General features: G+C 71.4%; 55 protein-coding genes, 1 tRNA gene, 1 other RNA gene and 2 pseudogenes (1 of these 59 only partly in view). 22 read left to right on the plus strand and 37 right to left on the minus strand.

Annotation, left to right across the window (positions count from 1 at the left end):
• Positions 1–54 precede the first annotated feature (54 nt).
• On the plus strand, positions 55–2,850 hold the full coding sequence (locus IF22_RS0108555; RefSeq protein WP_030330165.1) for a TIM-barrel domain-containing protein: 2,796 nt from the start codon (positions 55–57) through the stop codon (positions 2,848–2,850).
• Positions 2,851–2,908: 58 nt separating this feature from the next.
• On the opposite strand, the gene IF22_RS0108560 is transcribed toward IF22_RS0108555, so the two are convergent.
• Positions 2,909–3,172, minus strand: coding sequence for a hypothetical protein (locus tag IF22_RS0108560; RefSeq protein WP_030330167.1), 264 nt, complete (start codon positions 3,170–3,172; stop codon positions 2,909–2,911).
• Positions 3,169–3,501: a hypothetical protein gene (locus tag IF22_RS0108565; protein WP_307857800.1), complete on the minus strand. Its 333-nt coding sequence runs from the start codon at positions 3,499–3,501 to the stop codon at positions 3,169–3,171. Before IF22_RS0108565 ends, IF22_RS0108560 begins: the two co-directional genes overlap by 4 nt.
• Before the next feature lie 243 nt (positions 3,502–3,744).
• Between IF22_RS0108565 and IF22_RS0108570 the strand changes: the two genes are divergently transcribed.
• The 3 genes from IF22_RS0108570 (at position 3,745) to IF22_RS0108580 (ending at position 5,022) form a co-directional block, all read left to right on the plus strand.
• Positions 3,745–4,551, plus strand: coding sequence for a helix-turn-helix domain-containing protein (locus tag IF22_RS0108570; protein ID WP_030330170.1), 807 nt, complete (start codon positions 3,745–3,747; stop codon positions 4,549–4,551).
• Complete coding sequence (locus IF22_RS0108575) at positions 4,538–4,729, plus strand: DUF397 domain-containing protein (protein ID WP_030330171.1); 192 nt, start codon at positions 4,538–4,540, stop codon at positions 4,727–4,729. Before IF22_RS0108570 ends, IF22_RS0108575 begins: the two co-directional genes overlap by 14 nt.
• Before the next feature lie 101 nt (positions 4,730–4,830).
• Positions 4,831–5,022 carry a DUF397 domain-containing protein gene (locus tag IF22_RS0108580; protein WP_030330172.1) on the plus strand — a complete coding sequence of 64 codons (192 nt, stop codon included), beginning with the start codon at positions 4,831–4,833 and terminating at the stop codon, positions 5,020–5,022.
• 286 nt (positions 5,023–5,308) lie between these two features.
• Here IF22_RS0108580 and IF22_RS0108585 read toward each other — a convergent pair whose 3' ends face one another.
• On the minus strand, positions 5,309–6,019 hold the full coding sequence (locus IF22_RS0108585; RefSeq protein WP_030330174.1) for an SDR family oxidoreductase: 711 nt from the start codon (positions 6,017–6,019) through the stop codon (positions 5,309–5,311).
• Positions 6,020–6,097: 78 nt separating this feature from the next.
• Positions 6,098–7,054, minus strand: coding sequence for an aldo/keto reductase (locus IF22_RS0108590; protein ID WP_209444514.1), 957 nt, complete (start codon positions 7,052–7,054; stop codon positions 6,098–6,100).
• 7 nt (positions 7,055–7,061) lie between these two features.
• On the opposite strand from IF22_RS0108590, the gene IF22_RS0108595 reads away from it, so the two are divergent.
• A complete protein-coding gene (locus IF22_RS0108595; protein WP_081883755.1) occupies positions 7,062–7,763 on the plus strand; it encodes a TetR/AcrR family transcriptional regulator in 702 nt (233 codons plus the stop codon).
• A 40-nt stretch (positions 7,764–7,803) separates the two neighbouring features.
• Here IF22_RS0108595 and IF22_RS0108600 read toward each other — a convergent pair whose 3' ends face one another.
• Entirely contained in the window at positions 7,804–8,790 is a 987-nt protein-coding gene (locus tag IF22_RS0108600) for an aldo/keto reductase (RefSeq protein WP_030330181.1), read from the minus strand.
• Between the two features lie 128 nt (positions 8,791–8,918).
• Between IF22_RS0108600 and IF22_RS0108605 the strand changes: the two genes are divergently transcribed.
• Positions 8,919–9,767 carry a helix-turn-helix transcriptional regulator gene (locus IF22_RS0108605; RefSeq protein WP_030330183.1) on the plus strand — a complete coding sequence of 283 codons (849 nt, stop codon included), beginning with the start codon at positions 8,919–8,921 and terminating at the stop codon, positions 9,765–9,767.
• Positions 9,768–9,883: 116 nt separating this feature from the next.
• Here IF22_RS0108605 and rnpB read toward each other — a convergent pair.
• Positions 9,884–10,299: RNase P RNA component class A (gene rnpB, locus IF22_RS33660), an RNA gene on the minus strand.
• A 128-nt stretch (positions 10,300–10,427) separates the two neighbouring features.
• Here rnpB and IF22_RS0108610 point away from each other — a divergent pair.
• Positions 10,428–11,189, plus strand: coding sequence for a sulfite exporter TauE/SafE family protein (locus IF22_RS0108610; protein WP_030330185.1), 762 nt, complete (start codon positions 10,428–10,430; stop codon positions 11,187–11,189).
• A 156-nt stretch (positions 11,190–11,345) separates the two neighbouring features.
• Here IF22_RS0108610 and IF22_RS0108615 read toward each other — a convergent pair whose 3' ends face one another.
• Positions 11,346–12,578: an MFS transporter gene (locus IF22_RS0108615; protein ID WP_030330186.1), complete on the minus strand. Its 1,233-nt coding sequence runs from the start codon at positions 12,576–12,578 to the stop codon at positions 11,346–11,348.
• A 54-nt stretch (positions 12,579–12,632) separates the two neighbouring features.
• Here IF22_RS0108615 and IF22_RS0108620 point away from each other — a divergent pair, with 54 nt between their 5' ends.
• A complete protein-coding gene (locus IF22_RS0108620; protein ID WP_030330188.1) occupies positions 12,633–13,094 on the plus strand; it encodes a MarR family winged helix-turn-helix transcriptional regulator in 462 nt (153 codons plus the stop codon).
• 164 nt (positions 13,095–13,258) lie between these two features.
• Here the strand turns inward: IF22_RS0108620 and IF22_RS0108625 are convergent, their stop codons facing one another.
• Positions 13,259–14,149 (minus strand): NmrA/HSCARG family protein, encoded by an 891-nt coding sequence (locus IF22_RS0108625; RefSeq protein WP_030330191.1) that lies wholly within the window; start codon positions 14,147–14,149, stop codon positions 13,259–13,261.
• 86 nt (positions 14,150–14,235) lie between these two features.
• Between IF22_RS0108625 and IF22_RS0108630 the strand changes: the two genes are divergently transcribed.
• Positions 14,236–14,784: a TetR/AcrR family transcriptional regulator gene (locus IF22_RS0108630; protein ID WP_030330193.1), complete on the plus strand. Its 549-nt coding sequence runs from the start codon at positions 14,236–14,238 to the stop codon at positions 14,782–14,784.
• Positions 14,785–15,032: 248 nt separating this feature from the next.
• Here IF22_RS0108630 and mctP read toward each other — a convergent pair whose 3' ends face one another.
• On the minus strand, positions 15,033–16,682 hold the full coding sequence (gene mctP / locus IF22_RS0108635; RefSeq protein WP_030330194.1) for a monocarboxylate uptake permease MctP: 1,650 nt from the start codon (positions 16,680–16,682) through the stop codon (positions 15,033–15,035).
• A complete protein-coding gene (locus tag IF22_RS0108640) occupies positions 16,682–16,927 on the minus strand; it encodes a DUF3311 domain-containing protein (protein ID WP_030330196.1) in 246 nt (81 codons plus the stop codon). Before IF22_RS0108640 ends, mctP begins: the two co-directional genes overlap by 1 nt.
• A gap of 202 nt (positions 16,928–17,129) precedes the next feature.
• Between IF22_RS0108640 and IF22_RS0108645 the strand changes: the two genes are divergently transcribed.
• Genes IF22_RS0108645 through IF22_RS0108665 form a run of 5 tightly spaced genes read left to right on the plus strand, consistent with a single transcriptional unit; the run spans position 17,130 to position 19,196 of the window.
• Entirely contained in the window at positions 17,130–17,432 is a 303-nt protein-coding gene (locus IF22_RS0108645) for a hypothetical protein (protein WP_156057393.1), read from the plus strand.
• A 12-nt stretch (positions 17,433–17,444) separates the two neighbouring features.
• A complete protein-coding gene (locus IF22_RS0108650) occupies positions 17,445–18,176 on the plus strand; it encodes a hypothetical protein (RefSeq protein WP_030330200.1) in 732 nt (243 codons plus the stop codon).
• A complete protein-coding gene (locus IF22_RS0108655; protein ID WP_167337285.1) occupies positions 18,173–18,586 on the plus strand; it encodes a YbaB/EbfC family nucleoid-associated protein in 414 nt (137 codons plus the stop codon). Before IF22_RS0108650 ends, IF22_RS0108655 begins: the two co-directional genes overlap by 4 nt.
• Positions 18,586–18,957, plus strand: a complete 372-nt coding sequence (locus tag IF22_RS0108660) for a YbaB/EbfC family nucleoid-associated protein (RefSeq protein ID WP_030330204.1) — start codon at positions 18,586–18,588, stop codon at positions 18,955–18,957. The genes IF22_RS0108655 and IF22_RS0108660 overlap by 1 nt, the downstream gene beginning before the upstream one ends.
• Positions 18,954–19,196, plus strand: a complete 243-nt coding sequence (locus IF22_RS0108665; protein ID WP_030330206.1) for a hypothetical protein — start codon at positions 18,954–18,956, stop codon at positions 19,194–19,196. Before IF22_RS0108660 ends, IF22_RS0108665 begins: the two co-directional genes overlap by 4 nt.
• Positions 19,197–19,213: 17 nt before the next feature.
• Here IF22_RS0108665 and IF22_RS0108670 read toward each other — a convergent pair whose 3' ends face one another.
• The 5 genes from IF22_RS0108670 to IF22_RS0108690 all read right to left on the minus strand — a co-directional run bounded on the left by IF22_RS0108670 (position 19,214) and on the right by IF22_RS0108690 (position 23,884).
• Positions 19,214–20,392 carry a bifunctional RNase H/acid phosphatase gene (locus IF22_RS0108670; RefSeq protein WP_030330208.1) on the minus strand — a complete coding sequence of 393 codons (1,179 nt, stop codon included), beginning with the start codon at positions 20,390–20,392 and terminating at the stop codon, positions 19,214–19,216.
• A 3-nt stretch (positions 20,393–20,395) separates the two neighbouring features.
• Entirely contained in the window at positions 20,396–21,133 is a 738-nt protein-coding gene (locus IF22_RS0108675) for a zinc ribbon domain-containing protein (RefSeq protein WP_030330209.1), read from the minus strand.
• Positions 21,123–21,959, minus strand: coding sequence for a Nif3-like dinuclear metal center hexameric protein (locus IF22_RS0108680; RefSeq protein ID WP_374224276.1), 837 nt, complete (start codon positions 21,957–21,959; stop codon positions 21,123–21,125). The genes IF22_RS0108675 and IF22_RS0108680 overlap by 11 nt, the downstream gene beginning before the upstream one ends.
• Positions 21,960–22,065: 106 nt before the next feature.
• A complete protein-coding gene (locus IF22_RS0108685; protein ID WP_030330214.1) occupies positions 22,066–22,638 on the minus strand; it encodes a flavoprotein in 573 nt (190 codons plus the stop codon).
• A gap of 16 nt (positions 22,639–22,654) precedes the next feature.
• Positions 22,655–23,884, minus strand: coding sequence for a helix-turn-helix domain-containing protein (locus IF22_RS0108690; protein WP_030330215.1), 1,230 nt, complete (start codon positions 23,882–23,884; stop codon positions 22,655–22,657).
• A gap of 248 nt (positions 23,885–24,132) precedes the next feature.
• On the opposite strand from IF22_RS0108690, the gene IF22_RS0108695 reads away from it, so the two are divergent.
• Positions 24,133–24,804, plus strand: a complete 672-nt coding sequence (locus tag IF22_RS0108695; RefSeq protein WP_030330217.1) for a bifunctional DNA primase/polymerase — start codon at positions 24,133–24,135, stop codon at positions 24,802–24,804.
• Between the two features lie 461 nt (positions 24,805–25,265).
• On the opposite strand, the gene IF22_RS0108700 is transcribed toward IF22_RS0108695, so the two are convergent.
• From IF22_RS0108700 to IF22_RS0108720, 5 genes are read right to left on the minus strand one after another with little or no spacing between them, the layout of a single operon-like run.
• Positions 25,266–25,988, minus strand: a complete 723-nt coding sequence (locus tag IF22_RS0108700) for an FAD:protein FMN transferase (protein WP_030330219.1) — start codon at positions 25,986–25,988, stop codon at positions 25,266–25,268.
• Between the two features lie 49 nt (positions 25,989–26,037).
• Complete coding sequence (locus IF22_RS0108705) at positions 26,038–26,640, minus strand: FMN-binding protein (protein ID WP_030330220.1); 603 nt, start codon at positions 26,638–26,640, stop codon at positions 26,038–26,040.
• 13 nt (positions 26,641–26,653) lie between these two features.
• Positions 26,654–28,072 carry a ferredoxin reductase family protein gene (locus IF22_RS0108710; protein ID WP_030330221.1) on the minus strand — a complete coding sequence of 473 codons (1,419 nt, stop codon included), beginning with the start codon at positions 28,070–28,072 and terminating at the stop codon, positions 26,654–26,656.
• Positions 28,069–29,451: a DUF1501 domain-containing protein gene (locus tag IF22_RS0108715; protein ID WP_030330222.1), complete on the minus strand. Its 1,383-nt coding sequence runs from the start codon at positions 29,449–29,451 to the stop codon at positions 28,069–28,071. The genes IF22_RS0108710 and IF22_RS0108715 overlap by 4 nt, the downstream gene beginning before the upstream one ends.
• An 8-nt stretch (positions 29,452–29,459) precedes the next feature.
• Positions 29,460–31,535, minus strand: coding sequence for a DUF1800 domain-containing protein (locus IF22_RS0108720; protein ID WP_030330223.1), 2,076 nt, complete (start codon positions 31,533–31,535; stop codon positions 29,460–29,462).
• A gap of 430 nt (positions 31,536–31,965) precedes the next feature.
• Here IF22_RS0108720 and IF22_RS0108725 point away from each other — a divergent pair, with 430 nt between their 5' ends.
• Entirely contained in the window at positions 31,966–32,223 is a 258-nt protein-coding gene (locus IF22_RS0108725) for a DUF3040 domain-containing protein (RefSeq protein ID WP_030330224.1), read from the plus strand.
• Positions 32,224–32,248: 25 nt separating this feature from the next.
• On the opposite strand, the gene IF22_RS0108730 is transcribed toward IF22_RS0108725, so the two are convergent.
• Both IF22_RS0108730 and IF22_RS0108735 read right to left on the minus strand, forming a co-directional pair.
• A complete protein-coding gene (locus tag IF22_RS0108730) occupies positions 32,249–33,193 on the minus strand; it encodes an SWIM zinc finger family protein (RefSeq protein ID WP_030330225.1) in 945 nt (314 codons plus the stop codon).
• A 34-nt stretch (positions 33,194–33,227) separates the two neighbouring features.
• The gene (locus IF22_RS0108735) at positions 33,228–36,575 is read right to left on the minus strand and encodes an SNF2-related protein (RefSeq protein WP_030330226.1); all 3,348 of its coding nucleotides are present in this window, start codon (positions 36,573–36,575) and stop codon (positions 33,228–33,230) included.
• Between the two features lie 184 nt (positions 36,576–36,759).
• Between IF22_RS0108735 and IF22_RS0108740 the strand changes: the two genes are divergently transcribed.
• Positions 36,760–37,632 carry a carbohydrate kinase family protein gene (locus IF22_RS0108740; RefSeq protein WP_030330227.1) on the plus strand — a complete coding sequence of 291 codons (873 nt, stop codon included), beginning with the start codon at positions 36,760–36,762 and terminating at the stop codon, positions 37,630–37,632.
• 39 nt (positions 37,633–37,671) lie between these two features.
• On the opposite strand, the gene IF22_RS0108745 is transcribed toward IF22_RS0108740, so the two are convergent.
• Positions 37,672–38,190 carry a DinB family protein gene (locus tag IF22_RS0108745; protein ID WP_030330228.1) on the minus strand — a complete coding sequence of 173 codons (519 nt, stop codon included), beginning with the start codon at positions 38,188–38,190 and terminating at the stop codon, positions 37,672–37,674.
• Positions 38,191–38,272: 82 nt separating this feature from the next.
• Here IF22_RS0108745 and IF22_RS0108750 point away from each other — a divergent pair, with 82 nt between their 5' ends.
• Positions 38,273–38,479 (plus strand): hypothetical protein, encoded by a 207-nt coding sequence (locus IF22_RS0108750; RefSeq protein WP_030330229.1) that lies wholly within the window; start codon positions 38,273–38,275, stop codon positions 38,477–38,479.
• Between the two features lie 8 nt (positions 38,480–38,487).
• On the opposite strand, the gene IF22_RS0108755 is transcribed toward IF22_RS0108750, so the two are convergent.
• The 3 genes from IF22_RS0108755 to IF22_RS0108765 form a co-directional block, all read right to left on the minus strand.
• Positions 38,488–39,630: a polysaccharide pyruvyl transferase family protein gene (locus tag IF22_RS0108755; protein WP_030330230.1), complete on the minus strand. Its 1,143-nt coding sequence runs from the start codon at positions 39,628–39,630 to the stop codon at positions 38,488–38,490.
• Positions 39,631–39,727: 97 nt separating this feature from the next.
• Positions 39,728–40,207 carry a GNAT family N-acetyltransferase gene (locus IF22_RS0108760; RefSeq protein ID WP_051708259.1) on the minus strand — a complete coding sequence of 160 codons (480 nt, stop codon included), beginning with the start codon at positions 40,205–40,207 and terminating at the stop codon, positions 39,728–39,730.
• 86 nt (positions 40,208–40,293) lie between these two features.
• Positions 40,294–40,920 carry an HAD-IA family hydrolase gene (locus tag IF22_RS0108765; protein WP_030330232.1) on the minus strand — a complete coding sequence of 209 codons (627 nt, stop codon included), beginning with the start codon at positions 40,918–40,920 and terminating at the stop codon, positions 40,294–40,296.
• A 237-nt stretch (positions 40,921–41,157) separates the two neighbouring features.
• Between IF22_RS0108765 and IF22_RS0108770 the strand changes: the two genes are divergently transcribed.
• Positions 41,158–41,901: a 3-oxoacyl-ACP reductase family protein gene (locus IF22_RS0108770; RefSeq protein WP_030330233.1), complete on the plus strand. Its 744-nt coding sequence runs from the start codon at positions 41,158–41,160 to the stop codon at positions 41,899–41,901.
• Between the two features lie 65 nt (positions 41,902–41,966).
• On the opposite strand, the gene IF22_RS0108775 is transcribed toward IF22_RS0108770, so the two are convergent.
• From IF22_RS0108775 to IF22_RS0108805, 8 genes and pseudogenes are all read right to left on the minus strand, one after another.
• Entirely contained in the window at positions 41,967–42,515 is a 549-nt protein-coding gene (locus tag IF22_RS0108775; protein ID WP_030330235.1) for a hypothetical protein, read from the minus strand.
• A 209-nt stretch (positions 42,516–42,724) separates the two neighbouring features.
• Entirely contained in the window at positions 42,725–43,147 is a 423-nt protein-coding gene (locus IF22_RS35840; RefSeq protein WP_245233576.1) for a hypothetical protein, read from the minus strand.
• 239 nt (positions 43,148–43,386) lie between these two features.
• Positions 43,387–43,458 (minus strand) — tRNA-Val (locus tag IF22_RS0108785).
• Positions 43,459–43,532: 74 nt separating this feature from the next.
• On the minus strand, positions 43,533–43,997 hold the full coding sequence (locus tag IF22_RS0108790; protein WP_030330239.1) for a peroxiredoxin: 465 nt from the start codon (positions 43,995–43,997) through the stop codon (positions 43,533–43,535).
• An 88-nt stretch (positions 43,998–44,085) separates the two neighbouring features.
• The gene (locus IF22_RS0108795) at positions 44,086–44,523 is read right to left on the minus strand and encodes a DUF3052 domain-containing protein (protein WP_030330240.1); all 438 of its coding nucleotides are present in this window, start codon (positions 44,521–44,523) and stop codon (positions 44,086–44,088) included.
• Positions 44,524–44,635: 112 nt separating this feature from the next.
• Positions 44,636–46,612: pseudogene (locus IF22_RS0108800) on the minus strand (thiamine pyrophosphate-dependent enzyme); the annotation flags it as partial.
• A gap of 117 nt (positions 46,613–46,729) precedes the next feature.
• Positions 46,730–47,101, minus strand: a pseudogene (locus IF22_RS36420) (transketolase); the annotation flags it as partial.
• A 51-nt stretch (positions 47,102–47,152) separates the two neighbouring features.
• A complete protein-coding gene (locus tag IF22_RS0108805; RefSeq protein WP_245233577.1) occupies positions 47,153–47,557 on the minus strand; it encodes a MarR family winged helix-turn-helix transcriptional regulator in 405 nt (134 codons plus the stop codon).
• A 268-nt stretch (positions 47,558–47,825) separates the two neighbouring features.
• On the opposite strand from IF22_RS0108805, the gene IF22_RS0108810 reads away from it, so the two are divergent.
• Positions 47,826–49,472 carry an alkaline phosphatase D family protein gene (locus IF22_RS0108810; RefSeq protein ID WP_030330246.1) on the plus strand — a complete coding sequence of 549 codons (1,647 nt, stop codon included), beginning with the start codon at positions 47,826–47,828 and terminating at the stop codon, positions 49,470–49,472.
• Between the two features lie 97 nt (positions 49,473–49,569).
• On the opposite strand, the gene IF22_RS0108815 is transcribed toward IF22_RS0108810, so the two are convergent.
• Positions 49,570–49,974 (minus strand): YjbQ family protein, encoded by a 405-nt coding sequence (locus tag IF22_RS0108815; RefSeq protein WP_030330248.1) that lies wholly within the window; start codon positions 49,972–49,974, stop codon positions 49,570–49,572.
• 26 nt (positions 49,975–50,000) lie between these two features.
• The gene (locus tag IF22_RS0108820) at positions 50,001–50,342 is read right to left on the minus strand and encodes a hypothetical protein (protein ID WP_030330250.1); all 342 of its coding nucleotides are present in this window, start codon (positions 50,340–50,342) and stop codon (positions 50,001–50,003) included.
• Between the two features lie 171 nt (positions 50,343–50,513).
• Here IF22_RS0108820 and aceE point away from each other — a divergent pair, with 171 nt between their 5' ends.
• Complete coding sequence (gene aceE / locus IF22_RS0108825; RefSeq protein ID WP_030330252.1) at positions 50,514–53,252, plus strand: pyruvate dehydrogenase (acetyl-transferring), homodimeric type; 2,739 nt, start codon at positions 50,514–50,516, stop codon at positions 53,250–53,252.
• 389 nt (positions 53,253–53,641) lie between these two features.
• On the opposite strand, the gene IF22_RS0108830 is transcribed toward aceE, so the two are convergent.
• The gene (locus tag IF22_RS0108830) at positions 53,642–54,088 is read right to left on the minus strand and encodes an SRPBCC family protein (RefSeq protein WP_030330254.1); all 447 of its coding nucleotides are present in this window, start codon (positions 54,086–54,088) and stop codon (positions 53,642–53,644) included.
• 188 nt (positions 54,089–54,276) lie between these two features.
• On the opposite strand from IF22_RS0108830, the gene IF22_RS0108835 reads away from it, so the two are divergent.
• Positions 54,277–55,383: the 5' portion of a GH1 family beta-glucosidase gene (locus IF22_RS0108835; RefSeq protein ID WP_036411063.1), read on the plus strand. 243 nt of this gene lie beyond the right edge of the window; only the first 1,107 of its 1,350 coding nucleotides appear in the window; its start codon is at positions 54,277–54,279; the stop codon falls past the right edge of the window.

The following is a 55,383-nucleotide window of genomic DNA, read 5'->3' on the forward strand; positions in this document are numbered from 1 at the left end:
GAGTGACAGCGTTGCCATCGACTCATTTCCTCCATATGAGACGAGGAGCACATCTTGCTCTATCGGCACTCACCGCACCGCCGTGCGACAGCAGCCGCCGCAGTCGGCATTCTCGTCACGGGGCTGGCGCTCGCCCCGTCCGCGCCGGCCCAGGCCAGCCGCGACAAGGCGAAAGACGGGGCCGTTCGGTCGGGCAACGCACGTTTCGAGGTGCTGTCCCCAACCCTGATCCGCACCGAGTACCAGAAGCACGGCAGGTTCACCGACGCCGCCACCTTCAACGCCATCGGGCGCGACGACTTCCCCCGTACGCGTTTCACCCAGCGCGTCGAGCACGGCTGGCTCACCATCGACACCGGCGCGATGACGCTGCGCTACCAGGTCGGTTCGGGGGCGTTCACCGCCGACAATCTCACCGTGCAGCTCAAGACCGGCAAGCAGCTCGTGCAGGGCCAGCCCTGGGCCGGCCACACCGCGCCGGCCTGCGCGTTCGGCGCGCTCTGCGAGGCCGAGTCGCTACAGCTGAACGGCCCCGGTGTGGCGACCGACCACCAGGGACACACCGGGCGCGGCTTCGCTGCCGGTTTCGCCTCGTCCGGCGACTCGGCCACGTTCGCGCTGGACGCACCGGAGGCCGGGACGAAGCAGCTCACCGTCCGCTACGCCAACAGCACCGGCGGCGACGGCCAGAACGTGGCCCGCACCCTCACCGTTCAGGTCGACGGCGACGCCGGCCGCACGCTGACCCTGCCGCCCACCGCGAACTGGGACACCTGGGCCCTGGCCAGCGTGCCGGTCGACCTCACCGCGGGCCGTCACGAGATCAGCATCGTGCGGGGCCCCAACGACTCCGGCAATGTGAACATCGACAGCCTCGCGGTGGTGAACCCGGATGCGGCGTACCCGGCACCGGCCGCGCCCCAGCCGCAGTCGCTGCGGTTCGGCACCCTGGGCGAGGCCGAGACCGGCGCGCTGACCGGCGGCGCGAGGCCCGCGAACGACCACAACGGCGCTTCCGGTACGGGATTCCTGGCTGGCCTGGAAAGCACCACGTCCGCCGTCGCGCTCACCGTGACGGATGTTCCGGCTGCCGGCGACTACCAGCTGCAGATCCGCTACGCCAACGGCCAGGCCGGTGCCCAGCCGAGCCAGGCGCGCACCATGTCGGTCACCGCCGGGACGGCGGCACCGGTCACGGCGACTCTTGCGCCGACCAGCGGGTGGGACTACTGGAACACCGTTTCCGTGCCGGTCCACCTCGACCGCGGCACCACCACCGTGACCCTGGGCTGCCCCACCGACGCCAGCTGCAACGTCAACGTCGACACCGTCGCCGTGACGAGCAAGGACTCCCCGCTGCTCGCCCCGCACGCGCCGCTCGGCGGCTACCGCCGCGGTCTGGACGGCGTGACCGGTGCCGCGCTCACCGCCCCGGGCCTGCTCTACCAGGACGGCTGGTACCTCCTCGACGACTCGGCCTCGGCCCTGCGCGACACCAAGCCCCGGCCCGCCCCTGAACAGGACGGCTACGTCTTCGCGTACGGGCAGGACTTCACCCGTGGTCTCAAGGACCTGTCGACCCTGACCGGGCCCACGAAGCTGCTGCCCCGGTGGGCGTACGGGGTGTGGTACTCCGAGTACTACGACCGCACCGCCACCGAGTTCCAGGACCTGGTGAACCGGGCCAAGGCCGAGGGTGTGCCGCTGGACGTGCTCGTCCTCGACACCGACGTCAAGGCCCCGGACAAGTGGAACGGCTGGAGCATCGACCCCACCCGCATCCCCGACCCGAAAGCGTTCTTCGCCTGGGCGAAGAAGCAGGGCCTGCACACCGGCATCAACATCCACCCGAGCATCCTCGGCTCGGACCCGAAGTTCGCGCAGGCGCAGGCCACCGCGAAGGGCAAGCTGCAGCGCGTCGGCTGCAACGGCGGCCCCGACTGCTACGCGTTCGACTTTGGCGATCCGGACCAGCTCAAGGCATACATGCAGCTCCACGACGGGATGCTGCCGAAGGGCAGCAAGGGCCCCGACCTGTGGTGGCTGGACTGGTGCTGCGACAACACCAAGTCCTCGCTCGCCGGGGTGACCGGGGACGCCTGGATCAACCAGCAGTACGCCGACAAGACCGGCTTCGCCTTCTCCCGGGCGTACGGCTCGCTGCAGGCCGGCGGTTACGGCAGCCCGACCCCGGTGTCGACCGGACCGTGGGCCGACAAGCGCACCACGCTGCACTTCACCGGCGACACCACCTCCGACTGGTCGACCCTGCAGATGGAGGTCGGCTACACGCCGGGCGAGTCGGCAGCGACCGGGCTGGCCGCTGTCAGCCACGACATCGGTGGGCACACCGGCGGCCTCCAGGAGCCGGGCACCGAGCCGGGCAGCACCAAGCTGCCCGACGACCTCTACGCCCGGTGGGTCCAGTTCGGCACGTTCCAGCCGATCGACCGGCTGCACTCCAACCACAGCGACCGGCTGCCCTGGCAGTACGGTCCGGCGGCCAACGCGTCGGCCAAGAAGTTCCTGAACCTGCGCAAGGAACTGCAGCCCTACACCTACGCCGCCGCCAAGGAGGCCACCCGCACGGGCACGCCCATCGTCCGCTCGATGTACCTGGCGTACCCGAATGAGCAGGCCGCGTACGCCACCGCCGGATCCCAGTACCTCTACGGCCCGGACTACCTGGTCGCACCGGTGACGACGCCCGGCACCACCGCCACCACGTCGGTGTGGTTCCCGCCGGGCAACAGCTGGACCGACATCTTCACCGGGAAGACGTACCGGGGCGGCACCACGCAGAACATCACCACCACCCTGGACACCATGCCGGTGTTCAAGAAGCACTGAGACGGCGCTCCTGAGACCGGCCGGGTGGGTTGCCCCACCCGGCCGGTTCGTCTTCCGGCTAGCCGTGTGACCGCCGAGTCATCGACAACCAGCCGAGGAACCGGGCGTGCAGTGCGGCCAGGTCCGGGCACAGCCCCAGGCCGTACGCGTCGTCGAGCGCCTCCCGCATCGACACGGCCAGGTAGAACGCCAGCGCGATCGAATGGCCGTAGAACTCCGCCGCGAGGGCGAGCTGGGCCGGGCGGCACGGCCAGGGCGCAGCACAGTTTCGACACAACCACGCCGGGCGCATCGGCAGGTGCGGGCGGGGACGCACGCTCATCCGACCCGCACCGGAGATCGCCGCCGTTTGACCGGCCTGCTCGGTGCGACGGGCAGGGCCTGCAATCGCACGCCCGCGCGCAGCACGTACAGCTCGCGGCGCGCCACCGCGTCGCCCGCCGCGTTCAGCTGGTAACCCTCAAACCAGACCCACCCGTGGTACGTGTGCCGCTCGGGCAGCTCACGGATGACGCGTACGAAGATCGGGTGCAGGAACTGCACGCTCGCCGCGGTGGTCAGACAAACCACGTCCCCGGCCTTCATCTTCGGGTACGCGCCCGGCGTGCTGACCGGCTCCGGAATGGGCTTCTCGGGTTTGTCGTCGGGCACGGTCTCCCCCTTCGATGCCGTTGGGAAGGGGCCGCTCCCGTGAGTGCTCGCCCGTCAGGAGCGGCCCCGCTACGAACGCGACCGCCGGGTTTCGTGGTCCTCACCAGCCGCGCCGCCTGGTGACACTCTGCTGTGGAGACCACTACGCTCGGAAGGTGCTTCCGTCGTCCGGGCTGACCTGGCTAAACGGGGTCCAGACGTGTGGCATCTCGGGTAGTCGATCTCCGATTTGAGGAGCGTTGAATGGCTGACGTGCCGAGCCCTCTCGCGGACTTCATCGTGAGCGAGATCCGCCGCGCTCGCGGAGCGTCCGGAATGACGCAAGAGTCGTTCGGCCGGGCAGCGGGCTTCAGCGCCTCACACGTCAGCGCCGTGGAAAGCGGCACCCGGGCACTCACGATGGACTTCATCCGGGGAGCCGACCGCGCCTTCAACAACGACGGGTTGTTCGGACGCCTGGTGGTGAAACTCGGCGCACCGTCGTGGTTTCTGCCGTGGCTGGACGCCGAGCGCGGCGCGCGACAGCTTCGTCTGTTCGAGCCGCTCCTGATCCCAGGCCTACTCCAGACCGAGAACTACGCCCGCGTCGTGATGCGTTTGAACGACCTCATGTCCGCCACCGAGGTCGACCAGCAGGTCAGCGCCCGGATGAGCCGACACAAGATCCTCACCGGCGACGCACCACCGCAGGTGGTGGCCGTGCTGGACGAGTCAACGCTGCGCCGCGCCGGCGACGAGCACTCCGGCATCATGGCCGAGCAGATCGCCCACCTCATCACCGTCGCCGAGCTGCCGCACGTTCACATCCACGTGATCCCGGCGGGCGCTGGCCTCCACATCGGGCTGTCCGGGCCGTTCGCGCTCGCGCGAGCCGGCGACGGGGCCTGGGTTGGGCACCTCGAAAATCAGCTGGGCGGCATCGTGGTCGATAACGAAGATGGCCTTCATACTCTTCAGACGAGGTGGGAGAACGTAAGGAACGAGGCACTCCCGCGCCGACAGTCCAACGAGCTGATGAAGGAAGTGCACAGCCATCATGGACCTCACTAACGCCACCTGGCGCAAGTCCCGGCGCAGCGGATCGTCCGGGGGCAACTGCGTCGAGGTCGCCGACAATTTGCCCGGCGTCGTCGGCGTACGGGACAGCAAGGACCCTGCCGGCCCGGCCCTGACCTTCGGTCCGGCGGCTTGGCGGGCGTTCATCGCCCGGCTCGTCGAGCGACCGTAACTGCCGCGACGGGCTTCGCGCCGAACCAAGGTGCCGCAATCGGGAACGTCACAGATCACTGCGGCAGTCCATCGACCTGCTGAAGGAGGGTGAGAGCCATCATGGACCTCAGTAACGCCCGGTGGCGCAAGTCCACCCGCAGCGGCGCGAGCGGCGGGAACTGCGTCGAGGTGGCAAGCAACCTGCCCGGTGTTGTGGCCGTCCGCGACTCGAAGGACGTCGCCGGACCAGCACTGGCCTTTCCCCCAGCCGCCTGGGCCGCGTTCGTCGCCCAGCTCACCGAGCGGCCGTAGCGCCCGTCCCCGAGGGGGATTGGGCGTGGGCGCATTGGGCTGGCATGCCCACTTGGCGCACTGTCGAGATCCCCTATGCAGTTGCCGGACGCCTCGCGCCCATCAGCTGGCCCGCCAACTGCGGTTTTCGTAGCGGCGGCAGCCACCGCCTCGTCTTGGGTCGGCGCGACCTTCGAGACTCGGCGGTGGCTGCTGCAACGTCTACGGACCAACGACACCGTCACCGCAGTTCACAGCAGACCTTTCCTGCAATGAGCCCTTGCCTGCTGCGCGGGAGGCGGTGGTGTCAGCCGAAGAGGGCGGCGGAGATGTCGGCGTAGAAGAGCGCCGGGTCGCGGGAGAGCGAGGCCTTGACCTTGGCGGTGGGGCTGTCGGCGATTACTTCGAGCTTGCCCGCCTCCAGGCCGTCCAGGGCCATGGCGACCACCTCGTGGGGTGGGAGTTTGGGGATGTCGTAGGCGGCCATCATGTCGGTGTCGGCTATCGCCAGGGCCAGCGCGGTGACCTGGGTTTTCTGGTCGGCCAGCTCAAGTCTGATGCCGTTGGTGAGAGACCATTCGGCGGCTTTGGAAGCGGCGTAGCCATTGCTGGCAGGGGCGAAGGTGTACCAGCTCAGCGCTGAGATGACGTTGAGAATGGCACCCCCGCCGAGCCGGGGAGCAAAGGCGCGGGTGACGTTGAGGGTGCCCCAGAAGTTGGTGTCGAACTCGCGGCGGATGTTTTCCGTGGAGGGGCCGAGCAGCGGCGCGTTCGTGGAGATGCCGGCGTTGTTGATGAGGATGTCAAGTTCGCCCACCTCGGCTGCCGCAGCCTCGATGGACGTCGGGTCGGTGATGTCCAGCTGAAGGGGCACCACGCCGGGGATGTCGATGCTCTCGGGCCGGCGGGCGGTGGCGTAGACGGTGGTGGCACCGCGGGCGACGAGAGCCTCGGCGAAGGCCTTGCCGAGCCCACGGTTGGCACCTGTGACGAGGGCTTTCGTACCGTTGATCTGCATGCCCTCCACGCTAAAACCTCACGTTAACGTCAGAGGCAAATCTCTGCGAGGTGGGTCACTGTGCGGCCGCGGGGCCCTTCAGCGGTGGTCATGAGCGGGGGGCGTGGGCTGGCCGAGGGCCGCTTGCGACTCGTCGACGAGTCCGGTCAGGCGCGCGACCTCGGTGTCGGTCAATTGTTCGGCAACTTCGGAAGCTGCGATGTTGGACCGCAGGTGGTCGGTACTGCTCGTGCCGGGGATGACGACCATGGAGGGCGAACGGCGCAGCAGCCAGGCCAGTGCGATCTGGGCCGGTGTGGCACCGAGGCGCTCTGCCGGGCCGGTCAGCTCGGGGTGGCCGCTGAGCCGTCCGGCGGCCAGCGGGAAGTAGGGGATGAAGAGGATGCCCTGGGTCTCGCAGTCGGCGAGGACCTGGACGCCGCTGCGGTCAAGCAGGTTGAAGCGGTTCTGCACCGCCGCGATGGGGGTGATCTGCTGGGCGCGGGCCAGCACCTGCGGGGACGCGCCGGACAGGCCGATGCGGCGGATCAGCCCCTGGTCTCGCAGCTGGACGAGTGCGCCGAGCGAATCCTCCAGCGGTACGTCCTGGTGCGCGCCGGGGGTGTCGCCGACGAGTCGGAGGTAGGTCAGCTCGCTCGCGTCCGTTCCCATGTCGGTGAGGGCCTCGTGAACCTGCCGCCGGATCGTCTCCGGGCGACCGTCGACGACCCAGGACTTGTCCGGGCCACGCTCCGCGCCGACCTTGTTGCCCACGATCACGCCCTCGGGGATCGGCCCCAGCGCCTGCCCGATCAGCTGGTTTACCGTTCGTGGGCCGTAGGCGTTCGCGGTGTCGAAGAAGGTCACGCCCAGCTCGACAGCCAGGCGCAACACCCGCCGCGCCGCCTCCGGGTCGTCCGGGAATCCCCAGACCTTGGGGCCCGCGAGCTGCATGGCGCCGTATCCCACACGATTCATCGACCTCTCCTGCCGTATCACTGCGACGGTATTTCCCGTATCGCTGCCGAACCAGTGATACGCCTTATGCCGTAGCATTGCAACCGTGGAGGATGCGAAGACCCACAGTCGCCGGCAGATCCTGGAAGTCGCAGCCGAGCTCTTGGAACGGGAGGGCGCCCAGGCGCTCTCCACCCGCGCCGTCGCAGCGGCGGCAGGCATCCGTGCCGCCTCCCTGTACCAGCTCTTCGGCGACAAGGACGGGCTCCTTTCGGCGCTGGCCATCCACGCCTTCGACCTCTACATGGCGCAAAAGCACACCGTGTCGTCGAGCGGCAACCCGGTCGACGACATGCGCCGCGGATGGGACATGCATGTCGACTTCGGCCTGAAACACCCCGCCTTCTACCTGCTGATGTACGGCACCGACCGTCCCGGCCGGCGCCCACCTGCCGCGCGGGAGGCTCAAGAACTCCTCATGACGTTCCTCGGCCGCGTCGCCTCCGACGGCCGCCTACGGGTGCCGCCCGTCCTTGCCGCCCACCTCACGCTGGCAGCGGTAACCGGCACCACGCTCTCCCTGATCGGCATCCCCGAGAGCGAACGCGACCCGGAGGTCTCACCGCGCATGCGGGAAGCACTCATCGACGCCCTGACCACCGACACGAGCCCAGCCCCGGACTCCACCCTCGCCGCTCGCGCCCTCGCGCTCGATGCCGCCCTCGGCGGGGCGGATCCAGCTGTCGTCCCGCTCCGCCCCGTCGAGACCGCACTCCTGCAGGACTGGCTCCAGCAACTCGCCCACTAGGACGAGCCGGGCCCCTCGAAGGTCATGTGTCAGACACGGCCTAGTTGCCGACGCCGAGGCTCGACATGAACGCCGCCGGGTAACGGTCACCGCGCGCGGCACCCTTCGGCACGGCCGCCTCGATCTCTTCGAGATCATCGGCCGACAGCTCCACGTCCAGCGCCGGCAACGCCTCGGCCAGCCGCTGCCGGGTGCGTGCGCCGACCAGCGGAACGATGGACGGGTCCTGCGCCGCGACCCACGCGATCGCCAACTGCGCCACTGTGCACCCCTTCGCGTCGGCAACCCGGCGCAACGCCTCCACCAGTGCGAGGTTGTGCGACGCGTTCTCGGCGGAGAAGCGGGGACTGTTATTACGCGGATCGTCCGCGCGCCCCGGCACCCAGTTCCCCGAGAGCAGGCCACGGCCCAGCACCCCGTACGCGGTCAGCCCGATGCCCAGCTCCCGCAGCGTGGGCAGCACGTCGGCCTCGACCGCCCGCGACAGCAGCGAATACTCAATCTGAAGATCAGCGATCGGATGTACGGCGTGCGCCCGCCGGACGGTCTCCGCGTCAACCTCGGAGAGCCCCACGTACCGCACGTAACCGGCGTCGATCATCTCCTTGATCGCGCCGATCGTGTCCTCGATCGGCACCGACCGGTCGAGCCGGGCCGGCCGGTAGATGTCCACGTGGTCGACACCGAGCCGAGTCAGCGAGTAGCTCAGGAAGTTCCGCACCGAAGCCGGGCGGGAGTCCTGACCGGCGAACCGCATGCCCGGCCCCACCTGCTGCCCGAACTTCACACTCAGCAGATAGCTGTCCCGGTCGCGTCCCCGCAACGCCTCCGACAACAGCAGCTCGTTGTGCCCCATGCCATAGAAGTCACCGGTGTCGACCAGCGTGACCCCCGCCTCCAACGCGGCCCGTACGGTGGCGATGCTCTCCTCGCGATCGGCCGGGCCGTACGTGCCCGACATGCTCATCGCCCCCAGCCCCACCGCGGAAACCGTGGGACCCGTGTTGCCCAGAGTGCGTGTCTGCATCGAAACTCTCCCTCATCGGTCGATGTCGGCTCCACCCTGCGCCGCTTTCCGGCCCGCCGGCAGCGGAGCGCTTATCGTGGGAGCGCCGCTCCCTGGCTCGGTGCACAGTCCCGGGGCAGCATGGAGGCATGCAGCGTGAGCAGCTCGCCGACTTCCTGCGGCGCCGGCGCGAGTCCATCCGCCCCGCCGATGTCGGCATCGCCGACGGCCCCCGCCGCCGCACCGCCGGCCTGCGCCGCGAGGAGGTCGCCATGCTCGCCGGCATGTCCGTCGACTACGTCGTCCGCCTTGAGCAGGGCCGCAGCAGCCAGCCGTCGACCCAGCTGCTCGCCGCCCTGGCCCGGGCCCTGCGTCTGAGCGACGACGAGCGAAGCCACCTGTTCCACCTGGCCGGCCACCAGCCGCCGCCCGCCGACGGCATCGCCCGCCTGGCCCGGGCCGGCCTGGTCCGCCTGCTCGACCTGGTGGGCGACACCCCCGCCATGGTCCTGTCCGACCTCGGCGAGGTCCTGGCGCAGAACCGCATGTCGATCCTGCTCACCGGCGACCACACCGGGCTGACCGGCGACCGCCGCTACGTCGCCTACCGCTACTTCACCGACCCGGTCATCCGCGACCTCCACGGCCCCGAAGAATGGCAGCGGCACGCCCGCCAGCAGGTCGCCGACCTGCGCACGGTGGCCGGCCGGCGGGCCGGCGACCCGGCCGTGACCGGCCTGATCGAACGGTTGCGGGCAGCGAGCGACGACTTCCGGCGGCTGTGGGCCGAGCACGAGGTGGCGGTACGCCGGGCCGACCGCAAGACGTTCCTGCACCCGCGCGTGGGCCGCATCACGATGGACTGCGAAACCCTGGTCACCCCCGACCTCGGCCAGCAGCTGCTGGTGCTGACCCCGGCCGACGCCGAGGACCGGGAGAAGCTTGAGCTGCTGCGCGTGCTCGGGGTCGAGGAGTTCCCGGCCGCCGCGCCGCACTGACCCTGGTCGCAAACTGCGGCCGAGCTACACAAAGACGGCCATGCGCTAGCGCCCTTGCCATGCAGCCTTGAACGGGTAATCCAGGTGCGCGGCGTCCCAGGCGGCTTGGTGGGCGACGGACGAGTCGACCTGTACGCCGGATTCTGTGCGCGGCGCGTACCCCGAGGGGTTTGCGCCGGCGGCGGCCATCCATCTCGGCCTGCCGTTGCCGGCAGGCTCCAGCGGCCTACCCGCAGACATCGGGCGGGCAGCCCTCAAGCGTCTGCGCCGGGTCGTCATCTTGCGGTGACGGCCCTTGCTTGGCCTTGCTCCGGGTGGGGTTTACCGAGCCACCCCGGTCACCCGGGGTGCTGGTGGGCTCTTACCCCACCGTTTCACCCTTACCGTCCCCGTTGGGGTCGGCGGTCTGTTTTCTGTGGCACTGTCCCGCGGGTCGCCCCGGGTTGCCGTTAACAACCACCCTGCCCTGTGGAGTCCGGACGTTCCTCGGCGGCGGGCCGAAGCCCGCCGACGCGGCCGCCCGGTCGACTCGTCCGTCGCGCTCTCATCCTAACGACGAGCGTGCTGCCGGTATTGCCGCCCCGCCTGGGCAAGATCGCCCAGTTCATGGAACGGTCCGCCGATTCCGTCTCGCGGGGCGACGGCTAGCCTCGTGGGGCTATGGATCTCTCCCACGCCGCGCTGCTGCTCGCCGCCGGTCTCGCCGCTGGCACTGTCAACGCGGTGGCCGGTGGGGGTTCGCTGATCACCTTCCCGGCGATGATCGCGGTCGGGTTGCCGCCGGTGCCGGCGAACGTCAGCAACTCCGTCGCGGTGTTCCCCGGGTACCTGGCCAGTGTGGCGGGCAGCCGGCAGGACCTGCCGCGTCCCCGTGCGCTGGCCACGCTGGTGCCCACCACCATCGTGGGCACGATCGTCGGGGCGTTGCTGTTGCTGGCCACTCCGGCCCGCGCGTTCGAGTTGGTCGTACCGTTTCTGGTCCTCGGCGCGACGGCGGTCCTGGCGTTCCAGGATCCGCTGCGCCGGCTGGTCGGTCACCCTCGGGACATGTCGCCACGCCAGCGGACGGTCGCGGTGCAGACGATGGTCGCGCTGGGGGCGGTGTACGGCGGGTACTTCGGTGCGGCGCTCGGGGTGATGCTGGTGGCCGGGCTGGCCCTGGTGCTGGACGCGACCCTGGCCCGGGTGAGCGCGATCAAGAATCTGCTCTCCGCGCTGGTGGGGTGCACGACGCTGGTGGTGTTCGCCCTGTTCGGCCCGTTGAACTGGGCGGCGGTCGCGGTGGTCGCGCCGGCCACCCTGATCGGTGGGTACGCGGGCGCCCGGCTGGTCCGTCGGCTGCCGCCGGTGGTGCTCAAGACGGTGATCGTGGTGTTCGGTACGACGATCGGCCTCTACCTGCTGTGGCGCGCCCTGAACTGAGGCCGGAGATCCGCAGGCTCCACCCCGACGCCAGCCAAGATCCGCGCAACATCAGGGAAAGTGCCGCCTCAATCGCCGTTGAGGCAGCAGTTTCCCCGAAAGTGCGCGGATCTTGGCCGGCGGTCGCGAGCCCGGGGTGGCGGGGCGGCGCCGGCGTCAGTAGGCCTCGCCGACCGGCTCCTCGGCGGTGTTCTCGGCACTGGCGGCGCTGCGGTTCCAGCGGGACCAGAGCACCCGCTCGCCGTAGCCGGCGGCCATCACGTGCGCGAAGGCCAGGTAGACGAGCACGCCGACGGCGAGCACCCCGAAGCCGACCCAGAACGGCAACGAGAGCGACTGCTCGGCGAGCTTGCCGGAGATGATCGGTGCCGGCGCGGCGGCACCCCAGCGGACCAGGTTGAACGCGCCGGTGGCCACCCGACGGTCACTGGAGCCGAGGCCGAGCGCCAGGTCGGTGAGGTTGGCGTTGGCGAGCCCCATGCAGAGCCCGGCGAGCACCAGGACCACGAGCGACTCGGCGGTGCTGCTGGAGGTGGCGAAGAGGACCATGCAGACCAGCAGGCCGGCGATGGCCACGCCGACGGTCTGTACCGCGCCGATGCGGTGGGCCAGCCGGTGACCGATGACCAGGATGCCGGTGGCCAGGCCGAGACCCCAGCCGGTGAACGCGAGCCCCAGCGGGATGATGTCCAGGCCGAGGAAGAGCGGCGTGTAGCCGAGCACCACGAAGAACACGAAGTTGTACGCGGCGGTGACCGCGCAGAGGGCGATGAACGCCGGCCGGCGGTAGGTGCTGAAGATCTGGCCGAGGCGTACCGGGGCCTGTCGGTTGGTGGGTTCGCGGAGTTTGCGGGAGGCCACGCCGAGGGCGAGGACCATGAAGACGCCGCAGACGAAGAACGGCAGCCGCCAGCTGATCTCGCCGAGCAGGCCACCGATCAGCGGACCGACGGCGAAGCCGAGGCCGAGGGCGGTTTCGAAGAGGCCGACCACCCACTCCCGGTCGATGGCCAGGTTGACCAGCACCACCATGGCGGTGGCGAAGAACATCGCGTTGCCCAGCCCCCAGACGCCGCGCAGCACGGAGAGCTGCACGATGTTGTCGCTGAACGAGGCGAGGATCGCGGCGAGGCCGACCACGGAGACGCCGGTGATGAGCACCGGTTTGAAGCCGAACCGGCCGCTGGCCAGCGTCGCCGGGATCATGCCGAGGGCCATGACCGCGATGTACGCGGTGAACAGCAGTTCGACCTGCCAGGCGGTGACGCCGATCGCGTCGCCGATGGCCGGCAGGATCGGGTCGACGACGGCGATGCCGGCGATGGCGAGAAAGGCCACCAGGGTGGTGGCGTAGATGGCACTGCGGTTCGGTTCGGAACGCCGATCCACTCCGACTCCTCAGATAGCTGTATCGTACAGGCATTTATTCTGTATCATACAGCTATGAGCGACGACAGTGACGAGAGCACCCTCGGCCAGATCGAGACCGAGGTCGCCCTGCTGATGCGCTTCGGCGAGGCCACAAGGCGGGCCACCGGCACCGCCGAGCACCGGGTGCTGGACCGCGCGGCGTACGTCATCCTGCGCCACCTGGCCGACGCCGGCCCGCAGAACGTCTCGGCGCTCGCCGCCCGACTCAACCTGGACGGCTCCACCGTCACCCGGCAGGTGTCAGCGCTGCAGCGCGACGGCCTGATCACCCGTACCCCGGACCCGTCCGACGGCCGCGGCACCGTCATCTCCCCCACCCCGGCAGGCCTGCAGCGGATGGCCGCCGTGCAGGCCGCCCGCACCCGGCTCTACGGCGACATGCTGGCCGACTGGAGCGCCGAGGACCGCGCCACCCTCGCCGTCCTCCTGGGCCGCCTCAACCAGGCCCTGATAAACCGCAACCGCCCCCGCTGAACGACCCGCGACACCTGTGCCACCACCAAGATCGCGCAAGATCCTGGTGGTAGTGGCATCCCTCGCGGTCCGACAGCACTACAACAAGGATCAAGCACGATCTTGACGGTGAACCCGCCGAGCCCGCCCGGCCACCCGCCGAGCCCGCCCGGGCCGGCCGGGTTTCAGGAGAACGTTCGGCGCGCCCAGGCGCGGAAGTCGGTGGTGGGCAGGCCGAGGGCGCGGGCCATCTCCGGACGGGCCGGGCTTCCGTTCTCGTTGATCTGCTCGACCGCCTTGACCATGGCGGGCAGCAGGCCGCGCTCGACAGCCTCCTGCGGGGTGAGCACGGGAGCGGTAACCGCCCGGCCGGTGACCTCACTCAGGATGGCCGCGATCTCGGTCATGGTGAGCAGGTCGCCGGCGAGTTCGACGTCCAGGCCGTCGAGCTTCCCCGGGTTGGTGAACGCGAGCGCGGCGGCTTCGCCGATGTCGTCGACGGCGATCCACGGCATCCGCGTGTCTTCGGCGAAGCCGGTGATGATCGTGCCGCTGGACCAGTCGCCGAAGAGGTAGGACCAGCCGAGCAGGTTCTCCATGAAGGTCGAGGGCTTCAGGATGGTCCAGTGCGCGAAGCCACCGGAGCGCACCATCTCGTCGATGGCCGCCTTGCTCTCCCAGTAGTGCGTGTCCCACCGGCCCTCAGCCCAGCCGGGCTGGTTGCGGTGGAAGTCCCCGGCACCCGAGACGCTGCTGTGCACGACGTGCGCCACGCCGGCCCTGCGCGCCGCCTCGACGACGTTGCGGCCACGGGTCACCTCGGCGTCGCCCTGCATGTCCGTCACATCCGGATACGGGATGGAGAAGAGGCCGTCCATCCCGTATGCCGCGGCGAGCAGCGAGTCGGCGTCGTCCAGGTTGCCAGTGACCAGTTCGGCGCCCCGCTCCCGCAGGGCTTGGGCGCCGTCGGCGCCCGGATCGCGGACCAGGGCGCGGACCGGGACGCCACGGTCGAGCAGCGCCCGGGCCGTGGCCCCGCCCTGCTTGCCCGTCGCGCCGATGACGAGAACAGCCATGATGCCTCCCACGAAACAAGTGGGGTGTCCCCCCACTTTTCGTCGGCTACGATACGGGGGACCACCCCACTTCTGCAAGGCGGGTCATGAGAGCGGACGCGAAGCGCAACTACGACCTCATCGTCACGGCGGCGTCCGAGGCGATCGCCCGCGACGGCGCGTACGCCTCGCTGGAGGAGATCGCCCGATCCGCCGGGGTCGGTTCGGCGACCCTGCACCGGCACTTCCCCACTCGGTGGTCGCTGCTCCAGGCGGTCTTCGGCGGATGTGTCCGCAACCTGGCGGCGCGCGCCGGAGATCTGCTCGCCGCGTCGGACGCGCTCGACGCGCTGACGACCTGGCTGCACGAGGTGACCGCGTACGCCACGACGACCCGCGGCCTCGCGGACTCGCTCCTGAACGAACCCGCCGAGGAGTCCGAGACCTGCGGCGCGACGCTCGTCGCCGCCGGTGAACCACTGCTCCGCCGAGCCGTCGACGAGGGATCGGTACGACCCGGCATCACCATGGCCGACCTGATGATCCTCGCCAACGGCATCTCACTCGCGGCACAACCGATGGGCGCGGCCAAGGCGGAACAACTGCTGACCCTCGCCCTGCGGGGAATCGGGCCAGCGGTCCGGCCACAGCCCTGAGCCGTCGCCGGCCCGGCCCGGCAGCCCTTGCTGACCCCGCCCTCGCTTCCTGCCCATGGTGGAGGGTGCCTGATTCGTTTGCGACATCAGCTCTACAGCATCTGAAGGCACCTCACTGCCCCCGCGACAACGCCTTCCACAGCAACGACCCGAGACGACCACCCCGAGACGACCAGACCCAGACGATGGCCTGGACACAGATACGCCCGGGCACCGACCCCCGTCGGCACCCGGGCGTATCAGCGGTGTCAGGCGACCGGCTCGCGGGCCGAGTCGGCGTCGCGCTCGGTGCCCGGGGTGACCCGAGGGTCGCCCTCGTCGGCGAAGTAGTCGTCCGGCTCGGTGCCGTCGATCCCCTCCTCGACCTTCGCGGCCCGCAGCACCAGCGTCACCAGCGCCGCCACGGCCAGGTTCACCGCCACCGCCACGATGCCCACGTAGATCGTCTTGGTGGTGTCGAACCCGAACTCCGACAGCGGGAACGCCGAGCCACCGAAGTGCTTCCGGGTCGGGCTGGCCACCTGGTAGAGCATCCACATGCCCAACCCCATGCCGACCGCCCAGCCGACGATCAGGCCGGTGCGGTGGAACCAGCGGGTGTAGAGGCCCAGCGCCACCGCCGGCAGCGTCTGCAGGATGATCACGCCGCCGATCAGCTGGAGGTCGATGGAGAACTGCGGATCGAGGAACACGATGCAGGCCACCGCGCCGACCTTCACCACCAGCGAGGTGATCTTCGAGACGTTCGCCTCCTGGGCCGGGGAGGCGTCCCGCTTCAGGTACTCCTTGTAGATGTTGCGGGTGAACAGGTTCGCCGCCGCGATCGACATGATCGCCGCGGGCACCAGCGCGCCGATGCCGATCGCCGCGTACGCGACACCGGCGAACCAGTCCGGGAACTGCTGGTCGAAGAGCAGCGGCACGACGGTGTTGCTGTCGACAGTGCCCTCCTTGGCACCGGGCAGCGGCTTCACACCGGCCGCGATCGCCATGTAGCCGAGCAGCGCGATCAACCCGAGCAACAAGCTGTACGCGGGCAGCGCCGACATGTTCCGCTTGATCACGTCGCGGTTCCGGCTGGCCAGCACACCGGTGATGCTGTGCGGGTAGAGGAAGAGCGCCAACGCCGAGCCGAACGCCAACGTCACGTACTGAAGCTGGTTGTTGCCGTTGAGCAGGATGCCGTCGTTCGGGTTGGGCGAGGCGTCGAACTTCGCGTCCGCGGCGGCGAAGATGTCACCCCAGCCGCCCAGCTTGTACGGCAGGTAGATGACCGCCACCAGGATGACGATGTAGATCAGGCTGTCCTTGACGAACGCGATCAGTGCCGGCGCGCGCAGCCCCGACTGGTACGTGTACGCGGCCAGGATGGCGAACGCGATGATGATCGGCAGGTGCCGGGCCAGCGCGTTGTCGCCGGTGACGCCCATCGTCTTGAGCACCGCCTCGATGCCGACCAGCTGCAACGCGATGTACGGCATGGTGGCGACGATGCCGGTGATCGCGATCAGCAGCGCCAGCACCGGCGAGTCGAACCGGTTGCGGACGAAGTCGGCCGGCGTGACGAACCCGTGCCGGTGCGACACCGACCAGAGCCGCACCAGCACCAGGAAGACCAGCGGGTAGATGACGATGGTGTACGGCACGGCGAAGAACCCGGCCGCACCGGCACCGAACATCAACGCCGGCACCGCCACGAAGGTGTACGCGGTGTAGAGGTCACCGCCGACCAGGAACCAGGTGATCCAGCCGCCGAAGCTGCGCCCACCCAACCCCCACTCGTCCAGGTGCGCCATGTCCTTCGGAGCCCGCCACCGGGCGGCCACGAAGCCCATCACGCTCACCAGCAGGAACAGGAACGAGAAGACGATGATCTCGGTGAGATGGTCCCGCCACATCAGTGACCTCCCCGCTTCTTTGTCATCTGGTAGACCAACGTGGTGGTGCCGACGCCGAGCAGGATGAAGGCCAGTTGCAGCCAGTAGAAACGCGGGAAGCCGAAGACCCGGGGCGAGTCGCCATTGAAGAAGACCGGGACCAGCGGCACCACGATGGGAATGAACAGCAACCAGTTCCAGGGGCTGTGGTCCTTCGCCCTGGTCGGCGCCGTGGTGGTGGGCGCCTCCGGTTCGGGTGCAGCCATCTGACACACCTCCGGGGAGTCGTGGATCTCGATGTAACGGCCGGAGGCTACGGCTTTGTGGCGTCCGTCACGTGACCCGTCAGGCGCGTCGTGCGCCGAGCGGCGAGTGTGGTGCGCCGAATGACGCCCCGCCGGCACGGGACAGCGCAGACGGTGCCTGCCTACTAGCCTGATGGCGACCAAGGGTTGCGGGGTGATCACCGTGTCGCGGTACGAAGTCGAGGCCATGCGGGCGTTGGGCACGTCCTTCAGCACCTACGCCGACGAGCTGGACCAGCAGACCAACTGGGCACTGTCCGGGTTGGAGATGCCGTCGGCGGCGTTCCCCCTGTTCGCGTTGTCCGCCGTCGACGACTACGAACGGTCCCTCTCCGCCGTTGGCGCGGTGACGGCCACCCTGCGCGAGACGTTCGAGGCGATCGGCGCCGCGTTGCAGCGGGTCGCCGGGCACTACGACCAGTTGGAGGCCGACCAGGCCGACGGCTTCCGACGCCCGCACAACTGAGAGGGGCACGAGGTGTCCGGTTGGGACGAGGGCTCGTGGACCGACCCGAGCAGCGACGCCTTCGACACGCTGATGGTGCGCGGTCTTGTGGTGGCCGTGACGAGCACGTTGATCGTCGCCCTCGAACCGTCCGGGTCGGGGATGGCGGCGGCGTCGGTGGCCGCCCTGCTGGTAATGCCGAACGTGGTCGACCCTGAGCCGTGGTTCAACAACTCGGGCACCTGGGGCGAGCTGAAGAACACCTACGACAGCATGCACGCGCAACTGCTCAGCCAGGTTGAGAAGCTGAACGGCTACTGGGACGACTCGGCTGCCCGCCAGTTCCACGCGTTCGCCACCGGCGACCTGTTGCCCGCCCTGGATCGGCTGACCCAGACCTGCGCGCTGATGGATTCGTACTGCGCGCAGATGGCCGTCGGGGTCAGCACCACGCTGGCGGCCTTCCTGGTCGGCACGGCCGCCGCCATCGGTGGTGCGATCGCGGCGAACGCCTCCGGTCCGGTGTCGCCCGCGGTCAAGGTGGCGATCTTCGTGGCCTGGGCGGGCTTCGCGGTCGCTGTCATCGGCCTCCTGGTGGGTTTCGCGTTGCTGGTGTGGCAGTCGGCGAAGAGCCTCGGCGACGCGAACGACGCGCTCGCCAACAAGTTCGCCGACCAGGCCGGGAAGATCGATACCCGCAGCGTCCAGCTGCCCGAGTCGTTGAAGATCGAGATCGGTGATCCGAGCAGGTGGGAGACGCGGTGACGGGGGACGCGGAGGCGATCGCGGCGGCGGCGCGGGAGGCCCAGCGGCAGGGCTACACGGAGGCGTCGCTGCGGCAGGTCCAGAGCCGGGTGAACGAGCTCAACGAACGGGTGGCGTCGCTGCGGGAGGAGAGCGTCTCCGCCAGCGACGGGACGGGCACGGTGACCGTCCGGGTGACCGGCGACGGGGAGGTCGCCGGGGTGTACATCAGCCCACAGGCCATTCGGGACCTCGACGCGGACGCGCTCGGCAACGCCTGCGTGGAGGCGGTCCGCGAAGCCCAGACGCGACTCGCCGCAGTGCTCGGCGAGCGACTTCAGGAGATCACCGGAAACGACGGGGTGGACCAGGCGGTCAGCCTGCGGCAGGCCCTGGACGAGTTCCGCACTGCGGCGGGGAGGGCCAGCTGATGGGGCGTCCCGATCTGGGCGCGTTGACCCGACAGATGAACGCGCTCATCACCGCGACCGTGGAGTTCGCCGAGCAGGCCGCCGACCGGAGGCACGTGGTCTCGTCGCCCGACGGGGAAGTGACAGTCGAGATGTCCGGCAACCGGGAGCTGCTCACCGTCCGGATCGACCCCCGCGCCCGTCGCACGGTCGACAACCTGACCCTCGGTGACCTGGTCGCCGAGACCATTCGGGCGGCCGGCCGCGAGGTCGACCAGGCCCGGCAGGCACTGCTGGATTCGTTGCCGATCGGCGACCACCGGGTCGGTGAGGTGCTGCGCGACCCGCAGCGCCTGCTGCGGAACGGGCCTGGCGCGGAGGCGGCGAGGTGAGCCGCCGACCCCGCTCCCCCCGGGCCAACAGCGCGATCCTGCTGGTCTGGTTCGTCGCCGTGACCCTGCTGCTGGGCGGGCTCGCGCTCGACGGCGAGATGCCCGGCCTGATCCGGCTGGCGCTGGCGCTGCTCTGGGCCGGTCTCGCCCTGCCGACCCTCTACCTGCTGCGGTGGCTGCACCGCAGAGGCACCGCCGGGCAACCGGCCCGGCCAGGGCAGGACCGGACGAGCCGGTGAGCCCCGACCGCCGCTGATCAGAGCGCGGCGAGGTGGGCGGTGTCGTTGACCGTCCGCACGGCCACGCCGCCGTCGGGCCACATGTCGAGCACCGAGATGCCGGCCGCGTCCAGGAAGAGCCGGTGCAGGAAACCGTCGCCGGCCGCGAGGGCGTCGCGCAGCACCAGCTTGATCGGCGAGACGTGGGAGACGACCACCACTGTCTCACCGGGGTACGCGGTGAGCAGTCCGGCGATGACCCGGTTGGCGCGTTCGGCGACGTGGGTGAACGACTCCCCGCCCGGCGGCGCGATCCGGGGTGAGGCGAGCCAGGCGTCCATCTCCCCCGGCCACTGGTCGCGCACCTCGGCGAACGTGCGCCCTTCCCACTGGCCGAAGTCGCACTCGATCAGGTCGTCCTCGGTGCGGACCGGCACGTCGCCGAGCGCCCCGGCGATCGCCGCCGCGGTGGCCGTACACCGGGACAACGGTGAGCTGAGCACGGCCGCGACGGACGGGGCCAGCTCCGCCACCCGGGCACCGGTGGCGCCGGCCTGGGCCCGGCCACGCTCGGAGAGCGGCACGTCGCCGCGCCCGGAGTAGCGTCGCTGCTCCGTGTACGGGGTTTCGCCGTGCCGGACCAGGATCAGCCGGGTGGCGGTGAAGGTGGGCCGTGGCTCCCAGGAGGCCGGCGCGGTCGCCGGGTCACTGCCGGTCGCCGGCTGGCCGGCGCCGCGCGACGCGGGACGGCCCACGGTGTCAGCCGACGCGGGACGGCCGGTGGTCGCGGTGGCCGGTGGGCGGCCGGCGGCGGCGTCCATGGCGGCGTTGGCGAGGGCGTCGGCGTGCCGGTTCTGCTCGCGCGGGATCCAGCTGAACCGGACCGCAGTGAACCGGCCCACCAGCGCGGCGGCCTGGGCGGCGAGGGGCCGCAGGCCGGGGTGCTTGATCTGCCACCGGCCGCACATCTGCTCGACCACCAGCTTGGAGTCCATCCGGACGTCCACCTCGGCGGCGCCCAGCTCGGCGGCGGCGGTCAACCCGGCGATCAGGCCCTGGTACTCGGCGACGTTGTTGGTGGCCGTGCCGAGCGACTCGGAGCGCTCGGCGAGCACCTCGCCGGTCTCCGGGTCGCGGACCACCGCGCCGTAGCCGGCGGGGCCGGGGTTGCCCCGGGACCCACCGTCGGCCTCGACGGAGACCACGCGCGGCGCCACGACCTACAGGCCCGACTCGTTGGTGCGGACCATGATCCGTCGGCAGTCCTCGCAGCGGACCACGTCGTCGGGGGCGGCCTTGCGGATCCGGGCCAGGTCGGCACCGGACAGCTCCAGGCGGCACCCGCCGCAGCGGCCCGCGGTGAGCAGCGCGGCACCCAGCCCGGTGTCCTCGCGGATCTTGTCGTAGAGGTTGACCAGCTCGGCCGGGAGGTCGGCGGCGAGCGGCTGACGGGCGCCCCGCTTGAACTCCTCCTCCTTGGCGATCTCGGCCAGTGCCTCGTCGCGGCGCTGTTCGGTGGCGGCCCGCTTGTCCCGGGTCTCGGCCAGCCGCTGCTCCACGCCGTCCAGTACGCCCTGCGCGGTTTCCCGCTGCTCCATCAGCTCCAGCTCGGCGTCCTCCAGGTCGCCCTGGCGGCGCTTCAGCGACACCAGTTCGTGCTGGAGCGCCTCCAGCTCCCGGGCCGGGCCGGTGCCGGCGGCCAGTCGGTTCTCGTCCTTCTCCTTGCGGGCCCGGACCTGCTCGACGTCCTTCTCCAACCGGGCGATGTCCCGGTCCAGGTCGTCCACCGCAACCTGGGCGCGGACCCGCTCGTCCTCCATCGACGACAACTCGCGGGCCAGCGCCTCCAGCTCGGCGCGCTCGGGCAGCGAACGCCGGCGGTGGGCGAGCTGGGCGAGGTTGGTGTCGATCGCCTGGAGGTCGAGCAGGCGGCGCTGCACCTGAGGGTCAGCCTTCACGGTCGGGCTCCTTGTCGTCCACAGCGGGTGCGGCGGCGTGCACGGTCCACGGGTCGGTGTCCAGGTCGGACACCAGCGTCTCGACGTCCAGCGCCTCCCGGAGGAAGGCGGCCAGGTCGTCCAGCCACGGTCGTTCGGTCGCCCAGTGGGCGGCGTCGATCAGGGCGGGACCATCGGCGGCGAGGTGCTCGCCAGCCGGGTGGTGCCGCAGGTCGGCGGTGAGGAACGCGTCCACCCCGGCGGCGGTCGCGGCGCCGAGGAAGCTGTCCCCCGACCCGCCGCTGACGGCGAGGGTACGAACCATACGCCCGGGATCCCCCGCCGCGCGAACTCCCCAGGACGTGACGGGGAGCACCGCGGCGGCGTGCCGGGTCAGTTCGGCGAGGGTCATCGGCTCGGGCAGCTCGCCGATCCGGCCGAATCCCCGGTCGTCACCGTGGGCGGGCGAGCCGGGCGCCGGCCGCTGGAGTGGGCGTGGACCGGTGAGCCCGAAGCGGGCGGCGAGGGCGTCGGAGACACCCGGGGAGGCGACGTCGGCGTTGGTGTGCGCCGTGTAGAGCGCCACCCCGGCCCGGATCAACCGGTGGATGATCCGCCCCTTGAAGGTTGTCGCGGCGACCGACGACACCCCGCGCAGCAGCAGCGGGTGATGCGAGACGATCATGTCCGCGTCCGCGGCGAGCGCCTCGTCGACCGTCTCGGGCACCACGTCGACCACGCAGAGCACCCGGCGGACCGGGGCGGCCGGCTCGCCGAGCACCAGGCCCACCCGGTCCCACTCCTCCGCCCAGACCGGCGGAAAACGCCGTTCCAGCTCGGCCACCACGTCGCCGACAGTGGGGGCGGATCCGCTTGTGCTCACGGCGGGCCAGCTTACCGGCGTGGCGGCCACCGGGCGGTGACACCCGGCCCGGCCGCGTCGGACGGACGCCCTAGGCGGCGGTCCAGGAGACGGTCTGCAACGCGGCCAGCGGCATCGCCCAGGGGAAGGCGTGCATGTGCTGTTCCCCCGTCCCGGGCGGATGCAGCGCGATCACGTCGTCGCCGAAGAGCACGGTGACGCCCCACTCGGCCAACCGGGCCACCCCGGCCCGAAACGCCGGGTGGCAGGCCATCGCCGCGTTGGTGTACGGCACCGCCACGATGGGGACGCCCTTGCCCTGGGCCTCGACCAGCAGCCCGAGCGCCAGGGTGTCGGTGATCCCGGCCGCCCACTTGTTGACCGTGTTGACGGTGGCCGGGCAGACGATCATGGCGTCGGCGGGCGGCAGCACGTCCGGGTCGCCGGGATTCTTGTAGTGCGTCCGCACCGGATGGCCGGTCTGCCGAATCAGGGCCGACTGGTCGACGAACTTCGCGCCGTCCGGCGTGGTGATCACGCAGACGTCCCAACCGTCCTGTTGGGCGAGGTCGACCAGACGACCGACGTGCCGTGCCAGCGGCGAACCGCAGGCGATGACGTAGAGCACCTCGCGGTGCCCGCTGTTGCGCGTTGTACCGGCCATCAGACCGGCTCCGCGCTCATACCCCTACTCCCATGTGCTCAGCCAACTCCGCTACCGGAGAAGGCGGCGCACCACGTGTGCGACGGAGGATGTCCGACATCACCTCGTGCGCGATCGGCCGGCAGCGGATCTCCGACGGGGCGAGCCGATCACCGAGCAGCAGCATCTCGCCGGCGTTCGCCACGTCACCGATCTGGGCGTAGCCGCGGGCGATGTCGAGCAGGTGGTGGGCGCGACGCTCGGGCAGCAGCGCGTTGAAGGACGGCTCCGCGATGCGCAGCCGGTGCACCTCCACGGCCCGCCCACCGTCGCCCAGCTCCACTGCGGCGGCGGCCCGGTGCAGCTCGACGTTGGTCGGGCCGAACGACGTCCAGTAGTGGTTGTGGTCGCCACCGAGCAGGTTGGCCGCCTCCTGCGCAGCGTTGATCAGGTCGTCGACGCTGGCCGAGTCGCCGATGCGGGACGCGGCCATCGCGCCCTGGAGCAGCAGCATCCCGTAGACGGAGAGGCGGGCCGGGGAGACCTCGTTGCTCCCACCCGGTGCCAGCCGGTTGGCGATCTGGACGTTCAGCTCCAGCGCGGGACGGGCCCGCCCCATCGCGACCAGGGCGTTGCACACCCGCGTGGTGGCGATCCCGGCCAGCAGGGGGTCGTCGGCGCGCTGGGCCACCGCCATCGACCGGTCGGCGGCCAACCAGGCGAGCTCGCACTCGCCGAGCTTGCGCAGCACCGAGGAGGCGATCTGGTAGACCTGGCCGAGCAGGTGGGCCGCCTCGGCGGCCTGCTCACCGCCGTACGCGGCGTCGGCCGCCTGGGCGTCGCGCAGCAGCTTGGGCAGCGCCCGGGTGAGCATCCCGTAGCGGCCGTACTGGTAGGTGAGCCAGGCGTGGTTGACGGCCTTGCGCATGTCGTCCATCGGCGGCGGGAACGGCGCCGCGTCGAAGTACGCGCTCATCGAGTCGTAGCGTTCCAGCGCCGCCCGGATCTCCTGCACCTCGACCTGGTCGATGCAGTTGAGGGCGTCGGCGCGGCGCTCCGGATCCTTGCCCATCAGCAGCTGGACGTCCATCTGGAGGATGTCGGCGATCTCGTAGAGGACGGAGAACTTGTCCAGCCGGCGGACGCCGCGCTCGACCTTGTCCACCCAGCTCTTGGACTTGCCCAGCCGGTCCGCGAAGACCTGTTGGGACATCTTGCGTCGCCCCCGCCAGTAGGCCACTCGCCGTCCTATGGGTAGCTCGTCCATCTCCCCATCCTCCCCTGCCACCGACGACCAATCGAGTCGGGGCGATGTCCGCGGGTGCGGCGGCCGCTTTTCACTTTCAGGTTTTGGCTGGTCGCACAGGATGTACGTCAGCCGTACAGCTGGTCCTCGTACTTTTCGTGCAAGTTGCACGAGCCGTTCGTCAACCTCAACGATCGTGGGTTACGGCAGTGACGGTGCTCGACATGCGACCTGGCGAACGCCGGGACCGACGAGAGGAGTTGGCACACATGTGGGGGAATGTCGGACCGCGCGTCGCCGAACTGTCGCCGCTGGAACGGGTCCGGCTGCGCCGGGTCGCCATCCGGTACGCCGCACACGGCTGGCAGGTCACACCGGGCGCCTGCCTGGCCCGCAGCCGTTTCGTCTGCGGCCGGGCCGGCTGTCCCACGGTGGGCTGCCATCCCGCCCTGGAGAACTGGGAGCTGGCCGCCAGCGCCGACCCGGCCCGGGTCGCCACCTGGTGGCGGAGCCGCCCGCACGGGGTGCTGCTGCCCACCGGTCGGGCCTTCGATGTGCTGGAGGTGCCCGCCCACCTCGGCCGGCACGTGCTCGACGCGGTCCAGATCCACCCGGCCGGCACCGGCGTACGCGGGCCGGTGCTGGTCACGCCCACCGGGCGGTGGATGTTCCTGGTCCGCCCCGGCGACCCGCTCCGGCCGGAGTTGGAGCACTGCTTCCACGTGGTCCGGCACGGGCCGGGCTCGTGGATCCCCGCGCCGCCCACCCGACTGCCGGAGGGCACTGTCCGCTGGGCGGTCGCCCCGGAGCAGGCCCGCTGGCAGCTTCCGGATTCGTACCTCGTGCAGAACACGTTGATCGGCGCGCTGCGCGCTACCGGGGTGACGCTCACCCCGGACCTGCTCCCCGGTCACCTGCCGCTGCCCCGACGAGGCATGTGAGACGGGCCCGCCCGACGATTCGATCCGGTGGCCGACAGCGTCGCCGGAGCGCCGGTCCTCGTTGACAGGGGGACGGTGCGAACGCGCGCCACGAACGGGGGAACGATGTCCACCAACGACAGGGCGCCTCATCCCGGCGGCACCGAGCCGCCCCGGCGCAGCCACCGACGGCACCGCTGGGCCGGCACCCGACCGGCCGGCTCCCGCCCCGGCCGCCCACGCCCCACCGGCTCCCGCCCGGCCGGCACCCACCGCCCCCTCCGCTGACCCCGCCCGCCCCTCCTCTCCCCCACGCCCCACGCCCCGCCCGCGCCCCGCGATCTTGCACTTTCTGTCCCGACAATCTCCATGCAACGGGACAAAGCGCCAACCGAAACTGCAAGATCGCGGGCGTGAGGGGTGCGGGCGTGAGGGGTGCGGACGTGAGGGGCGCGGGGCCGAGCCCGAGGGGGCCGAGGAGGTCAGTCGGTCAGGGGCAGGTCGACGGACAGATACTGGCGGGCGTTGTCGGTGATCGCCGCGTGGGTGTGGTCGTCCAGGCGGGCCAACCAACCGAGGCCGGGGGTGCCCATGGCGAGGGCGGCGGTGGCGTACGCGTCGGCCACCCCGAGGTCGGTGCCGACCACCGTCACCGAGCGCAGCCCACTGGCCGGCGTTCCCCGGCGCGGGTCCAGCACGTGCCGGCCTCGCTCGTACACGCCGGAGGTGGCCACCGCCAGGTCCGTCCCGGTGAGCACCAGGCAGGCCGCCATCGCGTCCCACGGGTGCCGGATGCCGATGCGCCACGGCTCCCCGGACGGCGACAGACCCCGCACCCGCACGTCACCGCCGGCGTTCACGCAGTGGTTGACGGCGCCGGCGGCGACGAGGCGGTCCGAGGCGACCTGAGCCGCCCAGCCCTTGACGAAGCCGGACGGGTCGAACCGACCGGTGGCGTACGCGTCGAAGAACCCGTCGGTGGCGCCCCACAGGTCGGCGCAGGTCTCCAGCACGTACCGCAGGTCCGCGGACGCCTCGGAGAGCAGCACCTCACCCCGGTCGAAGCGGCACACCTCGCTCGCCGGCTGGTAGGTGCTGAACCGCGCGTCCACCTCGTGCATCCAGGCGAAGACCTCATCGGCCAGCTCGCGCAGGGTCGCCGGGGGCAGATCGTCGGCGAGGTCCACTGTGACGGCCGTACCCATGATCTGTTCGACCCGGCACAGCCCGGGCCGGGTCAGCGTGGCCCGCACGTCAGAATGCCTGCTCGATGGCGGACCGCAGCGACTGCTTGTAGGAGTTGCTGGTCTCGGTGGCCCCGGAGACGGTGTTGAGGTTGGCGTTCTGCTTCTGCACCACCTCTCCACCGCTGCCGTCGTAGCGGTCGCGCACGTCACCGCTGTGGATGTCGGATTCACCCCCGCTGGGCAGCGACAGCGCGACCGCCTCGACGATCCGGTTACCCGAGACGACGATCTGCACCTGCACGTACCCGTACTCGTTGTCGAAGCCGTTGCCGGTGACCCGGCGGGTGGTCGGCTGGGGTGCCTTGGTGGTACGCGGGGTGCTCGGGGCCTTCGTCGTGGTCTTCGTGCCGGACGGGCGGGCGGTGGTCTTGCCGGGCTTGGGCGACACCGGCGCGTCGGCCGTCTTCGACGGCGTGGCCACCTCCCCGGCCGGGTCCGTGCCCGGCGCGGCCGGGTCGGCGCTCGGGTCGGCGCCCGGCGCGGTGGGGTTGACCGGCTGGGCGGTCGGCAGGTTCTGGGCGACCTGGGTGGCGCCCGGCGAGCCCTTGAACACCACCAGCGCGGTGGTGCTGGCGGCCAGGCCGGTGATCGCGAGGAGCGCGCGACGCATGGGTATGCCCTTCCTACAGCTCGAACGTGGCCAGGTGGATCTGCCGCCGGGGCACGCCGGCCCGGCGCAGCGCCCGCACCGACTGTTCCACCAACCCGGGCGGCCCGCACAGGTAGACGTCGCGCCGGGCCACGTCGGGCACCAGTTGGCGCAGCCCGTCCGGGCTCATCAGCTGGCGGGGTCCGGGGTCGTCGCGGGAACCGATGACGTACCAGAGCGAGGTGTCGCGCTCCTGGGCCAGCCAGTCCAACTCGCGGCTGAGCAGCACGTCGGCCGGTGTGCGGGCCCGGTAGATCAGCGCGGCGCCCGGCGGCAACTCCTCCAGCATCGCCCGGATCGGGGTGATGCCGCTCCCGCCGGCGATCAGCAGCGCCCGCTCGCGCAGCCGGTGCGCGGCGGTGAAGGTGCCCGAGGGGCCCTCGGCCCAGACCCGGGTGCCCGGGTCCAGGTCGCGCAGGTCGGCGGTGTGGGTGCCGACCACCTTGACGGTGATCCGCAGCCAGCGGCCGTTGGCGGCGGCGGAGACGGAGAACGGGTGCGACTGCCACCAACAGCCCCGGGTGAGGAACCGCCAACGGAAGTGTTGGCCGCCGAGCATCGCCAGCCGGCCGAGCCGCTCCCCGGTGAGGTAGATGGAGATGGTGTCGGTGCTCTCGGCGACCACGTCGGCGACCCGCAGCTTGTAGCGCAGGTTGAACGCCAGCGGCGCGATCACCCGGCCCCAGAGCACTGCGGCGACCACCAGGACGTAGAGCGCGATCCAGCCGGTGCGCACCGGGCCGGGCTTGTACAGCTGCGCGCCGTGGGTGAACTGGTGGCCGAAGCCGAGCAGCAGGATCAGGTAGCTGGACAGGTGCAGCAGGTGCCACAGCTCGTAGGGCAACGCCCGCCGGATGGCCCGGATGCTGGTGAACCCGACAAGCACCATGATGCCGGTGGCGACGAACGCGGAGACCATGTCCTCGTAGTCGCCGAGCAACGTGCCGACCTCGGCGAGGATCGACTGGTTACGCAGGTCGGCGTAGCCGACGAGGATCAGCGACATGTGGGCCAGCACGGTGACCAGCAGGGTGGCCCCGATGTCCCGGTGCCAGCGGGCGGTGTGCTCGCCGCCGATCCACCGTTCCAGCACCGGCAGGCGACTCATCATCAGCACCTGCACCAGCAGCAGGTAGCCGGCGACCAGGCCGGTGATCCGGCCGGCGGCGGTGACGGTGGCGGCGGGGGTGCGCAGCGATCCGGCGGGGGTGCCCAACCACCACGGGAGCACGCTGGCGAGCAGGCCGACCAGGAGCAGCACGCCCAGCAGCCGTCGGCCGCCGGGTCCGCGCCGGGCCGGGCTCTGTGGGGGTACGGGTGCGGCCGACCGGCCGCCGTGCCGGGACGAGGTCCCGGTACGACGGCCGGCGGCGTGGGTGTGCGAATACGTCACGCGTACAGCTTCATCGGGGCGTACTTCTGGCGGGGGAAGATCTTGTCGACCTCCGCGTTGGTGAGCCCGAACCGGCCCTGGGCCACCGCGCCGTAGACGTTGAACATGTTGTTGTACTCCGGCACGTCACCGGAGTCCAGCTTGTCCAGACCGTTCCAGGTGCCCAGCAGCGAACCGGCCAGCTTCTTGCCGGACAGCAGGGTGACCACGCCGCCGTGCCCGTGGTCGGTGCCGCCGGTGTTGGAGCCGACCCGCCTGCCGAACTCGCTGGACACCATGATCGTCACGTCGGCGGCCTTCGGGCCGAGGTCGGTGAAGAACGCGGCCATCGCGCTGGCCAGTTCGTTCAACCGGCGGTGCAGCTGGCCACCCTCGCGGGTGCCCTGGTTCTCGTGGGTGTCGTAGCCACCCATGCCGACGGTGGCGACCCGCACGTTGGCGCCGCCCTTGATCAGCTGGGCGAGCTGCTGGAACGCCCGGCCGACGCCCTCGTACGTGACGCCCGCGGCGGGCTGGTACGGCTTGGCGGCGAGCTTCTGGGCGGTGGCCAGCGCGCCCATGCCCTCCTGCACGGCCTCCTCGACCGGGTGGTTGATCCCGGTGAAGAGCCCCTTGATGGCCTTCTCGGTGGCCGCCCGGAACTTTTCGTCACCGTTGAGCCGCAGCGAGCCGACGCTGTTCAGCGAGAGCGCGCCGTTGTTGCCGACGAGCGAGCGGGGCAGCGTGCTGCCGATGCCGACGCTGCGGAACGCCGTGCCCTTGCCGAGGTTGTCGACGAGCCCGTCGAGCCAACCCCGGCCACCGGTCTCGTTGGGCAGTCCGCCCAGGTTGCAGGCGTCCGCGGCCTGGAAGTGGCTGCGGGACAGCCGCTCGTCCGAGACCGCCGGGATGAAGCCCAGCTGACCGGCGGTGAGCCACTTCTCCAGCGGCTTGAATGCGCTGGTCAGCTTGAAGCCGCGGCCCAGGGCCAACGAGTCGTTCCCGAGCAGCAGGTCCGGGCGGGCCTTGGCGAGCACCGGGTCGTTGTCCGGAGCGACGAGGCTCAGCCCGTCCAGCCCGCCGTAGAGGAAGACGTGGATCAGGGTGCCGGTCTTGGTCGCCGCGAACGACGCCGAGGTGGTGACGAACTGGGCGGTGGCCAGCGCGGTGGCGGTGGCCGCGGCACCGGCGACGAAGGTCCGCCGGGTCACGCCCCGCCCGTCCTGCTGGGCCTCCTCCAGGTTTTCCAGGGTGCGGTACCTGTCGAACTCGGCGGCGTTCTCGGCGGCGACGATGTCGGCCTCGGCGCGCAGCAACGCCTCGGCCGGGTTGTCGGCCAGCCGTCGCACGTCCGGGCATTCGGGGTGCAGGGGGAAAGAGTTGTACACAGTCTTCTCCATCGGGTGCCTCACCGGAGGTGGTGCTGGGGGGAAGCGAGGATCGCCCGCGCGACGGCGGTGATGGCCCCGTTGAACGTGGCGTCGACCTTGGCGGTCGCCGCCACACCGGCCACGCCGAGGATGAGGTTCTTCTCCCGCGTGCTGAACTTCTGGCCCACCAGCCGCAGGGAGAGCGCGTCCACGTACGCCCCGGCCGTCGCCGGCGGCTTGGCGACCAGCTTCTCCGGCGCGGTGTACGTGAACGTGGTGCGGTAGCCGGCGAGGATCTCGCCCGCCTCGTTCCAGCCGTTGACCATGGTGCCGGCCGAGGTCCAGGCGACGTAGACGTCCGGGTAGCCGTCCGGAGTGGGCTGGCCCATCGGGTAGTGGCCCAACTCGCGCAGCTTGTCGTTGATCTGGCGCAGCCCCCGGGCGTACGCGGTGCGCTTGCTGTCGCCGTTGTTGTGCTTCGGCGACGCCTCGGGCGAGACGCCCAGGGTGCGGTACGTGGCCACCAGGTACTCCATCGGCCGGCGCACCTTCTGGCCCACACCGGCCCAGAACTCCGAGGAGCAGAAGAGCGTCATCAGGACCGGCTTGATCATGCCCTTGTTGGTGGTGTACGTCTTGGCCAGCCGGTCCACCAGGGACTTGGGCGGGGTGTCCGAGACGAACCGGGTGGCCAGGCTCTGCGCCACGTACTTCGCCGTCGACGGGTGCGTCGCGATGTAGGTGATGTACGCGTCGATGGCCGCTTCGGCCTTCTTCGGGTCGGCCGAGTTGTTCGCGTGGGTGAACCCGAGGATCTTCACCTTGCCGACGTAGTGCTGCTCGGGGCGGAAGACGTACTTGCCGTCCTGGACCCCACGGCCGGTCTGGAGCATGGCGGCCTGCCGGACGTCCGGCTCCTTGTAGCCGCCGTCGACGCCGACCGAGTAGAGCTCGAGGTTCTCCCGGGCGAGGTTCTCGTTGATGGCGTCCTTGCGGGAGTCCTTCTGGTTCAGGTAGATCAGCAGCGCGGGGTGCTTGTTCGCGGCGACCAGCATCTCCGGGTAGCTGCCCAGGGCGTGCTTGCGGATGACGTCCTGGTCGAACGAGGAGCGGTACACCTCGCCGCCGTCGAAGTCCGCGGCGACGTGCAGGAAGTCGTTCCAGAAGTCGACCATCACCTCGAACAGTTGGCGCTTGGACCAGATCTGCCGGGCGATGGTGGCGTCGACCATCTCCTGCTCCGGCTGGGCACCCTGCTCGTTGAGCTTGTCCCGCTGGTCACGCAGCTGCTGCGTGGAGAGCTTCTGGGTCGGCAGCTCGGCGAGCTTCAGCTCACCCTTGCTCGGCTCCAACTTGTCCGGGTCCAGCTGGGCCCGGATCCAGGCGTCCATGCCCTCGCGCTTGATGTCGGCGAGCAGCGCGGGCGTCACGCCGAAGGTGGCGCGCCGGGCCAGGTGCAGGATCGGGTCCTTGGCCAGGACCGTCTTCACCGTCACCTTCGTCGCCGCCGCGGCGGCGGCCGGGCCGGAGTAGGTGCGCCCACCGGCCGGCGCGTTCTTCTTCAGCGCCTCACCGGCGCGCGAGCCCATGTAGCTCTCGTTCTGCTCGGTGTAGGTACGCACCGTGCTGGGCTGCTGGCCGCTGGGCCGTGCCGCGGTGCCGTCGGTGACCGTGCTGCCGGTCGCGTCGCCGGCCACCGCCTCGTCGCCGAAGAGGCCCCGCAACTGCGGGGTCATGGCGAGCGCCGCGCCACCGGCGACGACGGCGGCGGTGCCGCCGAGGGCCACCATCGCCTTGCGTCGGCCGACCTTGCGACCCGGATCGTCGTCGTCGTCGAGGGTGGGCAGTCCGGTGCCGGCCGGGCGGGCCGGAGCCGGGCGGCCGAGGCCCTCCGGCCCGATCCACTGCGGACCGCGCGGGGCGGGGGCCGGTTGCCCGGCGTACTGCTCACGCGGGTCGACCGGCGCGGCGTAGCCGCCCTGCTGGTGGGGCGAATCGTAGCCGTAGGGCGCGTGCGGGTGGGGGTCGCCGTAGCCGTCAGCGTTGTGGTGCTGGCGTCCGTCCCAACCGCGGTCGTCCCGCGGTCGACGTGGTGGCACATTCTGGTCGGCCATGTACCAATCCCGATTTCTGATGAGCGCCGGAAGCTGCTACCGGGCAGGTGCGGCAGTGCGGCGACTGTTGCCTGAGGGAGTTGCTACGGCAAAGTAACCAAGGCCCCAGGGCCCTTCAAGGTGGCCGGAACACACCCGTGAGGGCACTTAAGACAGCGTTCAGTGCTGCCTTCGCGGCGGGCGGTGGGCGGTGGCCGACCGCAGACTCTCCCAGCAGGGCGTACGCGCGTCAGCCGAGTACGGATCGGACCACTTGCCCGTAGCCGACACTTTCGGCGCCGTTCACCACCAAAGGCAAACTTAAGGTCCGGGTAAGCCGGACATGAGGGGCGCTCGCGTGGAGGAAAAGTAGCAGCAACGGGCGAGCGTGAGCCGCCACCGCAGCGGGTATGCCGCCGAACCGCTGAACGCGTGAGGGGAAGGCAGCGCCATGCTCAGCAAAGAGGATCAGCGCAGATTCGACCAGATCACCCGTCAGCTCCGGGAAAGTGACCCGGCCTTCTTCAAGAAGCTGGACCACCGGGTTCGGGCCCGCAGGGGCCGCTACCTGATGTTGTTGACCATCGTGCTGTGGGCGTCACTGCCGGCGATAGCCGTATTCGCCGGTCGGCTCACCGGCGCGATCTGCGCGGTGGTGCTGGTGGCCAACGCCGCGATCATGTGGCGGTTCCGCCGCCGCTGGACATGACTGCTCCACCGCTCGACGGGACGGCTCACCGGTCGGCCGGGCCGAACGCCCGGTACGCGCGACGCAACCGTTCGAGCGTTCCCGGCCCACCGATGGTCGCGGCCGGCGCTCCGAGCTGGCGCAGCAGCAGGTCGGTGCCGGTCACCAGTCGGGGCGGCCGGTCCGGCAGCGGCACCGGCGCCGACCAGAACCGGTCCGCCGCCTCGGCCAACGGCGTCGCCGACAGCCCGGCGAGCGCACGGGCGGCACCGACCGGCGTCAGGACGTCCACCGCCGACCCGGCACCGTCCGGTTCGGACGGTTCGTCGACCGGCGGGGGCGGTGGGGTGACACCGGTGGCCGCCGCCCGGCGGGCGCGGAGTTCGTCGAGCAACTCCGCGCGGGACCGACCGCGCCAGTGCAACAGCTCGAACGGGTCCGCGTCGAACGCCTCGGCCAGCAGGTAGAACGTCGCCGCGAGGTGCTTGCAGGGCACCGCGAAGTCGGGGCAGTTGCAGCGCTGGGTCAGCTCGTCGACGGCCGCCGGGAACAGCGGCGCGCCGGCGGCGGCGAACAGCTCCTCCAACTCGTCGGGGAGGTCCCCGGCGAGCAGCCGGGCGCTGAAGAACGCCTGCCCGGCCAGCTCGTCCTCGATTCGGGACCAGAGCGCGGCCGGGAACGGCCGCACCCCGATCGACACCTGGTACGGCTGCGGCCGGGAGCCCTGCACCACCGCGCTGACCCGCCCGGGTGTGATGTCGAGTGTGAGCACCTGACCGGCCCGCGCGTACGACCGGCCCCGGGTCAACCGGGTGCCGAGCGCGAACGACTCCAGCACCTCCAGGAAACGCCGCGACCACCAGGACCGGCCGATGGCGCCCCGGGCGCTGCGGGCCCGCAGACCCCCGTCGACCCGGCGGGGACGCCCGTAGTCGGCGAAGTCGCTCACGTCGGCACTCCGCTGCGCTCCGTGCCGACGCGAGGCACAAATTGGCTGTGCCTGACGGTTCGCTCGCTCCGCTCGCTCACTCCACCACCGCCCCGGCCTCCAGGGCGAACAGGTCCCGCAACTGGCCGGTGGACAGCTCGGTGATCCACTGCTCGCCGGTGCCGACGACCCGCTCGGCGAGGCTGCGCTTGTCGGCGATCAGCGCGGCCACCTTCTCCTCGACAGTGCCGGCGCAGACGAACTTGCGGACCTGCACCCGTCGGCGCTGCCCGATGCGGAACGCCCGGTCGGTGGCCTGGTCCTCGACCGCCGGGTTCCACCACCTGTCCACATGCACCACGTGGTTCGCGGCGGTCAGCGTCAGCCCGGTGCCGCCGGCCTTGAGGGACAGGACGAACAGCGGCGGACCCTCCGCCGACTGGAAGCGCTGCACCAGGGTGTCCCGCTCGGCCTTGCCGACGCCACCGTGCAGGAACAGCACCTCCCGGCCGAAGCGCGCCGACAGGTGACCGCGCAACATCGCGCCGAACTCGGCGTACTGGGTGAACAGCAGCGCCCGCTCCCCCGCCGCCAGCACCTCCTCCAGGATCTCGGTGAGCCGGGCCAGCTTGCCGGAACGGCCCTCCAACGGCGAGCCGTCGCGCAGCAGTTGGGCGGGGTGGTTGCAGACCTGCTTGAGCCGGGTCATGGTGGCCAGCACCAGACCGCGTCGCTCGATGCCGTCGCTGGTCTCGATCCGGGCGAGCATGTCGTCGACCACCACCCGGTACAGCGCGGCCTGCTCGGCGGTGAGGTTGCAGAGCACCTCCATCTCCAGCTTCTCCGGCAGGTCGGAGATGATCGACGAGTCGGTCTTGAGCCGGCGCAGCACGAACGGCCCGGTGATCCGACGCAGGCGCTCGGCGGCCTCGGCGTCGCCGTGCCGCTCGATCGGCTCGGCGAACCGCTTGCGGAACGTCGCGGCCGGCCCGAGCAGGCCCGGGTTGGCGAACTGCATGATCGACCAGAGGTCGGCGAGGCGGTTCTCCACCGGCGTACCGGTGACCGCCACCCGCTGCCGGGCGGGCAGCGCCCGGACCGCCTCGGCCTGCCGCGTCGACGCGTTCTTGATCGCCTGCGCCTCGTCCACCACCACCCGGTGCCAGTCGATGCCGGCCAGGTCGGCGGCGTCGCGGGCGGCCACCGAGTAGGTGGTGAGGACCAGGTCCGCGCCGTGCGCGGCCGCGGTGAACTCCGCCCCCCGCGCCCGCTCGGCACCATGGTGTACGTGCACCCGCAGCCCCGGGGTGAACCGCGCGGCCTCCCGCTGCCAGTTGCCGACCAGCGACATCGGACAGACCAGCAGCGTCGGCCCGGCCTCCGGTGGGTCCCCGGCGAGCAGCGCGAGCAGTTGCACAGTCTTGCCCAGCCCCATGTCGTCGGCGAGCACACCGCCCAGGCCGAGGGAGCGCAGGAAGGCCAGCCAGGCCAGTCCACGCTGCTGGTACGGCCGCAGCGTCCCCTCAAAGCCCGGGGGCGGGTCCAGCGGGGTGAGCCGCCGCTCGACCGCGCCGGCGAGCAGGTCGCCCAGCGCCCCGTCGGCGGTCACCTCCAGCACCGGCAGCGCGCCGGTGGCCTCGCCGTCGGCCAGCCCGAGGCGGAGCAGGTCGGCGACGGTCAGCTCGCCGGCGGAGCGGAGCAGGCGCAGACCGGCGGCGAGCCGCCCCGGGTCCAACTCCACCCACCGGCCGCGCAGCCGGACCAGCGGGGTCTTCATCTCGGCCAGCACCGCCAACTCCTCGGCGGAGAGCGGCTGGTCGCCGAGGGCGATCTCCCAGCGGTAGTCGACCAGGGCGTCCAGACCGACGCCGGCGTCGACGCCACCGACCGTGCCCGGCGCGGTACGGCTGCGGGCCCGCAACCGGGCACCCAGGCGCGCCGACGGACGCTGCCACCAGGACGGCAGCAGCACCCCGAAGCCGGCCGCGTGCAGCACCGGGGCGCCCGCGCTGAGGAACCGGTGGGCTCCCTCGACGTCGAGTTCCATCGCCTCCGGGGCGGCGGTCCGCAACGCGGCGTCCAGGTCCGGCCAGAGCCGGCTGGCCCGGCCCAACTCGGCGAGCAGGGTCTCCTGCGGGCTGGCCGTCCGGCCCGCCAGGCCACCGGGTGTCTGCGGCCCGCGCCAGACCTCCCCGGCGTCGACGTGCAGGCCAGGCTCGTCTGCGGCCTGCAACCCGAACTCCAGCCGCCACCGGCCGCCACCGGCCGACCCGACCGGCACCGGCGCGGAGTCGACCGCCGCCCGCGCGGAGTCGGCCAGTGCCGGCGCGGTGGCCAGGAACGGTTCGGTGACCTCGTCGGGGGCCGGCTCGACCAGTCGGAAGCTGGCCCGCACCGGGCCCCCGGCGGCGTCGCGCTGCCAGGCGTCCAGTTCCGCGCCGAGCGTGGCCAGCCCGGCCGGGTCGATGGTGAAGTCCCGCTGCGGGCCGGCGAGCGCGGCCAACCAGGCCGGCGCCGGACCACCCGGGCGCAGCCCCCGGGCCAGCGTGGTGGTCGCCAGCGCGGCCCGCGCGGCGGCGTCGGTCAACGCGTCGAGCGCGTCCGCGACCAGCGCGGCGGCGGTCAGCTCACGGTCACCAGAACCGGCGGTCGCTGCGGCGGCACTCTCGTCGGACCGCTGAGCAGCAGCGGCGGGGGTAGGCGTTGGCGAGCCGGTGGCAGTGGCCGGCAGGACGGTGGCGCGGGCGGCGGGTGGCAGGGCCAGCGCCAGCGATCGCGCCCAGGCGGCATCGGTGCCGGTCAGCAGCGGACGCCAGACCGCCTGCGCGGGCACCCGCGCGGCAGCCCCGGAAGACGCCACCGTTCCGCGAGCGCCGGAGGGCTGGTCACCCACCGTCGCACCGGGCGGCTGGTTGTCCGTCGTCGCACCAGCGCCGGGCAGTTGGTCGCTCGTCGTCATGCGTACACCGGGCAGGACCCGGCCACGGGTCACCAGGTCGGCGGCGAAGTCGGCCAGCTCGGCGAGGTGCCGCAGGGTGGCCCCGGCCACCGCCGGGATGTCGTCCAGGGTGTGCAGCAGCGACAGGGCGTCGTCCGGGGCGTACACCAGAATGGGCACCCGCCAATTGGCCAGGGTGAGCCGGCCGCGGGCCGCAGGTGCGACGGTGGTGCGGATCAGCTCGGGTGAGTCGGTCGGCGCGCCCGCCCGGGTGGGCAGGGTGAGCAGCGCGGTGTCCGGTCGGGTCGGCTCGGCGGCCTCGGCGAGGACGGCGGCCAGGTCGGTGTGCCCGGCGGCGAAGGGGTGCGGGCGGTCCCGGGCCGGGCGGCCCGCACGTGCAGCGGGAATCGGCGCCGCGCTGTCCTCGGCCCAGACGGCGAGGCCACCTGTCGAGCTGGCGCCGGTCGAGCTGGCGTCGGGCAACCACAGCCCGTGGATGACCAGCACCCGTTCCCCCTCGTCGTCGCCCGCGACCAGGATAGGTGGCCCAACCTGGCCGGACCGACACCCCCACCTGCGTGATCTTGCAGTTGGTGTTGGTGTTCTGCGAAGAAGGCGTCATTCTGTCGCGCAGAAAGTGCACGATCGCGTGGCCTGGAGGCTCGCGCGGCAGCAGGCTAGCGTCGGCGGCGTGGTCGATCTGCTGGTTCTTGGTGGGCTCGGGGTGGATGTGCGGGTCCGGGTGCCCGCGCTGCCGTTGCCGGCCGCCGACTCCCACACCGTCGAGCCGATCGAGTTGCGGATCGGCAACACCGGTGCCGGGGTGGCGCTGGCCGCCCGGGCGCTCGGCCTGCGGGTGCTGGTGGTGGACACCCTCGGCGCGGACCCGGCCGGTGAGCTGGTCCGGGCGGCGCTGACCAGGGCCGGGATTCCGGCGGTGCTGGCCGAGAACCCGGACGGCACCCGCCGTTCGGTGAACCTCGTGGACCCGGGTGGGCGACGCACGTCGCTGTACGACCCGCGCCCGTGGCGGGGCGGCCCGCCGTTCTCCGCCGCGGAGTTGGCCGCGCTGGTTCGTGACGCCCGGCACGTCCATCTCTCGATCATGGATTGGGCGGTGCCGCTGCTGCCCGCCGTGCGGGCTGCCACTGCGGCAGGCGTGGCGCTCTCCACCGACCTGCACGACTGGGACGGCGAGAACACCTACCATCGGCCGTTCGCCGACGTGGCCGACCTCGTTCTGGTGAGCGGGGTGCGGCTGGGCGACCGGGCCGCGTCGCTCGCCGGCACGCTGGCCCCCCGGACAGTGCTGGTGACCAGGGGCGCGGACGGCGCCGAGTTGTTCCCGGGCGACGGCACGGTGACGCCGGTGCCACCCGCCACCGCACCCGCGCCGGTGGTTGACACCAACGGGGCGGGCGACGCCTTCGCGGCCGGGCTGATCGCCGCCCGGTTGCGTGGCGAGCCGCTGGCGGACGCGGCCCGGTACGCGGCGCGGGTCGCCGCCGCGGCCTGCGCCCATGACGGGATGGAGTACCCGCCGGGCCTGCTGCCCAGCGGTTGACGGCACGCCGCCGCGCCGACGGCGTACGGCGGGCAGGGCTCAGAACGCGCCGCACTCGCCGTCGGTCAGCTCGCGCAGGATGTCGGCGTGGCCCGCGTGCCGGGCCGTCTCCTCGATCAGGTGCACCAGAATCCACCGCACCGACACCTCACCGAGCTGCGGATGCGGCACCACGTGGTCGAGGTCGACGCTCGCGACGACCGCCCGGGACCGCTCACAGGCCCGCTCGTACGCCTCGACGAGCCCGGCGACGGTCTCCTGGTCGTCGAGCATGAAGCTGGCGACCGCGTCCTCCTCGGAGGTCAGGTAGACGTCGCCGGGCTCGGGGGCCAACAGGGTCGGGAACCAGTTGCGCTCGACGAGGGTGAGGTGCTTGACCAGCCCGACGAGCGTGGTCGCCGAGGGCACCAGCCGGCGGCGGGCGTCGGCGTCGGAGAGACCGCGCAGTTTGCGCAGCAGCACGGCCCGGTGGAAGTCGAGGAACGAGGTCAGCACGGCGCGCTCGTCGCCGGTGCGGGCGAGCACCGGACCGAGCGTGGGATCGATCGTCTGCTCCATTCGCCGACCCTAGCCACGGGCCGGTCACCCCGCTGCCCCGCTATCCGCTGCGAGCGGGCGCTGCGCCGGGCAGGATGGGCGCATGGCTTCCTCCGTGCAGATCCCTCTCGTCGGCGGCACGGCGGACGGGCAGACCATCACCGTCGAGCTCGACAGCAACGGTCGCCCGCCGCTGACCCACCATCACCTCGGCTCCGGTGGGCTGGCCGACGCGCAGATCTACGAGTTGGAGAACTTCCGCGAGGACGCCCGCGAGTGGCGCTACCGGTGGACCGGCCCGGCGGTGTGACCGCCGGCTCAGACCCGGGTGAGGGTCTGGCTGCGCAAACTTTCCAACACGCCACGGGTGACCTCCGAGGTGCCCCGCGCCTGATCGCATACCTCCGCCACCCGCCGCGCGGTGGCGTCGGCGCGTTGCTCCCGCTCGTCCCACAGTCGGTCGACCTCGGCCAGCAGCGGCCCCTCGACCTCCCGCTCCACACCGCGTAGCGCCGGCACACCGAGCCGCTGGGCCAGGTCGAAGACCTTTCCGGCGTACGGCAGGGGCAGGAACGGCGTACCGACCATCGCCGCGAAGATCAGGAAGTGCAGGCGCATGCCGACGGCCAGGTCGAAGTGGCGCATCAGCCCCAGCACCTGCTGCGGGGAGTAGGTGCCGTGCAGGATCCGACCCCGCTCGGCGGCGACCATGTGCGACAGCACCCCGTGGGCGTGCCGGATGTCGTCCCGCTCCATGGGCACGAACAGCACGTACGCGTCGATCCGGTGCACCAGGAAATCACCGATCTGGGCCAGCAGCCGGTGGTAACCGTCCACGTCGAGGCGTTCGGCGGCCCGGCCCGGCTCCCGCACGCTTATCCCGACCAACCGCTTGCCGACCGGCACCCCCTCCTCGGCCAGCAGGTGGGCCGGGAACTCCTCCGGTTGCAGGAGGAACGCCGGGTCCGCGGTGACGGTGATCGGGTTGAGCAGGCCAGCCTCCTCCAGCACCATCCGGGACTCCTGGTCCCGGACGGTCACCTGGGTCGCGCTGGAGAGCGTTTCCCGGACCATGCCGGTGTCCACCCCGTCGCTGAGCGGCCCAACCCCCACCGCGTACGTGATCAGTGGCAGGCCCCGCTCCTGGGCGACCCGGACCACCCGCAGGTAACGGCGGGCCTCCCGGTCGTAGAGGATGCCGCCACCGCCCAGGATGAGCAGGTCGAGCTGGGCCAGGACCAGGGCCGAGTCGGTACGGCTCACGCCCTCCCACGGCACCGCTTCGACGTCCGGGTGCGCGGCCCGGGTGTGCTCCGGGTTCCGGGAGAAGACGATGATCCGGGCGTTCGGTTCCTGCGTCCGCAGATCGGTGAGCAGGCCGGTGAGGATCGCCTCGTCGCCGAGGTTTCGCCCACCGTACGAGCCGAGCACACCGATGGTCAGTCCGGCGCCGTGCGTCATCCGTCGCTCCTCCCCAGGTGCGGTCCGCGCCGGTTTCCCGCTGGGCAGGTGAACAGTCCTGCCGGGAGGACCGACAGTGCACGGCGTCGGCGGCGGTTCAGCCCGCCGGGGTGACGCGTTTCGCCATCTGCCGCGAGGTGACCTCGAAGCCCAGACTGCGGTAGAGGCCGAGCGCCACGGTGTTCGTACCGAAGACGTTCAGACCCAGCTCCGGCACGCCGAGCTGGGCGAGTTCGGCCTCGATGAGCTGGATCACCCGCCGTGCGTACCCGCGTCCCCGGTGCTCCTCGTGCACCTCGATGTTGTGGATCCACGCCTGGTTCGGTGCGGCGGCCGTCGGCAGGGTCACCCAGATCCAGCCGACCTCGGTGTCACCGACCCGGGCCATCCGCAGCAACACGCCCTCGGTGTCCACGCCGGCCGGCAGCGACTCCCCGATCTGGGTGACCGTCCGCTCACGGGCCGCCTCCGGGGTCATCCCCCGGTGGGCCACCAGGTCCTCGGCGTACCCCTGCTCCAATGCCCCCAGCAGGCGGGCCAGTTCCGGCGCCGTCATCGGCGTCAACGTCAACTCCACCGCGTCTCCCCTTCATCGTCGCCAGCAGGCAGTGCAGCAGAACCGGCCTGGACACGCCAACAGATTCACCGCCGGGGCGGGCGGGGTCAGGATGCCGTCGGCGGGTCCAGTTGGCGGGCCAACTGCGTCAGGTCGTGCAGCCGCAGGTCGCCGTCGAGCCCTTTCAGCGCGGCGGTCATCGCCCCGGCCGCCCGCCCGGCCCGCAGGCCGACCTCGGCGTCCTCGACGACCAGGCACCGCGCCACCGGTACGCCCAGCAGCGCCGCGCTCCGCAGGTAGCCCTCCGGGTCCGGCTTGCCGACGCTGACGTCCTCGACCGTGACGAGCACCGGCGCCTTGATGCCGGCGGCGTCGAGCCGGGCCTCGGCGAGCCGCGCGTCGGCGCTGGTCACCACCGCCCAGGGCAACCCCAGTCGGGCCAGCACGTTCAGCAGTTCGTGCGCACCGGGGGTGGCTGTCACGTCGGACAGGTCGTCGTACTGCAACGCCAACTGTCGCGCGGCAGCGGTGGCGACCGCGTCGTCGTCGAGCGCGGGCAGCAGCCGGCGGATGGTCCGGTCGGCCGGGCTGCCGTGCGCGATGGCCAACGCCGCCGCCGGATCGACGGCGTACTCGCCGGCCCACCGCTCCCAGGCCCGCTCCACGGCGGCGTCGGAGTCGACCAGGGTGCCGTCCATGTCGAACAGCACCGCGCCGATGCCTGCCAGTTCCACGACCACTCTCCCCGCATCGCTCGCCCCACCCTCCCCCACCTGGCAAGATCCGCGCAACTTCGGTGATCCTGCTGTCTCGTCGCCGGGTGAGGCAGCAGGATCCGTGAAGTCGCGCGGATCATGGCGGCCCACCGCGTCCGCAGGCCGTCGAGGATCGCGGGAATCGGACCTGAGGGTCGCAACGAGGGGTCCGATAGCCGCCAGACGACGAGGCCGCGCGGCCAGATGATCGTTTGCATGACGACGACACTCAACGACAGGGTCGCACTGGTGACCGGAGGTTCCCGGGGCATCGGGGCCGGCATCGCCCTGCGTCTGGCCCAGGACGGGGCCGACGTGGCGCTGACCTACCGGCAGGACGCCGAGCGGGCCGCGACAGTGGTGAAGCAGATCGAGGCGCTGGGCCGACGGGCGCTGGCGATCCAGGCGGACGGCGCCGACCCGGCCGCCGTGCAGGGCGCTGTCGACCGGGCAGCCGCCGAACTGGGTCGGCTGGACATCCTGGTGAACAACGCCGCGGTGTTCACGGTCGGCGCCATGGACGAGCTTGGCTCGGCCGAGGTGGAGCAGACCGTCGCGGTCAACATCCGGGCACCGTACGTCGCCGCGCGGGCGGCGCTGCGGCACCTGGGCGAGGGCGGACGGATCATCAGCATCGGCAGCAACGTCGGTGAACGGGTGGTCTTTCCCGGGCTGACGCTCTACGCGATGAGCAAGTCCGCCCTGGTCGGGCTGACCCGGGGCCTGGCCCGGGAACTGGGCTCCCGGAACATCACCGTCAACCTGGTCAACCCGGGGCCGACGGACACCGACGCCAACCCGGCGGACGGGCCGAACGCGGCGGCGATCACCGGATTCACCGCCGTCGGCCGGTACGCCCGCCCCGCCGACATCGCGGCCACCGTCGCGCACCTGGCCAGCCCCGAGGCCGGTTACGTGACCGGTGCGGTGGTCAACGTGGACGGCGGCTTCAACAGCTGAGCACCCGGGGCGGCGTCGGCGCCATCCGACGCCGCCCCGGGCTCAACCAACCCAGTGCCGGCTCGTCAGCCGTCGTGGCCCAGCACCGGGCGTACCGCGTCGACGAACGAGATCCGGTGATTCGTGCGTACCTCGATCGCCGCGAGCCAGCGCTCCCGGTGCCGGTCGCGCAGCGGCGCACCCCGGTCGCCCGGCTCGTCACCGAGCCGGCGCTGGTCGGCGTGCTCCGCGGTGAGGCTGGTCAACACGGCCCGGCCGACCGCCGCGACCTCCGCCGGGCCCTCCAGCAACACCAGGTTGTACGCCTCGTCGACGGCGCGCATCGCCGCGTACGCCTCGTCGAAGCCGGGCACCGGCTCGCCCCCGCCGGGTTCGAGCCACCGCCGGTCCAACTGCCGGTACGCCTGGTCGCAGGCGCCCAGAAACCCGACGTACGCGTCGCGGCGCAACTCGTCCCGACGCGTCGCCCACCGCTCGACGCTCTCCTGCCGGGCGACGGTGAGTTGGTGGGCCAGTTGCCGGCGGGTGCTGAGCGCGCCGACCAGCCCGGTCAGGGTGGCGGCGGCCAAGGTGGACAGTGAGGTGATCAGCGCGACGGCGACGGTGTCCTGCACCCACCCATCATGGCGTGATCACTCCGGACCGTCCGGCCCGGGCGGGCCTTCGCCGACTGGCCGACCGGCTGGCAGGCCACGATCACCCACCAAGCTCTGCCACGCCGCGGGCGAGGAGGTCGACGCCGGCCGGATGTCTCCCGCCGAGGCCGCCGAGGCGCTCCGGACCGTCCTGACCAGGATGCTGCGCCCCACGGCCTGATCCGGCGTCAGAAAGTGGGCTCTTCCTGCGCGGCGTCAAGTCGGTCGGCTCGACGCTGAAGGTCTGTGGCGATGGCGTCCCAGTCGGGACCGAAGGCGTTCAGATCGCCCGCCGCCAGACGCAGCAGTTCGACATCCTCCGGGCGTTGCAGGCAGGCCAGCCGGAACGCGAGGTTTCGCGCCCACACCGGAAGGCCGATCCAGTCCTCCCTCAGCATCACCTCAAGCATCGCCACGATCTCGTCAGCCGACGCGAACGTCACCACCTCGACGTACGCGCTGGCGACTCTCCCGCTGTACTCGCGACCCGCGAGCATCCGGGCCAGCTCAAGCAGCGACATGCACTCCGGCGAGAAGGGCTGCGCGTCAGACGAGTCCTCGGACTGATCCCTGGTGCCCCTACCCAGCAACGCCCGCAGCCGACCCACCATCTTCACGATCCGAAAGATATCCGCTCCCCGTCCGGCACGGACGCCAGCCGGAACGCGCGTCGGGTCATCATGATCAAGTGATGAGAAACAGCTGCCAGGAGTGCTCCTGGCCTACTTTTCATCACTTGATCACTCCGGACCACGCAACGGCGGCGGAGGCGCCACCGTGAGGCCGTGACGGCCCCGCGGGTCGCCTGCGCCAGCACAGGCGAGGCTGACGGATGACGATCAGTGAAGGGTGGGCGCGGCAGGTTTCGAACCTGCGACCCCTCGCTTGTAAGGCGAGTGCTCTCCCACTGAGCTACGCGCCCGGATCGCCCGTGGCGGGCCGGTGGCTGGCAAGCTTACCTGCCCGCCACCGACCCGGGTGCACGGCGTACCCCGGTCAGTTGGTCGCTTCGGCGACGGCCTTGCGCCAACCCTGCTGGTCGCGGGCCTCGCCCGGACCGTTCATCTCGGCGAAGCGGACCACGCCGGTCCTGTCGATGACGAAGGTGCCCCGGTTGGCGAAGCCGGCCACGTCGTTGAAGACCCCGTACGCCTGGGCGACGGCACCGTGCGGCCAGAAGTCGGCCAGCATCGGGAACTGGTAGCCCTCACGGTCGGCCCAGATCTTGTGGCTGTAGACCGAGTCGACGCTGACGGTCAGCACCTGGACGTCGTCGTTCACGTACTCGTCGAGGTTGTCTCGGATCTCGCTCAGCTCGCCCTGGCAGATGCCGGTGAAGGCGAGCGGGTAGAAGACCAGCAGCACGGTGCGCCTGCCCCGGAAGTCCGACAGTCGGACCTCCTGGTTGTTCTGGTCCTTCAGCACGAAGTCCGGTGCCTCGGCACCAACCTCGATGAGCATGCGCACTCTCCTCGGGTCGAGTCGGGTGAACGGCAGCGGCCTGCCACCCGGCGGTGGGCGGACCGTCGGGCGCGCAGAGCGGCGCTGGCTACTTCTTGGCCTTGGCCCCTCGGCGCAGCACCAGACGTGCGCCGCTCCAGTCCCGGCCGGCGTTCACGGTCGAGGTCTGCTGAAGGCCAGCGGTGGGCGCGGACTCCGCGACCTCGCTCGGCTCGACGTGCCCCTCGCGCCCCGCCTTGGGGGTGAGCAGCCACACGACGCCGTTGTCGGCCAGCGGGCCGAGGGCATCGACGAGCAGCTCGAAGAGGTCGCCGTCGCCGTCCCGGTACCACACCAGCACCGCGTCGACCACCTCGTCGGTGTCCTCGTCGACCAGATCTCCACAGCGGTCGGTCAGGGCGTCTCGGAGATCCTGGTCGACGTCGTCGTCGTACCCCATCTCCATGACGACCATCCCCGGTTCGATCCCGAACCGGTCCGCCAGGCTGCGTACCCCGTCGGCGGCCTGACCAGCGGTCGCGCTCACTGTCGCGTGCCTCCTCATCTCGTCCCTGCTCGCGGCGTCGGTGCGACGCCGTCAGGCAAAGTCCACACACTTGTGGGTCTGCGCGCAAGTGGCGCACCGGGTGGAACGGAATTTACCGTGCCAGCAGCGTACGGGCACCGTCGGTAATGGCTTCCGCGGAGACCAGTACGTGACGTGCTGCCGGACCTAATGGTACAAACGAGTCAACTCCCGCCACTCGCCGCGCGGCACCGACATATCCGGCGTCGACGAGCGCGGCGATCACGCCCTCGCCGACCCCGCCGGAGCGGCGTGTCTCGTCCACCACCAGCACCCGGCCGGTCGCCGAGGACTCCCGGATGATGTCGGCCACCGGCAGCGGGGCCAGCCAACGCAGGTCCACCACGCGGGTGCCCACCCCCTCCTCGGCGAGGACGGCCGCGGCCCGCAGCGACATCCGCACCCCGTTACCGAAGGTGATGATGGTGAGGTCGTCGGCCGACCCGACGCGGTAGACCCGGGCCCGCCCGATCGGCACGTGACCGGCCACCCATCCGCCCGGCTCCGGATAGCCGGCCAGCCACTCTCCGTCACCGTCGGCGTACAGGTCGCGGGTGTGGTAGAGCGCTATCGGTTCCAGGAACACGCACACACTGCCGTCCACCGCCGCGCTCGCCAGACAGGTTCGCAGCATGGGCGCGGCGTCGTCCGGCCGCGCCGGCACCGCGATCACCAGACCGGGCACATCCCGGAGTACGGCCACCGAGTTGTCGTTGTGGAAGTGCCCGCCGAACCCCTCCTGGTACGCCAGGCCGGCCACCCGCACCACCATCGGGTTGCGGAACGCCCCCTGGGAGAAGAACCGCATGGTGGCCGCCTCACCGCGCAGCTGGTCCTCGGCGTTGTGCAGGTACGCCAGGTACTGGATCTCCGGCACCGGCAGCATCCCGGCCAACCCGGCACCGAGGCCCAGCCCGAGCACCGACGTCTCGTCGAGCAGGGTGTCGAAGACCCGGGCCGCCCCGAACCGGTCGCGCAGCCCCTTCGTCACCCCGTACACGCCGCCCTTGGCGGCCACGTCCTCACCGAAGACCGCCATCTGCGGGTGGTCGAGCATCCCGTCGGCGAGCGCGGCGTTGATGCTCTGCGCCAACGTCATCGGGCCGGCCAGCTCCGGCGGCTTACCGCCGAACGCCTCCGCCCGGGCGGCCGCGCCCGGCCCGCTGGCCCGCGCCGCGGCGTCGGCCACCGCCCGCGCCACCCGCACCGGACGGCGAGGCGCCAGCGTCGACACCACGTCGGCAGCGCCGGCCAGCTTCGGCTCGCCCAGCACCTCCTCGGCCAGCCGGCGGACCTGCCAGCCGGTCTCGTCGTACCGGGAGAGCAGTTCCGCACCGGTCGCCACGCCGGCGGCGACCAGCAGCCGCGCGGTGCCGGCCACCGGGTCCCGGTCCAGGTCCTCGGCCAGCTCGGCCGGGCTCCGGTACGCGGTCTCCGCGTCCGCCCCGGCGTGCCCCATCAGCCGCACGGTGCGCAGGTGCAGCACGGCCGGGCGGCGGTTGCGGCGCACCCACGCCGCGGCTTCCGCCGCCACCGCGTACGTCTGCACCGGGTCGCTTCCGTCCGCGCTGAAGTAGCGGATGCCCGGCTTGGCCCGCAGGGTCGCCTCGACCCAGCCCTCCGGCGAGCGGACGCTGATGCCCAACCCGTTGTCCTCGCAGACGAAGAGCACCGGGATGCGCAGCCCGGCGTGGTCGTACCAGCCGGCGGTGTTGAAGGCGGCGGTGGCGCTGGCGTGGTTGACCGAGGCGTCGCCGAACGAGCAGACCACTATCGCGTCCGGTGGCCAGGGGGCGTGTGTGGCGCCGGCGCCGCTGCCGACCCGCACCCCGGCCCCGGTACGCCGTCCGGCGCTGTCCAGCCGGCGCAACCGCTCCACGGCGAGCCCCATGCCCACGGCGCGGGGCAGGTGCGAGGCGATGGTGGAGGTGGTCGGCACGATGGCCAGGTCGGCGCGGCCGAACACCTTGTGCCGGCCACCGGCGATCGGCTCGAGGCTGGACGCGACCATCCCGCGCAGCACGTCCCGGGCCGCGTCGGCGTACGCCGTGAAGCCACCGGTGACCCGCTCGGACCCGGACGGCTCCGCTTCGGACACCGCCGCGTCGGCGGAGGGCACCCGAGCGGAGGTCGGCTCGGTCTCGGTGGTCGACTCGGTCTCGGTGCTCGGCTCGGTGCTCGGCGCGGGATCGGCGGCGACCTGGGCGGCGCGCAGGCAGTAGAACGCGCCCGAGCGGTAGTGCAGCAACGCCGGATCGGTGGGACGCAGCGCGGCGGCGACGGCGGCGTTGCCCTCGTGGCCGGCCGAACCGATGGTGTAGAAGCCCTCCCCGAAGCTGCGCAACCAGCGGCCGGCCAGGTCGAGTTGCCGGCTGGTCACCTGTGCGTCGAACAGGTCCAGCAGCTGCGCGCCGGTCAGTGGGGCGTCGTCGGTGACCGGGTCGGCGGGGTCACGCCGTCGCTCGGCGGCGGGCAGCGCCGCCAGCGTCTCCCGGAACCGGTCGTCGAGATCTTGCGGGGTGGTCACGTCGGACAGCATTACCGACGGGAGCCCGGCTCGCCCAGTGGGACACGGCCGGCCGGGGTGCGTTCACTGTGACTCGCAGGACTCCGGGCAGCCGCCGTCGGACACCTTCCAGACCAGGTCACGAAGGGTGTTCAGCTCCTCGTCCGTCAGCCCGGACAGCAGTCGGGAGTCGGACATCACCTCGATCACCCGGGCCCGTACGACACGACCCTCCCCGGTCACCAGCAACGTCTTCTGCCGGCGGTCGGTGGGATCGGTGCGGCGCTCGACCAGCCCGGCCTGCTCCAGCTTGTCGACCAGCACCGTCACGTTCGACCGGTCGCAACCCAGCTGACCGGCGAGATCGCGGGCCGGCAGCGGGTGATCCGGGTCCAGCTCCTGCAACGCCCGGGCCGCCGCCGGGGTGAGGCCCAACTCGGCGAACGCGGAGCCCTGCCGGTGTCGCAGCGCGGCGGTGACGTGCGCCATCCGGCGCACCACGTCGAAGGCGAGACCGGCGCGATCCACCGGTGCGCCCGCCGCGGGACTCACCTCCTGCGTCACTGCCACATCGTACGCAGTGACGGGCGTCGTCCGGGCCCGCCGGCGCGGCCGGCCCGTCGGCGACCAGCACGAATCGACTGTGGTCATCGGTGTTCGACTGCCGGCGACGAGCAGGGCGCCTCGCTGTCACCTGTCGGCCACCGGGCCTCGCGAGGCTCCCGGAGTCACGAAGATCGGACTCTGGGGAGGATTCGTGTCACTGTCCCGACGTACCATCCTGCTGTCCGGCGCCGCGATCGGCGCCGCGGGCGCGGTCACCGGGCTGCCGACGGCGGCCGGCGCGGCGGCGGGCCGGCCGCTGGCCTACCCGTTCACCCTCGGGGTGGCCTCCGGCGACCCCGACCACGAGGGGTTCGTGTTGTGGACCCGCCTGGCCCCGCAGCCACTGGCCGAGGACGGCCTCGGCGGCATGCCGGACCGCGACGTGCCGGTGCACTGGGAGTTGGCCGCCGACGAGCGGTTCCGGCACGTGGTGCGCCGCGGCGTCGCTGTCGCCCGCGCCCGCTCGGCGCACAGCGTGCACGTGGAGTTGGCCGGCCTGCTGGCCGGGCGCGAGTACTTCTACCGGTTCCGGGCCGAGCGGCACATCTCGCCGACCGGACGCACCCGCACCGCCCCGGCACCGTGGACCATGCCCGCCACCCTCGCGATGGGCTTCGCCTCCTGCTCCCAGTACGAGCACGGCTACTTCACCGCCTACCGGCGGCTGGCCGAGACCGAGCCGGAGCTGATCCTGCACCTGGGCGACTACCAGTACGAGTACGCCCCGGACACGTACAACGTGCCCGGTGGCAACCCCCGTGACCACGAGGGACCGGAGACCCGGACGCTGGCCAACTACCGGCAGCGGCACGCCCAGTACAAGACCGACCCCGACCTGCAGGCCGCGCACGCGGTGGCGCCGTGGGCGGTGGTCTTCGACGACCACGAGGTGGAGAACAACTGGGCCGACGAGGTGCCCGAGGCGCCGGACCCGGAGTTCCCCGCGCGGCGGGCGGCGGCGTTCCAGGCGTACTACGAGAACATGCCGCTGCGGCGCACCTCGATCCCCCGCGGCATCGACATGCAGCTCTACCGGCGGGTGCGCTGGGGGCGGCTGGCCACGTTCCACCTGCTCGACACCCGGCAGTACCGCGACGACCAGGCCTGCGGCGACGGCTACCGGGACTGCGCCGCGGCATCCGACCCGGCCCGGTCGATCACCGGGGCCGAGCAGGAGGCGTGGCTGCTGGACGGCTTCCGCCGCTCGGACGCCCAGTGGGACATCCTGGGCCAGCAGGTCTTCTTCGCGCAGCGGGACAACAACTCCGGCCCGCTCACCGTCACCAGCATGGACGCCTGGGACGGCTACGTGGCCTCCCGGGACCGCATCACCCGGGGCTGGCTGGCCGCCGGGGTACGCAATCCGGTGGTGCTGACCGGCGACGTGCACGCCCACTGGGCCAGCGATCTCAAGCTGGACTACGCCGACCCGACCTCACGCACCGTCGGCACCGAGCTGGTCTGCTCCTCGATCACCTCGACCGGTGACGGCGCGGACTCGGCGTCCGGCTCGCACCCGTGGTTCGCGTTCAACCCGCACCTGCGCTTCCAGAACAACCTGCGGGGGTACGTGCGCACCACGATCACCCCGGGGCAGCTCACCGCCGACTTCGACGTGCTGCCGTACGTCAGCCGGCCGGACGCGCCCGCGTACACCAGGGCGTCGTTCGTGATCGAGGACCGGGTGCCGGGCCTGCACCAGACGGCGGACAACCCGCTGCCGTCGGCGCTGCGGGGCGGCGCGCCGTCCGTCGACCTCGGTCAGCAGACCGTCGACCAGGAGACCGTCCGCCCGTAACCCGCCCGACCCGTCACGATCCGCGCACGGCGCCGCCCTCTCCCGCCGGGGCGGTGCGGGGACGCCGCGTGGATCGTGACGCGGGGCGGCCGGGCGGTCAGCCGGGCAGGAAGGAGAAGCGCACCTGACGGGTCGGGTTGTCGCCGTTGGTGTCGACCAGGCAGATCGACTGCCAGGTGCCCAGCGCCAGCCGGCCGCCGAGCACCGGCACCGTGGCGTACGGCGGGACGAACGCCGGCAGCACGTGGTCGCGGCCGTGCCCGGGCGAGCCGTGTCGGTGCCGCCAGCGGTCCTCGGTGGGAAGCAGGTCGGCCAGCGCGCTGAGCAGGTCGTCGTCGGAGCCCGACCCGGTCTCGATGATCGCCAGGCCGGCGGTGGCGTGCGGCACGAAGACGTGCAGCAGGCCGTCGCCCTCACCGGAGACGAACTGCTGGGCCTCCGCAGTGATGTCCCGGACGGCCGGCCGGGACCCGGTCTGGACGGTGATCACGTCGCTGCGCATACACCGCATTCTGCCCCAGGGCAGGCTCAGGAACCGCCGCCGGAGTCCCCACCACCGCCACCGCCGCCGGAATCGCCACCGCCGCCGCCCCAGTCCCAGCCGCCGGAGTCGCTTCCGTAGTAACTCGCCGGCGTGCTGGTGTCCGCGTGCCTGGCGCGCTGGCCGGGCACGGGCCGCACCCTCCGGGCCGCTGGTTCCCGCAGGCCGGCACGCACCTGGATCGCGCCGAAGAGCGCTGCGGCCAGACCGAAGATGACGATCGGGAGCGCGGCGGACTCACCCGACACCAGCACCCAGGTCGCCGGGACCGCCGGGAGCACCCCGACTGCCAACAGCACACCGCCGACAATCACGCGCCGTCCGTTCATGCCACCACGGTAGGAAGCCAGAACAAGCGTCGAAAGCGGGTCGTAGCGCTAAGTTACCGGCGAGTACCTGTGTTGAGCGTCGCGTCCAGGGCACCTAGACGTGACGAGGGGTGCCACCAGGGGGCAGGATGGCGCTAGAGACCTATCCCACACACAACCGAGGGAACGCCTGTGGCTACGGAACGCAAGCGCCCGGTGATCAGCGACGGCCTACCGAGCCAGCTTCCGGACATCGACCCTGAAGAGACCAGCGAATGGGTCGAGTCGCTTGACGGTGTCATCGACGAACGCGGTGCCAAGCGCGCCCGCTACGTCATGCTGCGCCTGCTGGAGCGGGCCCGTGAGCGCCAGGTCGGGGTTCCGCCCCTGACCACCACCGACTACATCAACACCATCACACCGGAGCGCGAACCCTGGTTCCCGGGTGACGAGCACGTCGAGCGGCGGATCCGGGCGTACGTCCGGTGGAACGCCGCCATGCTGGTGCACCGGGCGCAGCGCCCGGAGATCGGCGTCGGCGGGCACATCTCCACCTTCGCCAGCTCGGCGTCGCTCTACGAGGTGGGCTTCAACCACTTCTTCCGGGGCAAGAACCACCCGGGCGGTGGCGACCAGATCTTCTACCAGGGCCACGCCTCCCCCGGCATGTACGCGCGGGCGTTCCTGGAGGGGCGGCTCAGCGAGCACCAGCTCGACGGGTTCCGCCAGGAGCTGTCGCACCCCGGCGGTGGGCTGCCCTCGTACCCGCACCCTCGGCTGATGCCGGACTTCTGGGAGTTCCCCACCGTCTCGATGGGTCTCGGCGGTCTGAACGCGATCTACCAGGCCCGGTTCAACCGGTACCTGCAGCACCGCGGCATCAAGGACACCTCCCAGCAGCACGTCTGGGCGTTCCTCGGCGACGGCGAGATGGACGAGCCGGAGACGCTCGGCGCCATCGGCGTGGCCGCCCGCGAGGAGCTGGACAACCTCACCTTCGTGATCAACTGCAACCTGCAGCGGCTGGACGGCCCGGTCCGGGGCAACGGCAAGGTCATGCAGGAGCTGGAGGCGTTCTTCCGGGGTGCCGGCTGGAACGTGATCAAGGTCGTCTGGGGTCGCGAGTGGGACCCGCTGCTCGCCGCGGACACCGACGGCGCGCTGGTCAACCTGATGAACACCACGACCGACGGCGACTACCAGACCTACAAGGCGGAGTCGGGCGCGTACGTGCGGGAGCACTTCTTCGGCCGGGACGCCCGGACCCGCAAGATGGTCGAGCCGCTCAGCGACGACGAGATCTGGAACCTCAAGCGGGGTGGGCACGACTACCGCAAGCTCTACGCGGCCTACAAGGCGGCCACCGAGCACACCGGTCAGCCCACCGTCATCCTGGCGAAGACGATCAAGGGCTGGACGCTCGGCTCGCACTTCGAGGGCCGCAACGCGACCCACCAGATGAAGAAGCTGACGCTGGAGGACTTGAAGACCTTCCGCGACCGGCTCTACCTCGACATCCCGGACTCGGCGCTGGAGGACAACCCCTACCTGCCGCCGTACTTCCACCCGGGCGAGAAGTCCGAGGAGATGGCATACCTCAAGGAGCGGCGCGAGCAGCTCGGCGGGTTCCTGCCGTCCCGGCGGACCAGCACCAAGCGGCTGGCCATCCCCGGCCCGGAGCGGTTCGCCGACGTCAAGCGCGGCTCGGGCAAGCAGAAGGTGGCCACCACGCAGGCCTTCGTCCGGCTGCTCAAGGACGTGATGAAGGACAAGGAGTTCGGCAAGCGCTGGGTGCCGATCATCCCGGACGAGGCCCGCACCTTCGGTCTCGACTCGATCTTCCCGACCGCGAAGATCTACTCGCCGCACGGCCAGCGCTACACCTCGGTCGACCGCGAGCTGTTCCTGTCGTACAAGGAGTCGACGACCGGGCAGATCCTGCACGAGGGGATCAACGAGGCCGGTTCGGTGGCCTCGTTCACCGCCGCCGGCTCGTCGTACGCCACGCACGACGAGCCGATGATCCCGATGTACATCTTCTACTCGATGTTCGGGTTCCAGCGCACCGCCGACGGGCTGTGGGCGGCGGCCGACCAGATGGCCCGCGGCTTCCTGCTCGGCGCCACCGCCGGTCGGACCACGCTCAACGGTGAGGGTCTTCAGCACGAGGACGGGCACTCGCTGCTGATCGCCGCCACCAACCCGGCCGTGGTCGCGTACGACCCGGCGTTCGCGTACGAGATCGCGCACATCATGGAGCAGGGTCTGCACCGGATGTACGGGGACGCGCAGGAGAACGTCTTCTACTACCTGACGGTCTACAACGAGCCGACGGTGCAGCCGGCCGAGCCGGCCGACGTGGACGTGGAGGGCCTGCTCAAGGGCATCTACCGCTACTCGCCGGCCCCGCAGGTCGACGGCCCGAAGGCCAACCTGCTCGCCTCGGGCACGGGGATGCAGTGGGCGCTCAAGGCCCAGCAGCTGCTCGCCCAGGACTGGGGGGTGGGTGCCAGCGTCTGGTCGGTAACCTCCTGGACCGAGCTGCGCCGCGACGCGGTGGAGACCGAGGAGTACAACCTGCTCAACCCGGGCGCCGAGGCGAAGGTTCCGTACATCCAGCAGAAGCTGGCCGACGCGGACGGGCCGAAGGTCGCGGTCAGCGACTTCATGCGCGCGGTACCGGACCTGATCGCCCGCTGGGTACCCGGCGACTACACGTCGCTCGGCACCGACGGGTTCGGCATGTCGGACACCCGGCACGCGCTGCGCCGGCACTTCCACGTCGACGCGGAGTCGATCGTGGTGGCCACGCTGCGGCAGCTCGCCCGCAGCGGCGCGGTGCCGGCCACGGTGCCGGCCGAGGCCGCCAAGAAGTACGCGATCGACGACGTCAACGCCGCCCCGGTCGGCGAGACCGGCGGCGACAGCTAGGTCCTGGTTCACCCGGACGTAGGGGCCCGGCACGCGGTCGCGTGCCGGGCCCTCGTCTTTCGGTACGCCCCCGCGCCGTCCCCGCCCATCTGGACGCCGCCCCCGGACCGGGCACCGCCGCGGCCAAGCGCCGCCCCGCCGCAAGATCACGCTCGATCGTGGATGTAGTGGCTTCGGCCAGCGGTGAGGCCACTACATCCAGGATCGAGCACGATCTCCACGAGCTCGGGGCCTCCGGGCCGAGCCGGGCCGGGCCGGGCCGGGTCCAGCAACGCGCGCGAAGTGGCGCGAGCGCACACCCTCAGGACGCGATCCGGCGGTGGTCCGGGAGCCCTGGCGGGGATCCGGACCACCGCCGTCGCGGGTGACGCCGGGAGGATGGGCGCTCGTCAGCCGACGGCGGCCAGGTCGGTGAGCCGGGCCAGCGAGTCCTCCAGGTCGGCGCCGACCCGACGCAGTCCGAGGCGCAGCAGGGCCGCCTTGACCGGGCCAGCCGGCCAGCGGACCACGATGAGGCGCACGATGGTGCCGCCCTCCTCCTCGTCGGCGGTGAGCTGGACGTAGATTTCGGTGCGCGCCTCCGCACGAGCACCGGCACCCTTGGCCCGCTCCCGCCAGCCGATCAGCGTCGGCTCCTGGTAGGCGATCACCTCGGCCTCATGCGCCGAGCCGCGCCCCGCCTGGACCAGCTGTCGTCGTCCGAAGCCCTCACCCGAGAGCACTTCGGCCGCACGGACCCCGGCCAGCCAGGCCGGCAACTGCTCGGCCCGCTGCACGACATCCCAGACCACTTCAATTGGCGCCGCCACGTGCGCACTGCGTTCCACGAGGATCATTTCCGTCTTTCCTCCGGTGAGGACATCCCACGATATCGGCACTCTATGCGTTAAATCGGACTTACCAGGACGGGTTCGGAAAAAGACACGCCGATCAACCATTGCGGAATGCGCCAGGCCGGCCTATGGCGCATTCATCGACAGCGCCCTAAAGTCCCGAGCACGTTTCACGTTGACCGGGAGGGCGTATGTCGACAGCACCCATGCCCCAGTTCCCCACCGGCTTCCGCTGGGGCGTCTCCACATCGGCCCACCAGATCGAGGGCGCCGCCACTGTCGACGGCCGAGGTCCGTCCATCTGGGACACCTTCGCGCAGTCACCCGGGCGGATCAGCGACGGCAGCAGCGGCGCGGTCGCCTGCGACCACTACCACCGGCACACCGAGGACGTGGCGCTACTTGCCGGCCTGGGCGTCGACGCGTACCGGTTCTCCATCGCCTGGCCCCGGATCCAACCCACCGGCGCCGGCCCGGCCAACCCGGCCGGCCTGGACTTCTACGACCGTCTGGTGGACGAGCTGCTGGCCGCCGACGTCGACCCGGTGGCCACCCTCTACCACTGGGACCTGCCGCAACCCCTCGAAGACACCGGCGGCTGGCTGCACCGCGACACCGCCGCCCGGTTCGCCGAGTACGCCGAGAAGACGGCCGCCCGGCTCGGCGACCGCGTCCGGCTGTGGATCACGCTGAACGAACCGTTCATCCACATGAGCCTCGGCTACGGCATGGGCCAGCACGCCCCCGGCCGGATGCTGCTGTTCGACGCCTTCCCGGCCGCCCACCACCAACTGCTCGGGCACGGGCTCGCCGTCGCCGCGCTACGGGCCCACACCACCAGCCCGGTGGCGATCGCCAACAACTACTCGCCGGTGCGGATACTCGGCGACAGTGACGCCGACCGGGCCGCCGGGGCGGCGTACGAGGCGCTGCACAACCGGCTCTTCACCGACCCGCTGCTCGGCCGCGGCTACCCCGAACTACCCGGCCTCGACCCGGGCATCGTCCACCCCGGCGACCTCGACACGATCGCCGCGCCGATCGACGTGCTCGGGGTCAACTACTACAACCCCACCGGGGTACGGGCCGCCGAGGAGGGTTCACCCCTGCCGTTCGACCTGGTTGCGCTGGACGGCTACCCGCGTACCGCCTTCGACTGGCCGGTGGCCCCCGACGGGCTGCGCGAGCTGCTCGGCTGGCTGCACGACACGTACGGCGACGCGCTGCCACCCATCGAGATCACCGAGAGCGGCTGCGCATACGACGACGTGCCGGACGAGGACGGGCGGGTGGCCGAC

The organism is Micromonospora parva (assembly GCF_000718515.1).
In the GTDB taxonomy this organism is placed as follows: domain Bacteria; phylum Actinomycetota; class Actinomycetes; order Mycobacteriales; family Micromonosporaceae; genus Micromonospora; species Micromonospora parva.

Excerpts from the sequence above, each read along its gene's own strand:
- IF22_RS0108830 (WP_030330254.1), bottom strand. The coding sequence starts at position 54,088 with ATGATCCTCGTGGAACGCAGTGCGCACGTGGCGGCGCCAATTGAAGTG.
- IF22_RS0108620 (WP_030330188.1), top strand. The coding sequence starts at position 12,633 with ATGAGCGACGACAGTGACGAGAGCACCCTCGGCCAGATCGAGACCGAG.
- IF22_RS0108625 (WP_030330191.1), bottom strand. The coding sequence starts at position 14,149 with ATGGCTGTTCTCGTCATCGGCGCGACGGGCAAGCAGGGCGGGGCCACG.
- IF22_RS0108575 (WP_030330171.1), top strand. The coding sequence starts at position 4,538 with ATGGACCTCACTAACGCCACCTGGCGCAAGTCCCGGCGCAGCGGATCG.
- IF22_RS0108605 (WP_030330183.1), top strand. The coding sequence starts at position 8,919 with ATGCAGCGTGAGCAGCTCGCCGACTTCCTGCGGCGCCGGCGCGAGTCC.
- IF22_RS0108815 (WP_030330248.1), bottom strand. The coding sequence starts at position 49,974 with ATGCGCAGCGACGTGATCACCGTCCAGACCGGGTCCCGGCCGGCCGTC.
- IF22_RS0108820 (WP_030330250.1), bottom strand. The coding sequence starts at position 50,342 with ATGAACGGACGGCGCGTGATTGTCGGCGGTGTGCTGTTGGCAGTCGGG.
- IF22_RS0108560 (WP_030330167.1), bottom strand. The coding sequence starts at position 3,172 with ATGAGCGTGCGTCCCCGCCCGCACCTGCCGATGCGCCCGGCGTGGTTG.
- IF22_RS0108750 (WP_030330229.1), top strand. The coding sequence starts at position 38,273 with ATGGCTTCCTCCGTGCAGATCCCTCTCGTCGGCGGCACGGCGGACGGG.
- IF22_RS0108630 (WP_030330193.1), top strand. The coding sequence starts at position 14,236 with ATGAGAGCGGACGCGAAGCGCAACTACGACCTCATCGTCACGGCGGCG.
- mctP (WP_030330194.1), bottom strand. The coding sequence starts at position 16,682 with ATGTGGCGGGACCATCTCACCGAGATCATCGTCTTCTCGTTCCTGTTC.
- IF22_RS0108705 (WP_030330220.1), bottom strand. The coding sequence starts at position 26,640 with ATGCGTCGCGCGCTCCTCGCGATCACCGGCCTGGCCGCCAGCACCACC.
- IF22_RS0108590 (WP_209444514.1), bottom strand. The coding sequence starts at position 7,054 with ATGCTACGGCATAAGGCGTATCACTGGTTCGGCAGCGATACGGGAAAT.
- IF22_RS0108570 (WP_030330170.1), top strand. The coding sequence starts at position 3,745 with ATGGCTGACGTGCCGAGCCCTCTCGCGGACTTCATCGTGAGCGAGATC.
- IF22_RS35840 (WP_245233576.1), bottom strand. The coding sequence starts at position 43,147 with ATGGTGGGTCGGCTGCGGGCGTTGCTGGGTAGGGGCACCAGGGATCAG.
- IF22_RS0108700 (WP_030330219.1), bottom strand. The coding sequence starts at position 25,988 with ATGGGTACGGCCGTCACAGTGGACCTCGCCGACGATCTGCCCCCGGCG.
- IF22_RS0108755 (WP_030330230.1), bottom strand. The coding sequence starts at position 39,630 with ATGACGCACGGCGCCGGACTGACCATCGGTGTGCTCGGCTCGTACGGT.
- IF22_RS0108745 (WP_030330228.1), bottom strand. The coding sequence starts at position 38,190 with ATGGAGCAGACGATCGATCCCACGCTCGGTCCGGTGCTCGCCCGCACC.
- IF22_RS0108640 (WP_030330196.1), bottom strand. The coding sequence starts at position 16,927 with ATGGCTGCACCCGAACCGGAGGCGCCCACCACCACGGCGCCGACCAGG.
- IF22_RS0108580 (WP_030330172.1), top strand. The coding sequence starts at position 4,831 with ATGGACCTCAGTAACGCCCGGTGGCGCAAGTCCACCCGCAGCGGCGCG.
- IF22_RS0108720 (WP_030330223.1), bottom strand. The coding sequence starts at position 31,535 with ATGGCCGACCAGAATGTGCCACCACGTCGACCGCGGGACGACCGCGGT.
- IF22_RS0108610 (WP_030330185.1), top strand. The coding sequence starts at position 10,428 with ATGGATCTCTCCCACGCCGCGCTGCTGCTCGCCGCCGGTCTCGCCGCT.
- IF22_RS0108660 (WP_030330204.1), top strand. The coding sequence starts at position 18,586 with ATGGGGCGTCCCGATCTGGGCGCGTTGACCCGACAGATGAACGCGCTC.
- IF22_RS0108805 (WP_245233577.1), bottom strand. The coding sequence starts at position 47,557 with ATGGCGCACGTCACCGCCGCGCTGCGACACCGGCAGGGCTCCGCGTTC.
- IF22_RS0108725 (WP_030330224.1), top strand. The coding sequence starts at position 31,966 with ATGCTCAGCAAAGAGGATCAGCGCAGATTCGACCAGATCACCCGTCAG.
- IF22_RS0108685 (WP_030330214.1), bottom strand. The coding sequence starts at position 22,638 with ATGGCCGGTACAACGCGCAACAGCGGGCACCGCGAGGTGCTCTACGTC.
- IF22_RS0108715 (WP_030330222.1), bottom strand. The coding sequence starts at position 29,451 with ATGGAGAAGACTGTGTACAACTCTTTCCCCCTGCACCCCGAATGCCCG.
- IF22_RS0108600 (WP_030330181.1), bottom strand. The coding sequence starts at position 8,790 with ATGCAGACACGCACTCTGGGCAACACGGGTCCCACGGTTTCCGCGGTG.
- IF22_RS0108690 (WP_030330215.1), bottom strand. The coding sequence starts at position 23,884 with ATGGACGAGCTACCCATAGGACGGCGAGTGGCCTACTGGCGGGGGCGA.
- IF22_RS0108770 (WP_030330233.1), top strand. The coding sequence starts at position 41,158 with ATGACGACGACACTCAACGACAGGGTCGCACTGGTGACCGGAGGTTCC.
- IF22_RS0108790 (WP_030330239.1), bottom strand. The coding sequence starts at position 43,997 with ATGCTCATCGAGGTTGGTGCCGAGGCACCGGACTTCGTGCTGAAGGAC.
- IF22_RS0108695 (WP_030330217.1), top strand. The coding sequence starts at position 24,133 with ATGTGGGGGAATGTCGGACCGCGCGTCGCCGAACTGTCGCCGCTGGAA.
- IF22_RS0108585 (WP_030330174.1), bottom strand. The coding sequence starts at position 6,019 with ATGCAGATCAACGGTACGAAAGCCCTCGTCACAGGTGCCAACCGTGGG.